The 57,671-nt window shown below is 62.3% G+C and carries 44 protein-coding genes (1 of these 44 running past the window's edge); 18 read left to right on the top strand and 26 right to left on the bottom strand.

Annotation, left to right across the window (positions count from 1 at the left end; genetic code table 11):
• The 4 genes from ACFMO7_RS21765 to ACFMO7_RS21750 form a co-directional block, all read left to right on the top strand.
• On the top strand, window positions 1-71 hold the end of the coding sequence (locus ACFMO7_RS21765; RefSeq protein ID WP_376797584.1) for a leucyl aminopeptidase. 1,489 nt of this gene lie to the left of the window's left edge; only the last 71 of its 1,560 coding nucleotides appear in the window; its start codon lies beyond the left edge, outside the window; the stop codon is at window positions 69-71.
• A gap of 60 nt (window positions 72-131) precedes the next feature.
• Window positions 132-386, top strand: coding sequence for a MoaD/ThiS family protein (locus tag ACFMO7_RS21760; RefSeq protein WP_376797583.1), 255 nt, complete (start codon window positions 132-134; stop codon window positions 384-386).
• A gap of 72 nt (window positions 387-458) precedes the next feature.
• A complete protein-coding gene (locus tag ACFMO7_RS21755; protein ID WP_376797582.1) occupies window positions 459-872 on the top strand; it encodes a molybdenum cofactor biosynthesis protein MoaE in 414 nt (137 codons plus the stop codon).
• A 507-nt stretch (window positions 873-1,379) separates the two neighbouring features.
• On the top strand, window positions 1,380-2,219 hold the full coding sequence (locus ACFMO7_RS21750; RefSeq protein ID WP_376797581.1) for a HepT-like ribonuclease domain-containing protein: 840 nt from the start codon (window positions 1,380-1,382) through the stop codon (window positions 2,217-2,219).
• Window positions 2,220-2,414: 195 nt separating this feature from the next.
• On the opposite strand, the gene ACFMO7_RS21745 is transcribed toward ACFMO7_RS21750, so the two are convergent.
• From ACFMO7_RS21745 to ACFMO7_RS21715, 7 genes are all read right to left on the bottom strand, one after another.
• Complete coding sequence (locus tag ACFMO7_RS21745; RefSeq protein ID WP_376797580.1) at window positions 2,415-3,851, bottom strand: tetratricopeptide repeat protein; 1,437 nt, start codon at window positions 3,849-3,851, stop codon at window positions 2,415-2,417.
• A gap of 481 nt (window positions 3,852-4,332) precedes the next feature.
• The gene (locus ACFMO7_RS21740; protein WP_376797579.1) at window positions 4,333-5,076 is read right to left on the bottom strand and encodes a GntR family transcriptional regulator; all 744 of its coding nucleotides are present in this window, start codon (window positions 5,074-5,076) and stop codon (window positions 4,333-4,335) included.
• Window positions 5,077-5,292: 216 nt separating this feature from the next.
• Window positions 5,293-5,640: a thioredoxin gene (gene trxA / locus ACFMO7_RS21735; RefSeq protein WP_376797578.1), complete on the bottom strand. Its 348-nt coding sequence runs from the start codon at window positions 5,638-5,640 to the stop codon at window positions 5,293-5,295.
• A 454-nt stretch (window positions 5,641-6,094) separates the two neighbouring features.
• Complete coding sequence (locus ACFMO7_RS21730) at window positions 6,095-6,853, bottom strand: Bax inhibitor-1 family protein (protein ID WP_376797577.1); 759 nt, start codon at window positions 6,851-6,853, stop codon at window positions 6,095-6,097.
• Window positions 6,854-7,116: 263 nt separating this feature from the next.
• Window positions 7,117-7,326, bottom strand: a complete 210-nt coding sequence (locus ACFMO7_RS21725) for a hypothetical protein (protein ID WP_376797576.1) — start codon at window positions 7,324-7,326, stop codon at window positions 7,117-7,119.
• Window positions 7,327-7,953: 627 nt separating this feature from the next.
• Entirely contained in the window at window positions 7,954-8,658 is a 705-nt protein-coding gene (locus ACFMO7_RS21720) for a hypothetical protein (protein ID WP_376797575.1), read from the bottom strand.
• 170 nt (window positions 8,659-8,828) lie between these two features.
• The gene (locus ACFMO7_RS21715) at window positions 8,829-9,089 is read right to left on the bottom strand and encodes a ferredoxin family protein (protein ID WP_376797574.1); all 261 of its coding nucleotides are present in this window, start codon (window positions 9,087-9,089) and stop codon (window positions 8,829-8,831) included.
• 734 nt (window positions 9,090-9,823) lie between these two features.
• On the opposite strand from ACFMO7_RS21715, the gene ACFMO7_RS21710 reads away from it, so the two are divergent.
• Window positions 9,824-10,780 carry a class I SAM-dependent methyltransferase gene (locus ACFMO7_RS21710; protein WP_376797573.1) on the top strand — a complete coding sequence of 319 codons (957 nt, stop codon included), beginning with the start codon at window positions 9,824-9,826 and terminating at the stop codon, window positions 10,778-10,780.
• Between the two features lie 489 nt (window positions 10,781-11,269).
• Window positions 11,270-12,667, top strand: coding sequence for a GNAT family N-acetyltransferase (locus ACFMO7_RS21705; RefSeq protein ID WP_376797572.1), 1,398 nt, complete (start codon window positions 11,270-11,272; stop codon window positions 12,665-12,667).
• A gap of 103 nt (window positions 12,668-12,770) precedes the next feature.
• On the opposite strand, the gene ACFMO7_RS21700 is transcribed toward ACFMO7_RS21705, so the two are convergent.
• The 3 genes from ACFMO7_RS21700 to ACFMO7_RS21690 form a co-directional block, all read right to left on the bottom strand.
• Entirely contained in the window at window positions 12,771-13,904 is a 1,134-nt protein-coding gene (locus tag ACFMO7_RS21700) for a carboxylate-amine ligase (RefSeq protein WP_376797571.1), read from the bottom strand.
• Between the two features lie 214 nt (window positions 13,905-14,118).
• Complete coding sequence (locus ACFMO7_RS21695; protein ID WP_376797570.1) at window positions 14,119-15,858, bottom strand: protein kinase; 1,740 nt, start codon at window positions 15,856-15,858, stop codon at window positions 14,119-14,121.
• A gap of 245 nt (window positions 15,859-16,103) precedes the next feature.
• Window positions 16,104-17,141 carry an aminopeptidase gene (locus ACFMO7_RS21690; RefSeq protein ID WP_376797569.1) on the bottom strand — a complete coding sequence of 346 codons (1,038 nt, stop codon included), beginning with the start codon at window positions 17,139-17,141 and terminating at the stop codon, window positions 16,104-16,106.
• Window positions 17,142-17,531: 390 nt separating this feature from the next.
• Here ACFMO7_RS21690 and ACFMO7_RS21685 point away from each other — a divergent pair, with 390 nt between their 5' ends.
• Entirely contained in the window at window positions 17,532-18,209 is a 678-nt protein-coding gene (locus tag ACFMO7_RS21685) for a YbjN domain-containing protein (RefSeq protein ID WP_376797568.1), read from the top strand.
• 142 nt (window positions 18,210-18,351) lie between these two features.
• On the opposite strand, the gene ACFMO7_RS21680 is transcribed toward ACFMO7_RS21685, so the two are convergent.
• Window positions 18,352-18,633, bottom strand: coding sequence for a hypothetical protein (locus ACFMO7_RS21680; protein WP_376797567.1), 282 nt, complete (start codon window positions 18,631-18,633; stop codon window positions 18,352-18,354).
• 280 nt (window positions 18,634-18,913) lie between these two features.
• The gene (locus tag ACFMO7_RS21675; protein WP_376797566.1) at window positions 18,914-20,968 is read right to left on the bottom strand and encodes a protein kinase; all 2,055 of its coding nucleotides are present in this window, start codon (window positions 20,966-20,968) and stop codon (window positions 18,914-18,916) included.
• Window positions 20,969-21,860: 892 nt separating this feature from the next.
• Between ACFMO7_RS21675 and ACFMO7_RS21670 the strand changes: the two genes are divergently transcribed.
• Both ACFMO7_RS21670 and ACFMO7_RS21665 read left to right on the top strand, forming a co-directional pair.
• On the top strand, window positions 21,861-23,171 hold the full coding sequence (locus tag ACFMO7_RS21670; protein ID WP_376797565.1) for a DUF1015 domain-containing protein: 1,311 nt from the start codon (window positions 21,861-21,863) through the stop codon (window positions 23,169-23,171).
• A 161-nt stretch (window positions 23,172-23,332) separates the two neighbouring features.
• The gene (locus ACFMO7_RS21665) at window positions 23,333-24,148 is read left to right on the top strand and encodes a carbon-nitrogen hydrolase family protein (RefSeq protein WP_376797564.1); all 816 of its coding nucleotides are present in this window, start codon (window positions 23,333-23,335) and stop codon (window positions 24,146-24,148) included.
• A gap of 63 nt (window positions 24,149-24,211) precedes the next feature.
• Here the strand turns inward: ACFMO7_RS21665 and ACFMO7_RS21660 are convergent, their stop codons facing one another.
• Together ACFMO7_RS21660 and ACFMO7_RS21655 are read right to left on the bottom strand one after the other, a co-directional pair.
• Window positions 24,212-25,861 (bottom strand): HEAT repeat domain-containing protein, encoded by a 1,650-nt coding sequence (locus tag ACFMO7_RS21660; RefSeq protein ID WP_376797563.1) that lies wholly within the window; start codon window positions 25,859-25,861, stop codon window positions 24,212-24,214.
• Between the two features lie 397 nt (window positions 25,862-26,258).
• Window positions 26,259-27,779, bottom strand: a complete 1,521-nt coding sequence (locus ACFMO7_RS21655; protein WP_376797562.1) for a hypothetical protein — start codon at window positions 27,777-27,779, stop codon at window positions 26,259-26,261.
• A 531-nt stretch (window positions 27,780-28,310) separates the two neighbouring features.
• Here ACFMO7_RS21655 and ACFMO7_RS21650 point away from each other — a divergent pair.
• The 4 genes from ACFMO7_RS21650 to ACFMO7_RS21635 all read left to right on the top strand — a co-directional run bounded on the left by ACFMO7_RS21650 (window position 28,311) and on the right by ACFMO7_RS21635 (window position 32,521).
• Window positions 28,311-28,964, top strand: coding sequence for an RNA polymerase sigma factor (locus tag ACFMO7_RS21650; protein WP_376797561.1), 654 nt, complete (start codon window positions 28,311-28,313; stop codon window positions 28,962-28,964).
• Window positions 28,965-29,114: 150 nt separating this feature from the next.
• A complete protein-coding gene (locus tag ACFMO7_RS21645; RefSeq protein ID WP_376797560.1) occupies window positions 29,115-30,362 on the top strand; it encodes a hypothetical protein in 1,248 nt (415 codons plus the stop codon).
• A gap of 331 nt (window positions 30,363-30,693) precedes the next feature.
• Window positions 30,694-31,638, top strand: a complete 945-nt coding sequence (locus tag ACFMO7_RS21640) for an ABC transporter ATP-binding protein (RefSeq protein WP_376797559.1) — start codon at window positions 30,694-30,696, stop codon at window positions 31,636-31,638.
• A 25-nt stretch (window positions 31,639-31,663) separates the two neighbouring features.
• On the top strand, window positions 31,664-32,521 hold the full coding sequence (locus ACFMO7_RS21635) for an ABC transporter permease (protein WP_376797558.1): 858 nt from the start codon (window positions 31,664-31,666) through the stop codon (window positions 32,519-32,521).
• 177 nt (window positions 32,522-32,698) lie between these two features.
• On the opposite strand, the gene ACFMO7_RS21630 is transcribed toward ACFMO7_RS21635, so the two are convergent.
• The gene (locus ACFMO7_RS21630) at window positions 32,699-33,685 is read right to left on the bottom strand and encodes an RNA polymerase sigma factor RpoD/SigA (RefSeq protein WP_376797557.1); all 987 of its coding nucleotides are present in this window, start codon (window positions 33,683-33,685) and stop codon (window positions 32,699-32,701) included.
• A 448-nt stretch (window positions 33,686-34,133) separates the two neighbouring features.
• On the opposite strand from ACFMO7_RS21630, the gene ACFMO7_RS21625 reads away from it, so the two are divergent.
• Both ACFMO7_RS21625 and ACFMO7_RS21620 read left to right on the top strand, forming a co-directional pair.
• The gene (locus ACFMO7_RS21625; protein ID WP_376797556.1) at window positions 34,134-35,234 is read left to right on the top strand and encodes a hypothetical protein; all 1,101 of its coding nucleotides are present in this window, start codon (window positions 34,134-34,136) and stop codon (window positions 35,232-35,234) included.
• An 87-nt stretch (window positions 35,235-35,321) separates the two neighbouring features.
• Window positions 35,322-36,293, top strand: a complete 972-nt coding sequence (locus ACFMO7_RS21620; RefSeq protein WP_376797555.1) for a uroporphyrinogen decarboxylase family protein — start codon at window positions 35,322-35,324, stop codon at window positions 36,291-36,293.
• A 2,154-nt stretch (window positions 36,294-38,447) separates the two neighbouring features.
• On the opposite strand, the gene murJ is transcribed toward ACFMO7_RS21620, so the two are convergent.
• The 6 genes from murJ to ACFMO7_RS21590 all read right to left on the bottom strand — a co-directional run bounded on the left by murJ (window position 38,448) and on the right by ACFMO7_RS21590 (window position 46,825).
• Window positions 38,448-39,992 (bottom strand): murein biosynthesis integral membrane protein MurJ, encoded by a 1,545-nt coding sequence (gene murJ / locus ACFMO7_RS21615; RefSeq protein ID WP_376797554.1) that lies wholly within the window; start codon window positions 39,990-39,992, stop codon window positions 38,448-38,450.
• 411 nt (window positions 39,993-40,403) lie between these two features.
• Window positions 40,404-40,610, bottom strand: coding sequence for a KGG domain-containing protein (locus ACFMO7_RS21610; protein ID WP_052888400.1), 207 nt, complete (start codon window positions 40,608-40,610; stop codon window positions 40,404-40,406).
• A gap of 526 nt (window positions 40,611-41,136) precedes the next feature.
• Window positions 41,137-41,544, bottom strand: coding sequence for a response regulator (locus ACFMO7_RS21605; RefSeq protein WP_376797553.1), 408 nt, complete (start codon window positions 41,542-41,544; stop codon window positions 41,137-41,139).
• A 145-nt stretch (window positions 41,545-41,689) separates the two neighbouring features.
• Window positions 41,690-43,057: a sensor histidine kinase gene (locus ACFMO7_RS21600; protein WP_376797552.1), complete on the bottom strand. Its 1,368-nt coding sequence runs from the start codon at window positions 43,055-43,057 to the stop codon at window positions 41,690-41,692.
• Window positions 43,058-43,306: 249 nt separating this feature from the next.
• Entirely contained in the window at window positions 43,307-44,095 is a 789-nt protein-coding gene (locus ACFMO7_RS21595; RefSeq protein WP_376797551.1) for a CAP domain-containing protein, read from the bottom strand.
• Between the two features lie 723 nt (window positions 44,096-44,818).
• Complete coding sequence (locus ACFMO7_RS21590; RefSeq protein WP_376797550.1) at window positions 44,819-46,825, bottom strand: alpha/beta fold hydrolase; 2,007 nt, start codon at window positions 46,823-46,825, stop codon at window positions 44,819-44,821.
• Between the two features lie 280 nt (window positions 46,826-47,105).
• Here ACFMO7_RS21590 and ACFMO7_RS21585 point away from each other — a divergent pair, with 280 nt between their 5' ends.
• Window positions 47,106-47,729: a PadR family transcriptional regulator gene (locus ACFMO7_RS21585; RefSeq protein ID WP_376797549.1), complete on the top strand. Its 624-nt coding sequence runs from the start codon at window positions 47,106-47,108 to the stop codon at window positions 47,727-47,729.
• Window positions 47,730-47,974: 245 nt separating this feature from the next.
• Here the strand turns inward: ACFMO7_RS21585 and ACFMO7_RS21580 are convergent, their stop codons facing one another.
• A complete protein-coding gene (locus ACFMO7_RS21580) occupies window positions 47,975-49,696 on the bottom strand; it encodes a DHA2 family efflux MFS transporter permease subunit (protein WP_376797548.1) in 1,722 nt (573 codons plus the stop codon).
• Window positions 49,697-50,121: 425 nt separating this feature from the next.
• Here ACFMO7_RS21580 and ACFMO7_RS21575 point away from each other — a divergent pair, with 425 nt between their 5' ends.
• Together ACFMO7_RS21575 and ACFMO7_RS21570 are read left to right on the top strand one after the other, a co-directional pair.
• Window positions 50,122-51,066, top strand: a complete 945-nt coding sequence (locus ACFMO7_RS21575; protein ID WP_376797547.1) for an MBL fold metallo-hydrolase — start codon at window positions 50,122-50,124, stop codon at window positions 51,064-51,066.
• A 274-nt stretch (window positions 51,067-51,340) separates the two neighbouring features.
• Window positions 51,341-52,369, top strand: coding sequence for a fumarylacetoacetate hydrolase family protein (locus ACFMO7_RS21570; protein ID WP_376797546.1), 1,029 nt, complete (start codon window positions 51,341-51,343; stop codon window positions 52,367-52,369).
• Window positions 52,370-52,538: 169 nt separating this feature from the next.
• Here the strand turns inward: ACFMO7_RS21570 and ACFMO7_RS21565 are convergent, their stop codons facing one another.
• From ACFMO7_RS21565 to ACFMO7_RS21550, 4 genes are all read right to left on the bottom strand, one after another.
• The gene (locus tag ACFMO7_RS21565) at window positions 52,539-53,048 is read right to left on the bottom strand and encodes a hypothetical protein (RefSeq protein WP_376797545.1); all 510 of its coding nucleotides are present in this window, start codon (window positions 53,046-53,048) and stop codon (window positions 52,539-52,541) included.
• A gap of 180 nt (window positions 53,049-53,228) precedes the next feature.
• Window positions 53,229-53,777: a hypothetical protein gene (locus ACFMO7_RS21560; RefSeq protein WP_376797544.1), complete on the bottom strand. Its 549-nt coding sequence runs from the start codon at window positions 53,775-53,777 to the stop codon at window positions 53,229-53,231.
• Window positions 53,778-53,977: 200 nt separating this feature from the next.
• Window positions 53,978-55,768 (bottom strand): tetratricopeptide repeat protein, encoded by a 1,791-nt coding sequence (locus ACFMO7_RS21555; RefSeq protein ID WP_376797543.1) that lies wholly within the window; start codon window positions 55,766-55,768, stop codon window positions 53,978-53,980.
• 110 nt (window positions 55,769-55,878) lie between these two features.
• Entirely contained in the window at window positions 55,879-57,480 is a 1,602-nt protein-coding gene (locus ACFMO7_RS21550; protein WP_376797542.1) for a tetratricopeptide repeat protein, read from the bottom strand.
• Between the last annotated feature and the right edge of the window lie 191 nt (window positions 57,481-57,671).

Genomic DNA, 57,671 nt, shown 5'->3' with positions numbered 1-57,671 from the left:
AGAAGGGAGCCACGGGAGTCGCTGTGCGAACCCTGGCCGAGTTCGTCATGCGGCGCGCCACCCAAGGCTGAGCTGAGCGGTGGGAGCTGTCTGCCTGTACAGCCGAGCGAACAGCGTGATATACTCTTGGCATGAAGATCCGTGTACGCTACTTTGCGGGATTGCGCGAGATCGTCGGCCAGGACGCCGAGGTCCTGACAGTAGCCGAGGGGACCAGCGTTGCCAGGGCACGCGAGCTACTGATCGCCCGTTATTCCCGCCTGCAGCCAATCCTGGAGCGTTCTCTCTGCGCGGTGAATCGCGCCTATGTTCCCGCAGACCATGTGCTGCAGGAAGATGATGAGCTTGTCTTTATTCCACCGCTCGGAGGTGGGACGGTCTCCTGAACCCTTGCCAGGTGCGGGCAGCCGTCCTACCCCCGAAAGGGGAAACGATTTTCTCTCTGGCAGGATACCCCTATGGAGCCGCTGATTCAGATCAAACGCGAGCCGCTGGATCGCGAGGCGCTGCTGGCCGCGGTGGCCGCGCCCGAGGTCGGCGGCATTGTGATTTTCGAGGGCGTGGTACGCAATCACGCCCGCGGCAAGCAGATTCGCTACCTGGAATACGACGCCTATCCCGAGATGGCGGAGCAACAGATCCGGCTCATCGTAGAGGAAGCTCGCCGCCGTTGGGGGGCCGAACGGGTAGCGGTTGCCCATCGCCTCGGACGCGTCGAGATCGGCGAGGCGAGCGTGATCATCGTGGTCGCAACGCCACACCGCGCCGAAGCTTTTGAAGCCTGTCGCTACATTATCGATACGCTCAAGACGACCGTCCCTATCTGGAAAAAGGAAGTCAGCCTTGACGGGGAAGCCTGGGTAGAGGGCTGAGGGCGAGCGGCGGCCCCCCTCACCTGTAGGATAGCGGGCAGAGCAGAGCAGAACTGCAGCTCTCCACAGGGATGGAGACCTGTCAGGCCGGCGCCAGAGCCAGTTCCTCACGCGGGGGATCGCCTCTACTGCCAGCCCGGACCGGCCAGCCAACGGAAGAGCGCCCCTCGACCCGCTGGCCATCGATACCCCATCCGCCTGGCCAGGCCAACCGACTTCTCTCCAGTGCCGGCAAGGCCAGGAGCAGCCCACCGGTCTGGGGCAGAGGTTCATCTCGCGAGAGCTGAACAGGGGAAGAGAGGACGGGAGGCCGCCGCAGACGTATTTCTATGGTAGAATATTAGATACAAGAGAGAGGAAAAAGCCTCTCTTCTATCCAAATTGTTGCATGCAGGCAAAGGACTGGCTGGAAAGCACCCCCGGTCTCTCAACGGATGGGGGATACTCCTTGAAGCCTTCTGCTCCTGTCTCCCGACAGTCCTCAAGGAGTTTGATCGGAGGCTGCTGATGAATCTCTTTGAGAAGCAGGCACAGCTTCACCAATTCTTCGCCCAGAATCCCGTCAATGCCGCGTATCTCACAGGCGTGCTGAAGGGTCGCACGACCTTTGGGGAACTGAGCGATATCGATATTGCCATTCTTCTGATGGATCAGGTGCGCTCGGACCAGTTCCTCGATTACCAGCTCTACTTTTTCAGCGAGCTGGCCAGACGCCTGGAGACCGAGAATATCGACGTTATGATTCTCAATCAGGCCTCTTTGCTGCTCAAACTACAGGTGATTAAGTACGGCCAGATCCTCTACAGCCGCGACGAGAAGCGGCGCATCATGTTTGAGACAAAGGCGGTCATGGATTATCTGGATTTCAAGCGCTTTGACGAGATCCAGAATCAGGCCCTGAGCCGCCGCCTGCAGCAGCAACTGCTGCCAATCGACAAGGATCTGGTACAGCGCCATCTGCAGCAGCTCAGCGAGGCTATCGCCATCCTGCGCGGCCTGGGGGAGACGCAGCGCGAGGAGTTTACCAGCGATTACCGCATCTACGGCCTGGCAGAGCGCTATCTTCAGCTTGCCATTGAAGCCTGCCTGCAGATCTGCAGCATCCTGGTCGCTTCTTTCGGCCTGCGTCGACCCGAGGACTACCATGAACTGCTGAGCATCGTAGCGGCCCAGCAGCTGATCCCCAAGACGCTCGCCTACCGCCTGGAGGTCCTGACTAACCTGCGCGACGCGCTGATCCGCGACCCCGGAACGCTCAACCGTGACCTGCTCTACGATCACATCCGACAGCGCCTGGAAGACCTGGAGAGCTTTGCCGAGACGATCAAAGGTCGTCTGGAGCCATAGGAGAGCTGCGGCCCGCCACCCGGCACTGCTCGCACGAGCGAGAGGGCAAGCCGCAGGGGAAGGGAGCATACCGTCGCCGTGTGCGGCGCGCTGCATGGCGCTACACCGTGCCGCACCGCGCCGCTTCTTCCCCCGCCTGAGCGGTACTGAGCAGGAGCGGGACAAGACCAGACAGAGACTCGCTTAGTTTGTTAGTTAGAGAGAGTCACCGGCCTGGCGCAGCTCGTTTGCCTGAGCAAGGATCTCGCGGGCCTCATCGCTTCGCCCCATTTCCTGGTAGATCTGGGCCAGGGTCTCATAGGCCAGTACCAGCGAGGGGTCCAGCGCTATGGCCTGCCGGGCCATCTCCAGCGCATCCTCGTAACGTTTGACCTCGCGATAGGTATCAGCCAGGTCATTGTAATAATCGGCGTTCAGCGGGTCGGACTCGATGGCGTTCTCGTAGTTCTCGATCGCCTCCTGATAACGTTCGAGGGCATCGTAAGCGGTGGCAAGCTGATAGTACCCCTCGGCATCGTCCTGGAAGCGCTGGAGAAGCTCACTGGCCGCCGCGATAGCCTCCTCATAGCGGCCCAGAGCATTGTAGGCATCGGCCAGACCAGCATAGGCTGCCGCCAGCTCTTCTTCCTGCAGATCGTCGGCAGCGGCGATCAGTTCCTGGTAGGTGCTGGCAGCCTCTTCATAGCGTTCAGCCTCCATGCAGGTCTCTGCCAGGCCGAAACGCGCCCCCTGTCGCTGAGGATCAAGCTCCAGGGCACGGCGGTAAGCCTGTAAGGCAGCCTCCGTCTGTCCCTGCAGCGAACGCCAGTAAGCGAGCCGTTCCCAGGCCCCCGCATCCTCCGGGGCCAGAGCCACGATACGCTCATAGGCCTGGGCAGCCTGATCGCGCTCGCCCATCTGCTCATAGACCTGGGCCAGGACATCATAAGCAGCCCGCCCCTCCGGCTCCAGGGCCAGCATCTGGTTGGCGACCGAGAGCGCCTCGTCGTAGCGTCGCATATCGAGACAGATGGCCGCCAGCTCACCGTAACGGCTCGGATCAGCCGGATTCTGATCGATCTCAGCCTCTTGGGCCATGAGCCGACGCAACTGGTCGTTGATACGCCCACGCACATCTCGCAAATTGACCGAGGCCAGGGACTGATCGGGGTTCAGGATGAGAGCCTGCCGATAGGCCTGGACCGCATCCTGATAGAGGTTCTGCAGGCGATAGGCATCGCCCAGGCTGACGTAAAGCTCGTCGTTCTCGGGGTCGATCTCGAGAGCCTGCTGGAAGGTCTCAATAGCCTCCTCGTAGAGGCCCAACTCGTTATAGAGCTGGCCCAGATTGATATAGGCTTCGACCAGGCCGGGATCAAGATCGATGGCGCGCCGATAGCCGGCAATCGCTAACTCACGATCGCCCAGATATTGCTGGGCCAGAGCCAGGTTGTATCGCGAACGGGCGCTGTCAGGATTAGCCGCCACCGCTCGCTCAAAAGCGGCCACCGCCTGCTCATAATCGCCAGCCCGCGCCGCTTCGTTGCCGCGATCGGTCCACTCCTGCTCCTCACGACTGCGAACGTCTGCCGCCCCATTCTGAGCAGCAGCTCCCGAGTCAGCCGCCTGTTCCCTCTCCGGTATATCTTCCATCAGTAGCTACCCTTCTTGTTTGCTCATCAGAGCGTGCTTGCTGAATAACAGTGGCCAAGCAGCATAAGGCCTCGCGCAAAAGCACGTCCCGGCCTAGTATAACATGCCATCAGAGCTTCTTCTAGTCTGTTGTTGGCGATCAGCCGGGATGAGGAGCAAGGCAGAAGAGCCGAGGAGAGGGCAGAGGAAATCGGGCGGGCCAGCCCGTCGGCTCAGGCACAAGGTGGCTCTCGAGCAACGTCCATCCACCAATGTGAAGAGGCCGGCCCGTTCCTTCTCGCTTGGCAGCGAACCATCTTCAGCACGCTCAACACCGTACAGCCGCAGGAAGCTGTACGGTGAGCGACGGCAACGCCACATAAGACAGGCAGGAAAAGAGGGCGATGCACCAGGCTAGCCCTTCTCGGGAGACCAGGGTCGAAGGAAAGAGGATTCCCTCACCACCTTCCACAGGCCGCCGAAGCGGCTATTGGTCAGCTTTTCAGGGTTTTGCGACACGCAGTGTGACCATATATTCGTAGCGCGATCCTGGATAGAAGACTTCGCTATAGGCGATAGGCGAGCCGGTTTGGTCAAACGTCGTGCAAGTGACACGCAGACCAGGTTCATCCGGGGGAATGCGCAGCAGCTCGGCCTCGCGCGCCGAGGGCAGGGCCGCCTTGACAGTCTGCTCGGCAATATAGGGAGTCAGACCCTCCGAGGCCATCATACTGTAAAGGGAGCCTTCGCCCAGCTCCTTGGCTCGCTGATAGATACCCGTTGCCCGCGGATAGGGCAGATAGTCAACCTCATAGGCGATCGGTACCTCATCAGCGGTTCGTACGCGCACCACACGAATCGCCTGCTCTTCGTCGAGGAGGCGCAGGCGCTCGCGCACCGTCTCGGAGCCGCGCACTAGCTCGCTGACCAGCAGCAGCCCACCTGGCTGCTTGCCACGGCGGCGAATATCCTCGCTCAGGCTGGTTAGCTCGCTGAGCGTCTGCTGTACACGCGGCTCGCAGACAAAGGTCCCTTTGCCATGTTGACGATACAACAGGCCCTCATGGACGAGTTCGGTCAGAGCCTGACGCACCGTGGCGCGACTAACGCGATAGCGCGCCACCAGCTCCGGCTCCGACGGGATGGCGGTATGCGGTGCGAGATGCCCGGCGCGGATCTGCTGCTTGAGCACCTCCTTTAGCTGGTAATAGAGCGGCAGCGGGTTTGAACGTTCCAACATTGGCATAATATACAGTCCCCCCTATGTCCAGACAACAGGATTCTACCTTTTAGGCAGTCAGGATGATGAGAAGAATATATCATAAAAGCCGAAAAGCGTCGAGAGGGGAAGATACACGGAGAAGTGCGAGACAGACGGGCGGTTTTAGAAACGGCCTCTATCATCGCACTTCTCCTCCGACACTGCCTCTTGCGTTCTCCTCTTACCCGCTCAGCAAGCGGCTCAAGCGACGCTGACCTGAGCCAGGATGCGATCGATCTCGCCTTTCAGGCGCAGCGGGTGGGGGCCCACCAAGCGGGCTACCTCTCGACCGTCTTTAAAGACAATCAGCGTTGGGACGGCCTGGATCCGCAGGCGCATGGGTGTGAGCTGGTTCTCGTCGATATCCATCTTGGCAAAGGCCAGCTTCCCCTGGTACTCGTCGCTCAGCTGCTCATATGTGGGAGCGAGGGCGCGGCAGGGGGGACACCAGGTTGCCCAGAAATCGACGATCACTGGCGTCGGCGAGTTCAACACCCGCGCCTCGAAGTCGCTATCGCTGACATGGAACAGATTGGAACGCTCAGCCATTCACGTGACTCTCTTTCCCTGGAAAATGGTTGCTCTTCTTCCTTGCCTTTTGTACAAGTCAAGAAGATAGCCTCAAGGGCTTTCAGTTAGGAAAACAATGGCACCACTGCCCTTATTCCAGAGAGCCAGGCCCACCGTCTGATTATACTCGCTGGCGAGAGATCCCTGCAATAGCCTGAACCTTGCTGGCGACGAGAGTCCTACCACTCCCTGGCTGAGCAGATGACAGCCGAGCGGAGAGAGAAGCGAGCGATCTTTTTTGCTCTGGCTCCTCAACCCGCCTCGGCTCGTTGCTCGCGCCTGTTCACCTGGACGAGGGGCGGTGACAGCAGCGCCGGCAGATAGACTCGTCTTGCTGGGCGGGCGTGCTCTCCTGGCCCCATCATCCGACCAGGCTCGACCAAGGCTTTCCCAGAGCACTCCGGCGCCGGGCCGGCCCTGGCCAGCTAGCCAGCTAGCGACTATTGCGCTCTCCTCCCTGCAGGATCATGAGGAAGCGCAGGATGTAGAGGAAGAGATTCATCACCGTCACGAAGATGGCGACGGTGAGCATGATGGCATTGGGCAGGGTATCGGCCAGGTACTTGGCCCGCTGCACGTAGTAGAGCACGTAGCCGCCGAAGACGGCGATGCCAACGATGGAGATCAGCAAGCCACCGAGACCTGTGCCGAAGAGGCCAGGCAGGAAGAGGCCGATAATGCCCGCCACCAGCAAGAGAATCAGGCCGAAGAAGAGGTACTTCCCCAGGCCCGAGAAGTCACGTCGCGTGGTCCAGGCGTAGGCGGCCAGGCCCAAGGAAGAGACCGCCGTGATCAGGAAGGCCTCACCAAGAATATTGCCCATGCCAGCGCCGGTGAGCGCCATTACCAAAGGCGCCAGCGACATTCCTTCCAGGAAGGTGAACAAGTAGAGCAGGAAGAGGTTCAGCCCGTGGACATTGATCGCCAATTGCAGAATGAAGAGGACGATCAAGCCACCAAAGGCGACCAGCAGATAGGCCCCAATTCCGGCTACCTGGGCAAAGAAGGAGATACCAACAAAGGTTCCAATGCAGGCGACCAGGAAGGAGATGGCCAGCAGGAGCATGACCTTGCTGACCAGGCTTCCCGCCTGCTCGTTGACGTAAGGAATCGTCTGGTAGGGATAGGAGCCAAGCCAGCTATTGCGCTCTCCTCCCATACCGAACGGCGAATTATAGCGTGGATTATACATGCTTCACCTCACTCAGGGAAACAGGCAGCTTCCGTTGCCAGGCGGCTCCGCCGCTATCCAGACCATCGCCTGTCTCTGCGATTACGACTCAACAGCCAGAGCCGCTCTCGTCCCTAGCTTCCTTCCTCATCAAGGTATTACGCAGCCGCGGGCCTGAAGTTGTACAACCACCCTTCTCTCTGACTCCCTCCCGCCTTTTGCCGTCCCTGCCCGGTTTCAACATGGTCCTGTTCCAGAAAATGGAAACGCCCGGCAGGGCGTTTTTATTTCGCTGGCTCACGCCTCTCTGCCGGGTTGTCGATCTCCGCACTGCGCGGCTGGAAGGAGGATTCGGCAATATTGGTGATGTCGCAGGGCGGATGGTTGCTATCGGCATGCCAATAGAAAGAGCTACCCAGGGGCTTGTAGAGCAGGCCCCCGCAGCGGGGACAGCGACGCGGCGTCTCGTTCTCCTGATCCTGACTCGTCGTCATAAATCCCTTACTCCTTCTGATCAGCGCGCTATAGGAGCCTCAGTGCCAAGACCCGACTTTGAGAGGAGGAAGGCAGAAGCGGACGGGCAGGCAAACCGGCAGCTTCAATGCCGATTTTCCCTTTTGTTCCCGATTCAAGTCCAAGGTGAAACTGGAGGGAGAGCTTGACCACTTCTGCAGGGTCTGGCCGACGACGGATTGCATTTGAGCGCTCGCCTGCTCTCAGCTTCCTTTGCCCCCTCCTTCCCTGGCTCTCTCTGTCCACCAGGCCGCCTACCTCCTCTTTGGCTTTGGCCCAACTGGCCTCGGAAGGAGGTTTCAGGCAGGGCACTCGCCAGCTTGGGGGCAGACTTCCTTGCGCCCTGCCTGTCTACCCGGTCTGACCGCCGCCCCTGGTCCTGGCTGGCTGGTCGGCTGACTTTCCCTGGCTCTTCAGACAGGGGAGGTCAGGCAGAAAAAGACTTTCCCAGCCTGTCAGCGTTGCCGCGGCAGAGGCCAGCAACGAGGGGCGCTGCGGCGTCAGCGAGACAGAGAGGCATGTATCCGCAGACAAGCAGGCCATCGACCCAGCCAGTCGGATCGAGCTTGGCTGGCCAGCGTCGAGCGTGTTCGGCCTGCCCTGTCGCCTTACATGACGCTCCAGACGCCACAGATCTCGCAGTAAGCAACTCCAACTTCGCCAAAGGCCCTGCTGCGCGTCTCCCAGCGATCGTAGACAACAGCCAGGGAACCGCAATTCCAGCAGCGGGCCCGCCCACCAGCCTTACTCTCGCTCTCCAGACGGCGCAGCAGTTGGCTACGAGCCTCGTCCGCGCCGGTATAGCTGGGATTGTAGGCCAGATGCAAGAGGTTGCCCAGCGGCAGAGTAATTTCATGAGATGGCGCCGGTGGCGATGGCTGCTGGAAGGTCGCCACGGGACCGGCAGCACTGGGGGCAACCGCTGGCGTTGGCCGGCGGAAGTACTCGCGGGCCGTACGGCGGCCCCCTTCCGCAGGCACCGCCGGAAGATACTCGGGACCTTGCCGCTCGGTCAGCGGGCGTTCGCCGTTGGCGGCTGGCACTGGCGGCGCGGCGGGGCTTGCCGGCGTAGCGAGTGTCTCACTGGGCGGAAATGGCAGAGGAGCGGCCTCTCCCGACTGCGCGGGAGCCTGTGGCGCTCCCTGACGAGGAAGCGCCGCCGACGCCTGCTCACCATCCAGCGGTACAATGGGAGCCTGCTCCGTTGTCAGTGGCTCGGCTGCAACTTCCTCCCCTTGCTCCGCCACATGGTTATGGTTGTCGTTCTCTGGTTGCTCTGGTGGATTCGCGCGTCTGCGCCTCGTTACTGGCATAGGGGCAGCTCCCTCAGTAGAAGTTCTTTTCTTCTCGATGCTACGTGCACCTGCATTATATCACAGCCCTTTCAGTACCCTCAAGCAGATCGATGGTCTGCCCGCCCCTCACGTTGCCAGGCGACCAGCACGCTCCGCTTCCTTCTTTCTTCGGCTCAGCCTGTGGTTACTTACCTCTTGAAAAAGTCGGCGTTGATCTTGATGAAGTGCCGCCATTCTTCGGGCACCGCCGATTCTTCAAAGATGGCACTGACCGGACAGGCCGGCTCACAGGCGCCGCAGTCGATGCACTCATCGGGGTTGATGTAGAGCTGCTCGCTCTCCTCAAACCCCTCTTCGTTCGGCGTTGGATGAATGCAATCTACCGGGCAGACATCAACACAAGAAGCATCCTTCACGCCAATGCACGGCTGAGTGATCACGTAGGGCATCCAACTTTCCGGCGCATCAACCCCCGCCTACACCAGGCCTTAAGACGTTCATTTGGTCGGCAAGCAAGCAGGAAGGGGGGGAACCGCGCCGCCTCCTTTTCCTCTGAGATGAGCTTGATCCTCGCAGGGGCCTGGCGGTCTTACTCATGGGAAGACCAGATAGGAAGTAAGTCAGCTAGCGGTCAGGCCCCATAGGTACGTCTTCCCGATCTCGCGGTGAGCGCCCCTGACCTTCTCAGTCCTTTTAGAGAGCAGGCGCTTCGTTGCTTTGCTGGCAATGGGACCGCTTGGTGCAGGTTCGGCGCCGCCACAAGTCTCGCTTTCAATCGCTTCCCTGAGCCTATCCGTAGCGCCCACCGCCTCTGGCCGGTTCGTTCCGGGCTAGCGCTCGCTGGCTCTGTTCGATGGACAGGCTCTGATTGTAGCCTAGTTCAGTATAGAAGGTTGGCAAGGCGATGTCAATTCCAGATCGTCCCTTTCCTGAGCTTTTGCCTTCCTGAAAAGGGTTCGCTCTGGCTCTCTCACAGTTCCCTCACAGAGAGTGTGTGTATGCTTTCTCTGCTCCGATCGCTCGGCTTTGCCCCTCGCAGAGCGACCAGGAAGGGAGGGAGAGGGTACAACCTGGAGAAGGGTGGAGAAGGGAACCACACTACAGGCCAGGACTGGATGAGGGGAGCTGGCCGGGCGGGAAAGGGCTTCTTGCCAAATTGGCTTTGATCCTATAGAGTATTGGCATGAGTCAGGTTGAGGAAAGTCTGGCCTCACAGGCCGCGGAGAGACCCCCGTTGATTTTGCTGGCGCCCGCGGATTGGCAAGACTACGCGCTGCTGGATAGTGGCGCCGGCGCCCGTCTGGAGCGGCTTGGCCCTTATCGCTTTGTGCGCCCCGAGCCACAGGCACTCTGGCAGCCCGCTTTGCCTCGCCGGTTCTGGGAACAGGCCGATGCGATTTTTGCGGGCGCTTCTCCGTTGGGGGACGACCAGGAGCAGCATGGGCGCTGGCAGTTTCGCCGCCCGATCGAGTCTCGCTGGCTGGTGCGCTATAAACATTTGAGTTTCTGGGCGGCAGCCACGCCTTTCCGTCACCTGGGGGTTTTCCCCGAGCAGGCCAGCCATTGGAATTGGCTGGCCGAACTGGTGAGTCAGGAGGCCAGCCGGCGCCCGGTCCGGGTTCTGAATCTTTTTGGTTATACGGGCCTGGCTTCTTTGGCCGCCGCCAGCGCTGGGGCCAGTGTGACCCACGTTGATGCCTCTAAGAAGATTCTGGAGTGGGCCCGCGCTAATCAGGCTCTCTCGGGCTTGAGTTCGCGCCCGATTCGCTGGATCGTGGATGATGCTCTAAAGTTCGCTCAGCGTGAGGTGCGTCGCGGCTCGCGCTACGATGGGGTGATTATCGATCCACCTAAGTTCGGACGCGGCCCGCGCGGTGAGGTCTGGAAGCTGCAGGAGTCGCTTCCGGCGTTGCTGCAGACCTGCCGCTCTCTGCTGAGCGATGAGCCGTTGTTCGTGGTGCTGACAACGTATGCGATCCGCGCTTCGGCTCTCAGCCTGTATTATGCTCTGGCGGAGATGATGCGCGGCTACGGCGGTACGATTACGACGGGTGAGATGGTCCTGGTGGAGGAAAGCGCTCAGCGCCTGCTGTCAACGGCGATCTTCGCTCGCTGGAGTCGCGAGCCGCTCCAGCTCTAGGCTCCGACTCATCACCGTTCCACGGTAGGCAAGTGTTCTATGTTTTTCATCTCTGCCCGCTTGACAGCTGGTCTCTCAAGGGCTATACTCTGTCTGGCTTTTTCCAGCCTGGTCCCTGGTGGCCAGCTCAAGACATTGAAAGGAGGCCCTGATGATGAAGGTAGAGTGCTACGTTCGGCCCAACCGGGCAGAAGCGCTTCATCTCAGGGCGACCAGCCTGGCTCTTCCCTGCTTCTTCAGGCGTCAGACAGAGCTTGCACTCCCTCCTATCTGCTGCCCGCCTCATCGTTGAACTCGCCTGGTTTCGGGACTCACTCCTGTTCTGCTCCACTGGGACGCGAGCGTTTCCGCTCGTAGTCCGGGTGCGCCGACTGAACCTCTGCTCTCCCCCCGGTCCTTTGCTTTGGTAGAGAGGCCAGGACAAGGGGTGGGGTCTTTTTTTGCTTTTTTATTGATCCAATACAGCATTATCAGAAGAGGAGGCTTTTTATGACTTTGAAGTGGTCTCCCGCCGATCTCCAATATTCGCGCGATCTGGGAAACGGCCTGCGGCTGCGCTGGTCAGGTCCCGAGGACGTCGAAGAGCTGGCGCGCCTGGAGAGTGAGGTCTTTCTCAACAGCCCGGCTGATCCTCTCAACCAGCCACTGGCCTGGCATGTGCGCGAGTTGCTTAGTGGAGACCATCCGCTGATGGGGAGCCAGGATTTTGCCCTGGTAGAGGATCTGGGACGCACAGACAGGCGCGTGGTGGCCTGCGCCTGCCTCTGGCGTCAGTTCTGGGACTATGAGGACGTCCGCTTGCTGGTGGGACGCCCCGAGCTGGTGGTGAGCGACCCTGACTATCGTCAGCGGGGCCTGGTCCGGGCGCTTTTTGAGCTGCTCCACGCGCGTAGCGAGGCCGAAGGCGCTCTGGTACAGGCCATTACGGGTATCCCTTACTTCTACCGCCAGTTCGGTTATGAGTACGCGCTGGAGCTGGATGGCTATTTGACCTTTCCGGTAACCCAGATTCCGCCCGCGCCCGAGGATGGCCGAGAGCCGGTGCGCCTGCGCGCTGCCACCCTGGCGGATCTACCAGCTATTATGGCACTCTACGAGGCACAGCGGCGGCGGGAGCCGCTGGCGGTCTCGACGCCGATCGGTGAGGAGTGGTGGCGCTATCAGCTGAGCCACTGGCAGGGCTGCCGCACGGGCGAGCACTGGTTTATCCAGGTGATCTGCGGGGAGTCGGGAAACTTTCTGGGCTTTGTGGTGATGCCAACGATGCGCTGGCGCTCGGCGGTGCCAGTCATGCACTGCTTTGAGGTGATGCCAGGGGTTGATCTCTTCTCGCTATTGCCTTCTGTCCTGCGTGCGATTCTGGCCCGGGGTCGGCAGATGCCGGTGCGCAGAGAGCCTGCGGAGATCGATCATCTGCGCCTCTACCTTGCCGGTGAGCATCCGATCCGCGCGGCCCTCTTGCGTTTGCCTGATCGCTACGGCGAGCCGCTAGCTGTGAGGAGCAGCCGTCGCTATGCCTGGTACGTGCGTGTCTCCGATCTGGCCGCATTCTTGCGTCGGGTGGCTCCGGCCCTGGAGCGTCGCCTGGCTCATTCGCCGCTGGCTGGCTACAGTGGACTGCTCCGCCTGCATTTTTATGGCCGCGAACTGCAGTTGCATTTTCAGACGGGACGTCTGGAGAGGGTGCAACAGGTGGAGCGTGCCTTTGAGGCTGAGGAGGCCGATGCAGCCTTTCCTCCGCTGGTCTTTCTGCAGCTCCTCTTTGGGTATCGGAGCCTGGAGGAGCTAAGCTACGCTTTTCCTGATGTAGATGTGAAGCCTACGGCGGAGATGCTCCTGCAGACGCTCTTTCCTAAGCGGCCTTCGTGGGTTATCCCGCTGGGATGAGATACGAAGGTCCGGCTGAGGAGCCAAGCCCGGAGCCAAGGGCGGGGCGAGCAGTCGCCTGAGCGTGCCTGCTCGTCCCTGGCTGGGCCGATCGCTGAACGGTTCATGCAACTTCCAGGACACCCTGGGTGGTCTGCTCGATCAGCAGGCGAATGACCTGGTCGATGGCACCGCTCTGGCGATAGACGGCGATCTGGCGATCGGCACCTGTTCCGCGCGGATCAACCAGGAGAGCTCGCAGATAGGCCATTTCTCGCTGGCTCCCCAGCTCCTCAGCTACATCGGCGAGGAAGTCAAGCAGCTCTCCAATGGCTTCACGCATGCTCAGGCGCCGATGGTTGAGAAAGTCGATATAGGTGGCGTCGAGTCCATCGCGCATGGCCAGCCATTTGTTCTCTTCGATATAGAGGCGCGGAAGGGCAAAGGTGGTCACTCCCTGCTGATGGAGCAGGCAGAGTTTGGCAACAAGAGCCTGGCAGAGGGCCGCCAGGGCGAGGGTATCTTCCAGGGTAGCTGGCATGTCGCAGATGCGGAATTCCAGGGTGTCGAAGAAAGGATGGAGGCGGATATCCCACCAGATGCGCTTGCCATTGTCAATGGCTCCAGCCTCGATGAGATCGTCTACGTAGCGCTCAAAGTGGGCCAGGCTGGGCAAGACTTCGGGCAGGCCGCTGCGGTTGCAGCGTTTCCAGACGACGGATCGGTAGGATTTAATGCCGGTGAGCCTGCCAGCCCAAAACGGCGAGTTGGCAGAGAGAGCCAGCAGGTGGGGCAGCCAGAGGCGCGCCTGGTTCATGACGGCAATCGCCACTTCGCGGTCGGGAATGCCGACATGGATGTGCAGGCCAAAGATGAGCAACGAGCGGCCTACATCCTGTTCCTCCTCCTCTAGCTCCGCATAGCGCTCCCGCTCGGTGCGCTGCTGGTCCTGCCAGCGAGCCGTCGGATGGGTGCCGGCGCTGACCGGTACCAGGTCCTCGGCGGCCAGCACTTCGATCAGGCACCGGCGCAGCCCGCTCAACTCTTGTCGTAGGGCGGCGATATCGGGACAGACCGAGCTGATGATCTCGACAGTTGAGGCGTGCATCTCGGGCTTGATCTGCTCGCCAAAGTGGGGTTGGCCTTTCTCCAGGACGCGCTCGATGGCGCTGCACAGCTGACCACTGCGACGTTCAACGAGTTGAAATTCTTCCTCTACGCCAAGAGAAGGGCGATAAAGGATTGACCGACGTTTCATAGATGATCCTTTGCTCTTCAAAGCGACTGGTCCGGCAGAGGTGGCTCCGTCGACACGCAACGCCTTCAAGACGATCCTTCTGAATTATACTCTATTTTCTGCCTGGGACGCGAGACGACCAGGAACGCCCGGCTTGCTGCTCGCTTGCGCCAATCAACCACCCGGCGCGTTTCCGAACGAGCGCACGCACGAGAGAGCCGCAACCAGCCCGTGCTCAGAAGCGAGCTGGCCCGATATAGAGCTGGGAAAAGGCAATCTCGCTGCCTTCTTCTTCCACGTAGAGGCCAATGCCGCCGTTGACAGGGGCAGAAGGGGCAGGATCACGCAATGGAGAGGCAGCTATGGCCTGGCCATTGATGAAGAAACGCAAGAGGGGACCATGCGCGTCGATCTCCAGGGTATTGACCGCTCCCGGGCCGATCAGCAAGCTGGGAGCGGGTCCATCGGCCAGGGTCGTCCAGCGTCCGCTATAGCGCCAGACGGCATACGAGCCACCACCCCAACTGGCAACGGCGAAGACGTAATAGTGCCGCTGGTCGCTGCTGGTCCGAAAGACGACGCCATAGTAGTCCGCGTCGTTATGAGGGCCGCGCACCTGACGCGCGTTGACCGCCAGATGAAAATTATCGAAACGATGGTGGGCATAAAGAACCAGAAGGCCGGACCGGGCAGTCGTGTTGAGCAGATGATACTCGCCATCGACGAAGAAGGCGCTGGAGCCTTGAGGCCAGTCATCGGCTGCGGCCAGCAGCTGATCAACGGGGGCCGTGAGCACCACGCTGGGTTGAGGAGAAGCGACGTGGAAGCTGGCGCTGGGACCACTGGTCGCTCGCGGATGGGCAGCATGCAGGGCATAGGCGAGCGAGCCAGAGCAGAGCAGGACAAGCAGGAGCAAGACCAGCAGGAGCAGTTGCCATCTGTCGCTGAGGGCCGACGGGATGGGTAGCGCTTCCAGACGCCGAACCACTGGGGAGGGAACCCAGGTCGGTAGGAGCAGACCGTGCACACTCAGGCGCAGGCGGGCAGGTGTCTCTGGGCCGGCGATGGCCTGCTGGAAAGCTTCACTGAAGAGCAGAGCAGAGGCAAAGCGCTCCTCGGGGAACTTGGCCAGGGCTTTGCGCAGAACGTAGTCGACCTGGGGCGGGATGCGGGGGTCCAGCTCGCAGAGGGCGGGAGGTGTCTCGTGGACATGCAGCAGCGCCAGGGCGATGGGAGAGTCGGCCTGAAAAGGCGGGCGCCCGGCCAGCAGGTAGAAGAGAGTGGCCCCAAGGGCATAGATGTCAGCACGCTGATCAACCGGCTCATTGAGAGCCTGCTCGGGAGCCAGGTAGTCTGGGGTACCCAGCGGTCCTGGAAGCGGTGCCGCTTGCTCGCCTGCGGGAGGTGGCCCGGGCTGGTCCTGGTCCTCGACCTCATCCTCGTCCGGCAGCTCATCCCGCAGCAGCCGAGCGATACCAAAATCGCTCAGGAACGCCTGCCCCCTCTCATCCAGCAGGATATTGGCAGGCTTGACATCACAATGAATGTAGCCACGTCGATGAGCATAGTCAAGAGCGGAAGCTATCTGCTCCAGATAGCTGGCAGCCCGCTCTAAGGAAAGGGGGCCGTGCCGACGCACGTAGTGGGCCAGAGTCCCCCCGGGCATATAGGGCATCACAAGATAAGCCAGGCCGGATTCCTCGCCCCAGGCATAGATGGGCAAGATGTGCGGGTGTTGCAGACGGCTGGCGGCCTGGGCTTCCTGCAGAAAGCGACGGTGGAACTCGGCACGCGCGGCCCGTGTCAGGTGTGGACGCGGGAGAAAGACCTTGAGGGCCACGGGCGAAGGGGAGGTCGTCGGCTCCTTGCTGCGCGCCAGGTAAACGGCGCTGGTTCCTCCATAGCCGAGCAGCTTTTCAAGCACATAGCTCCCCAGGGTCTGCCCGATCAGTTCCTGACCCCTGATGTGCAACACTTCGCGGCTCCTCTTCCCTCCGCCTCGGACTGGGCCGCGCCCCGCCCATCTCGGCGGTGGCCCGGCCCCTCTCAGACTCAGATCCGAGGTAGGTTGTGCGTGCAGATAGATCGTCGTTATCCGTCTGGGCCAGCCGCCCGGCGTGCCGGGGCAAGGGCCGCAAGACAGAGTTTGGGCCTGGGCCGAGCCTGGACATGCCGAGCAAGACCAGGCTCAGCCAGGCAGACTCAAGCGAGCCGCCCCGCCTAGAGGCAGAACTCGCCGTCGCGCATAATCAGGCGTCCGTCGACCTCAATGGTGCAAGTCGTCGGGACAACATCGACGTGAATGCGGGCATCCCAGTCAGCCCCGGTATACTCTGGATAAGGGTTGCCAAAGGCCACATGCAGGCCGGGGATCTTCTCATCCTGGAGCAGATTGCCAACTGGCTCCTTGAGGCTGACCAGGGTCCCAATAGCGAATTCGCCCACACGATTCCCATTAGGGACCGAGAAGAGATAATCGCGCAGCTCCTTGGCGACCGCCGCGTCCTCGCTGGTGACCTCGGTGGCGTAGCCGTGCTTGATGGTGATGCGCACAGGGTGCTTGAGAACACCATACTTGGCAGAGAAGAAGTCGCCGAGGACGTCGCAGACGATCACGCCATTAACGTCCGCGGGAGCGGTGAAGACCTCGCCCTCAGGCAGGTTGCCCCACTGCCCCTGCTCGTGGTAGCGCCCGTGGCAGGGGATCCACTTCCAGTGCTTATGAAACGTCGCGCTTAGCTCGCTCCCCTTGGCCGAAGTGACGTGGATGCGTTCGGCCTGGCGAACGATGTCATAGACTTTGTTGGTAATCTCGTAGACCTGATCGTAGTCAGCACACATTCCCTGGGCCATCAGCTGCTCGTCGATGCCAGGCATGTGACCATGCCGGACGCGCAGCTCCTGGGTTAGAAACGGCAACAGGGGGATCCGGAAACCGATCTCGCCCGGACGGGTCGTAGCGATGTAGAACGTGACCGTGGGATGATATTGCTGCAGGTCCTGACGCAGGCTCTCGGGAAAGGTCGTCAGTGGGCGCTTGCCATAGTGCTCCAGAAAGTGCACACTGACGGCAGCATGGCGATCAAGGGCCGCCGCCGCTACGCGCCGCGCAATGGCTCCACGTTCGTAGTCCGTTAAAATAAAGAGCCGGTCGGTCGCCGTCACCCCCATGCAGTTGAGAGCATTCTCGGCTCCGCGCTGGACCCGTGCCTCAAAACGGGAATCGGTTTGGACGTTTGTGGTTGCTCTCTGGCTCATGCTTGCTGTGCCTTCTTCCTTCACTCACTAATCTCACGACGGTCCTGGCGCTCTCTTTTCCTTTACTCTAAAGAGTAACGCAGGGATGTCCACCGATTTTCTCACCCATCATGCGGTCCTATTCCCGGCCCGGCTGCCGCACCATAGCGCGACAGCGCCATGACGGTGGGAGGCTCTGGAGAGAGAGACGCTGCCGCGCCCCTGTGGGTAACGCTTCTGGGAAACGACGGTGAGGTTGCTCTCTCTCTGTTTCCAGTATAGCGAGAAGGTGAGAACTACCGATCTAGAGGCTTGCTATACTCCATACAGAAAGACACAGCCTGCTTGTTTGTGGATGAAGCAGAGGGCACAGCGGCAACAGGTGGGCAGTGAACGAGAAGGAGCGGACCAGTGAGTGAAGATTTTCAGATGAGCGATGTGGTGAACTATCTCACGAGGCTGGGACTGCGCATCGCCAGCGTGGATGAGCGCCAGGGAGTGGTCGAGTTAGTCTTTCACGATGAGCTGGGCCAGTGGCAACTGCTGATTACGCTGCAGGGCGGTCCGCTGGGAAGAAGGCTGCTCTTTATTGTCCCCCATCTCAGCATCTTGCCGCTGAGAAGACGTCTGAGCTGCCTGGAAGCCTTGATGAGCCTGAACTATACCCTGCCGCTTGGGCGCTTCGGCCTGGATCTGGAGGATGGCGAGATACGCTTCAGTGCGAGCCTCTATCTGGGCCAATACAGGCTATCGCTGCCGGTCTTTCGCCGCCATCTCGAAGGGGTCATTCAGACGATCGTCATCTATCACAGCCTGCTGCCGCGCATCATCTATGGACAGGGCACGGCGCGGGCAGCGCTGACGGCCTGCGAGCAGGCCTTTCTGGAGAGCTATGAAGGCGCCCGTCTGCCGCTCCCGGAGCAAGAAAGGACCGGCGCCGGCGGCGAGCAGGCGCAGGAGGAGGATGAGGCGGCGCGGGCTGCCCCACTTCCTGAGCTAGATGCCGCCGAGGTACTGGCTGAGATCAGGCGCATCCTGCAGGAGGGCCAGCGGCAGGAGCGCGATGGCGGCTCTGGCGACCTCGCTTAAGGGCCCTGAGCTGGTCTGTCTGTGGCCCGGTCTGGTCTGGCCTGGCTACGGGCCGCCATCCAGGATTGGGTCGGCCACCTGTCTATTGTTTGGTTAGACCGGGCTGGCTATGGGCCTATTGCCCGGCTAGCTGAGGCACGCACTAGAAGGTCTTCTTACTCTTGTTCGAATAATGTCCATTGAGCTGCGAACGCATCGGAGGGTGCAGTGGCTCATCTTCGTCATCATCGAGGGAAGCCTCGGGCGCCATCTCCTCGAGCTGATTCAGCTGAGCGGGGTCCAGCTTGATCCAGCGGTCTGCCGTCTCTGTACCAGTGCCCGTGCGGCGGAAGGTGCTAAGACGTTTACCGATCTCCAGGGCGGCCCAGGCTAGAATCAGGGCGGCTACGACAAAGCCGATATAGCCCAGAACGGTCTCATCCATTTGACCATCTCTTGCGGCGCCCCTTAGCCTCCTGACGGAACCACCATCGTTCGTAAGGAGGCTAAGAGGCGCCGCCTCCTTCCCACATGATTGCAGTAGCTGCAGCGTTGAACTCTCCCCCACCAGGGAGGTAGCGGCTTGCGCGGCCACTGGTTGTAGTCTACCCAGGGTGACCCCGGCGCGTCAAGCCAGAAAGGGCCTTTCTCCTCTTCCGGCCAGCTCCACTGGTGAGGGAGCGAGTGCGTCTTCCGTGCCTGCAGCCAGGCCAGGTTGGGCCAGCTCAGACGGTCGTGATAGAGCCGTCGGCGTTAACCCGGATCATGATCTGCGGGAGCGGGGTCGTAGCCGGACCCTGGACAACGCTTCCCTTCTTTGCCGGATCAAAGATGGCGCCATGGGCTGGACAGACAAGCAGATGGGTGGCCTGATCATAGTTGACGGGCACGCCCTCATGAGTACAGCTGCGCGAGTAGGCCGCAAACGCTCCGCCCGGTAGGTGAATGAGCAGCCCTTGTTTGCCATCGGCGGGATTGGTGAAAGCCTGGGCGGAGTTGACAGCCAGGGCGGTCGTTCCGATGACCTTGCCGTTCTGCCTGGTGTTCGTATTCGTGCCAGAGCCACCACTGGTCTGCCTGGTCTGGCCATTGGTGGTCTGCTGCTGGCCGTTGGTGGTGCCGGCGGAAGTGGAGGCCATGCCAGAACCCTGGCCAGCATGAAAGAGACCTCCGAGCAATGACTGGGCAGCAGAGGTTCTGAGGGCCAGGCCCAGACCAGCCACAGCCAGGCCCCCGCCGGCCAACAGGGCCACGACCTGGCGCCGACGTCGCTTGCGGGCCCGCCGGGTGCCGATGGGGAGGTCGGCGGCCAAAGCCGTTCCTCGTTGCAGCAGATGGACGTGAGCGGCCTGTCCTTCGCGCTGCTCACGCGGGGCGGGTAGTACCACCGGCTCAGGCTCAGGGTTGCCAGCCACCGGGGAGGAGGTTCTGCCAGCCGAAGCGGAGACCTGCGCCTGCGACGAGGCGGGGCGCCTGGGAAGGTAGTCCTCAGGCCGACCGGACCACCAGGCAAAGCTATCGAGATCGGCATTATTGCCGCTGGGCACAGGCATGGGCGGAGCCGGGGGCATGGGCGGCACGGCTCCAGGCACGGTGCCAGGCAAAGAGACCATCTCACGTCTGGCTGAGCTTCCTGGTTGGGCGCCAACGGCGGGCGCCTCTCGGGCCAGGGGCAGAGGCCGATCTTGCCAGGCAGCGCCACCAGCCAGGGGACCAGTGGTCGGTAGCTTGCCGCTGCGTTTGACGCTGGGAAGGCGCCCGGTGATGATGGGAGGGCGCAGCTGCCAGTGACTACCGGAGCTGGTCAGCTCGTTCTCCTCGGCGAGCTGGGTCGAGAGCTGACCGCCAGTGCCAGCGGCCACAGAGACGGCTGCCGTCAGGCTGCTCTCCCGCCGCAGAGCCCGGGCATAGGCGGCGACAAAAGCGCCCGCGGAGGGGAAGCGGCGAGCCGGATCGCGCGCCAGGGCCTGGGAGAGAACCTCATCGATCTCCGGCGGCAGGGAAGGGCAGAGGTTGCGCAGCGCCGGCACAGGCTGCCTGACATGCTGCAGGGCAATCTCCAGGGAATCGTTGCCGGTGAAAGGCGGCTTGCCGCTGAGCAGCTCGTAGAGGATGATCCCCAGGGCATAGATATCGGCGCGGGCATCAACCTGTTGCTGACCGAGGACAACCTCCGGAGCCAGATATTCGGGGGACCCGAGAAAGGTGCCGGCCAGGTTGAGCAGATGGAGATAGGGATGCTCGACGCGCCGCACGCCGCGCAGCTGCAAGAGGTCGACCAGGCCGAAGCCAGCCACCGTCACATGGTGCTCGTCACCTTGCAGGACGATATTGGCCGGCTTGAGAGCCCGATGGACAATACCACGGGCGTGGGCGTAGTCCAGGCCCGCCGCTACCTGCTGCAGAACCTCCAGGGCGTACGAAGGGGCACAGCGTCCATCGCGCTTAAGGACGTGCGCCAGCGAGCCATCGGTGACATAGGGCGAAATCAAGTATGGATAGCCGAGCTGCTCGCCAAAATCGTAAATCGGCAGGATATGCGGGTGATCTAACTCAAGCAGGGCCGCCGCTACCTGGGTGAAGCGCCTGATGAAGCGGTTGCGGGCACGGACCGAGAAGTCTTCCGGGATAATGATGGCCGTAACCGCCACCGCCAGCCCGCTTACGGGGTGCCGGGCCAGATAGACGGCGCTGACACGACCTTTGCTCAGCAGTTGCTCAACACGGTACCCTCCCACCATCCGCCCCACCAGCAGATCTTCTTGCTGCGTCTCGTACATAGCATCTCCGTTCTCCGAAACTGTACCCATCGCTCGCTGGACGGGTCAGGGACAGTGTCCGGTACCTGTCGAGCGAGGAGCTGGCGCCCCGCCCGCAGCAGAGAGCAGGAACCCGGGGCCGCTTGCCCCTCCCCACAGGCAACTCGTCAGCTCGCACGCTACAGGCACTGCCCGCACGCCTGGGCCAGAGCGCAACCATAGAGTGCTTCTTCTCCACTCGCAGCTCTACCCACAACGGCGCGCAGCGCCTGCCGATCGTGCTTCGTTTGGTTGGTTGCGCGTGTTCACGGCTCCGACGTAATGAGATTACAAAGTATATCAGGGCGAGTCAATCTGTTACGCCTATTGTAGGACTTGTGGGTTATTCCCGCAGGATGATCTTCACCAGCCTTTGCCGCCAACCCGGCAGGCGGCGAGATGCGGGCAGCCGGGAAGCCGTCCGGATAGACAGGAACGGCGCAAGAGCAGCCGAGAGGCTGGCCCTCCGCCTGGAAAAGAAGGGGGCGGTCGGGGGGAGCACGCAGGAACCCGACCGCCCGCCGAGAGCGAAGCGAGAGAGAGTGCGAGGCGGGAGGCTGCGGGGGACAGCCTCCCAGACAGGAAAAGGGGAGGTCGCTTCGGTTGTCAGATTAGAACTTAAGTTCTAGATTCAGGATACCATAGAGAGGAGGAAAAGTCAAGAGGGGAAGCTTTCTTCTGAGAGGGCGCGCACAGGGCGGGCTGGGCCAGAGCAGACAGAGATGGTACAATGGGCAGAGAAGAAGCCGCTCCCTTTGTTGCTGTCTGTGGATGCTGGTCCGCGCTTCCAACAGGCAGATGGGGCGCAGCCGGTAGATGAGCACCTTCTTTCGTGGGAGCGTTGACTCTGGAGAGAAAGCGAAGAGCTTCAACTATGGCAGATGTACGACCTTTCCGTGGTATCCGCTACGCGCCAGACGCGGTAAGCGATGTAGGGCAGGTCCTCTGTCCTCCTTTCGATGTGATCTCGCCCGAGGCACAGGAGCGCTACTATGCTCGTCATCCATACAATATGATCCGTTTGGAGCTGGGGCGTGAATTTCCCGACGACACTTCGCTGAATAATCGCTACACTCGCGCGGCGCAGACCTTTGCCGAGTGGCGCAAGGAGGGCGTTCTGCGTCAGGAGGCGGAGCCAGCCTATTATCTCTATCAGCAGCGTTTCAGCTATGGGGGCCGGAGCTATACGCGCACAGGCCTGGTGGCACGGGTGCGCCTGGAGCCGTGGGACGCGCGGGTGGTCTTGCCTCATGAGCTGACGCTGAGCAAGCCCAAAGACGATCGACTGCAGCTGATGCGGGCCTGCGCCGCTAATTTTAGCCCGATCATGGCCTGGTACGAGGACCCCCAGGCCCGCTTGCGCCGCCTGCTGCAGCCCTACGCCGAGCAGGCTGAGGTCCAGGTCCGCGATGAGCTAGCCGACGAGCACCGCCTGCAGCCGATTACGGATCGGCAGCAGTTGGGGCTGATCCAGGACTTCTTTAGTCAGCGGCAGCTCTTCATTGCCGACGGCCATCATCGCTATGAGACGGCTCTGAGCTACCGCGAGGAGATTCGCGAGCTGCATCGGGGCCTGGATCCTGAGGATGGGGCCAATTTTGTGATGATGGTCCTGATCGATGTGGATGATCCCGGCCTGCTGGTGCTGCCAACGCATCGTCTGCTGACGGGCCTCTCGGCTGAGCAGCTTGAGCGATTGGCACCTGCCAATCTGGGCCGCTATTTCCAGGTTGAGCGTCTGGAGGGTGAAACCGGTCACGACGCCACTGTGATAAGCCGCCTGGCGGAGGCAGGCCAGACAGTCCCAGCTTTCGCCCTGCTCACGCCAGCGGGGAGCTGGCTGCTGAGGCTGAGCGAGGACGGGCGGGCACGTATGGCCGAGAGCGGACGGGCACCGGCCTGGAACGCCCTCGATGTAGCCATCGCTCACCGTCTGCTGTTGGAGGATTTGCTTGGGCTGAGCACCGAGGATGTGCGGGCAGGCCGCTATTTGCGCTATACGCATGAGACAGAGGAGGCTCTGGCCGCTTTGCCGCGCGGTCTAGCCCAGGCGGTGCTCTTGCTCAATCCAACGCCCGTGCGTCAGATCTGTGAGGTGGCGCGCGCCGATGAGCGCATGCCACAGAAGTCGACCTACCTTTATCCAAAGCTGGCCAGCGGGCTGGTGATTAATCCGCTCTGGTAGGGACCCCCCGACTTCGACCCGCTCGGTTGATCGGTTGGTCGGTTCTGCTCTAGAGGGAGTTGCCTGTTGAGCATGCTGAAAGCTGCAGGTTGACCAAGGCAAGGCTCCGCTCCGGTCGCGCCTGCGCTCGGCTGGAGCGGAGAGGAAGGAAGGAAAGAGCGATGACAACAACGACGACGCTGATCGCTGCTGCACAGCTTGAATCGAGTCCTTCGGCAGAGGAAAACCTGGCGAAGGCCCGTTCGGCGATCGCCCTGGCAGCTCAGCGAGGGGCGCGCCTGGTGATTCTGCCGGAGATCTTTCTGGCCTATCTGTCGCACGAGGAGTTTACGGCCTTCCATGCACGTCAGGTGGCGCAGTCTCTGGATGGCCCCTTTGTGCGAGGGCTGCGCGAGGCGGCGCGCGCCGCTCAGGTCTGGGTAGTGGCTGGGATGATCGAGACGGCCAGCGAGTCAGAGGAGAAGACCTACAACACGACGGTGGTGATCGATGAGCAGGGGCAGTTGTTGCGTGCTTACCATAAGACGCATATGTTCGATGCCTACGGTTACCGCGAGTCGGATGTCTTTGTGAGCGGCGATCGACTCTTTGAGCCACTGGAGACGCCTTTCGGGCGCATGGGGCTGTTTGTCTGCTATGAGCTGCGTTTCCCCGAGGTGGCGCGCTATCAGGCGGCGCGCGGGGTTGATTTCTTTGTGGTCCCCTCGGGCTGGGTGAACGGCCACTTGAAAGAGGTGCATTGGCGCCATCTGGTCGTGGCGCGGGCTATTGAGAATACGGCCTATGTTTTTACCTGCGATCAGGCCGGGCACCAGTTCCTGGGTCGCTCGCTGCACGTTGATCCGCTGGGGGTAGTGCTGGCCGAGGGCCATGAGGGCGAGCAACTGGTCTTTGGCGAGCTGGACAGGCAACGCCTGGAGCAGGCTCGGGCTCGGGTACCTTCGCTGCAACATCGACGCCCGGATCTCTACGGCTAATGCGCTTGCACGGATAGGCAGGCCGGCGCTGACCCCGGAACAGCCGGCCTGCGACGGACCGGATTAGCGCGGTGGAAAGAGGTCGCCCGGCAGTGGCTGCAGCTCGTTGCTGTCCAGGGTCTCAAGCAGCATGCGAAAAGGCCCCTGACGGATCGAAAGGCTAAGGAAGGCCCGGACAAAGGGCTGCTCCTTGAGGGGAAGGCCCGAGGCTGGGTGTAGGGCCGCCGCGACGGCGCGGATGAGAGCCACTTCCTCCTGCCGCCCGGCGAACTCGAAGAGCTGGCCCTGGCGACGCAAGCGGCTTTCATAGAGCAGGCGCCAGGCGTCGTCGATCAGTTCCTCCAGAGCCTCCTCGACGACGCTTTCAAGGGCCTGACGCCGATCGCTTGTGGTTTGCTGGCTTTGCTTGTGGCTGCGTCCCCGGCCCCGACTGCCGGCCCCAGGGACATGGGGGAATTCGATGGTACCCCAATAGCGGGCCATAAAGGGTTGGATGCGTTCCAGAGGCTCGTACATCCAGGAGGCAAATTCGGGAAGTTGAAAGAGCTGGTCGCCTCGTTGGACGAGCGGGAGCAGCTCGGGTCTGAAGGGTTGCGGCTCCAGGGCGGTGGCCATGAGCTGGCTCTGATGTTGGTGCATCTCAGCGGAGAGCAGAGGGCGCCAGATGGCGTAAGCAATGGGCAGCTTGTGGCGCCCGCGACGGTTGAGGGCGGCGGCCTCGGCGATGAGGGCCAGGCAGTAGGCCGGCGGCACGGCGAAGTTGGTGAAGCCCTGGTCGCTCATCTCGCGAACAAGGCGCTGCCAGCGCTCGAGGGCCATTTCGTCCGTGCTATAGCAGTCTTTGATGCCCCATTGGTCTTGATAGAGGAGGTTGATCCCTTTGACGGTCTCTTCGGACTGCTTCCAGGCGAGCATGATGATCTGGGAGCCGCTGCCGTCGATAAAGCTGACCCGCGCTTCATAGAGTGGATAGGCGGGGCGAGCCGCATCGGCCAGAGCCTGGGCCTCGGTGCCGGGGGCGGCCAACATGGTGAGGCGCCCAAGGGCGGCACGCGCGTGTTGCTTGAGCAGACGGTTTGAGCTGCTGGTGAGCAGGTGATTGAGGGCGGGAATGGCCTGGGGGGCGGCCAGGCTGCCAAGCTGTTCCAGGGCGTCAATGGTGGCCATTACTACCCGCGTCGATTGGTTTTCGAGGAGGGGAATGAGCAGGTGAACAGCGCGGGGGTCGTGGCTGCGCCCAAGCCAGTCGACGAAGCCGAGGCGCCTCTCGAGAGGCATGCTGAGGACGTCTTCCAGGACAGCCTCTACCCCAAGCTCGCTTTTGCCAACCAGTTCCAGCAGCCGGCTCTGCATCTGAAGCATGGCAGCCTCGGGGTCGTTGAGGTATTCGACAAGACCTTCTTCGGCCAGCTCGGAGTTGAGTTCTCTGAGGACAGGCGCCAGGGTGAGCTTGGCAATGTCGCTGACGGTCGGGTCGGTGACAAAGTCTTCGAGTACTTCGCGGTCGTCTTCGGTGGCAAGGTGCGAGAGGATATAGACCGCGGTGGAGTGGGCCACCGGGTCACGGCGGCGGAGCAGGGCCAGGACTTTCTCACGCGCTCCTGCTATCCATTCCTCGTCGAGCCGCTCCAAGTAGGTATCCATCTGGAGCGGGTCGACGGCGTCGCGGTGACAGAGGATGTCGAGGACCTCGTCAATGCTCGGCGACGGCATTCGGTTTCTCTTCTTTGGCATGCCTCTCCCTCTTTTCTCTGCGCTGTTCTCCACTACGGTCGAGGGGATGGGACGACGCTTCTCCTCTTCGCTCATCGATCGGTCCTTTGAGTTGCTCTTTCTTTGGTCGGCCTGTCAGCCAGCAGACCTCTCATGTCGGCTGGTAGCGGCCTCTGCTCGCTCGAGGCCGCCGCGGCCAGAGCTGGTTCTGAACGGGGACGGTACGCTCCAGCCGGTGGCCTCGCCTTCCTTGGCTTCGCTTTCGGCAAAGTTTGCTTGCTTGGTGGCCTCGCTCCAGGGGCGGTGGTTCAGGTCGCGCTGCTCTATCGAGTGGATTGTACCACGTCAGGGGTCGCAAGTCGATAGCAGGCCGGGCCGGCCTGGCAGTCTGCCATGCTCAGAAGAGGCTCTCGTCTCGATAGGGCCGCGGAGGCAGGACCAGGGCCGAGGCGGGTGGCTGGTCCAGCTCGTTGAGAGCTTCGCTGAGCAAGGCCAGGCTGATGAGAAAGTCGTCGTGGCCCTCGCTGGGGTTGACATACATGTCAAGGCCGCTCTCGCCAAGCAGACGGTAGCGGGCCTGGCGGAGCTGCCGCCAGCATTCGTCAGCGATGGCGGCGGGGGCACTGGCCGCAGCGTAGAGCTTGAGGCGCCCGCTGTTGATGGCGGCCAGGAACTGGTAGGTCAGGCGCGATTTGCTGGGGCGGGTGAAGGTGAAGGCGAGGAGACGCTCGTCGCCCAGACGGCTGCGCAGGAGGGAGGCCAGCCCTGCCCCCAGGCCGGTGGCGTCGATGATGAGGCGGCGCAGGCGCCAGCGCTCGGCCAGGGCCAGGAGAGCGCTGTATTGCTCAAGATAGGGACGCCCCGTCCACCAGCACTGGTGGACGACGTGCAGGCTGGCAAGTCCCAGCTCGGTCTGGCCGAGGCGGGCGATGGTCAGGACGCTGCTGTCGCGCTGGCGCCGGTAGGCCGTGGGCTGGTTGAGGAGGGCAAGCTGCTCTTCGGGCCGCGGCTCTTCGCCTCCGACGTCGATAGCCGCAACGTAGTGCTCCTCTTCTTGAGGCTCCTCTTGCCAGAGATGGCTTCCTTGCAGCAGGTTGCGCTGCAAGGAGGTGAGCAGATGGCCGGCTCCGCTGATGGGCTGCAGCAGGTACTGGGTCTGGATGGCAGGATGGTTGGCTCCCAGGCGCTGGATTTCGCTTTCGACAAAGCGGCGGTAGGCAGGGTTGATTGCTGCCAGGGCGCGCCAGTCGTATTCGAAGTGGGTCCGCGCTCCTCCCTGCTGCTGACGCTCGAGGTTAAAGGCTCGCTGACGGGCCAGGAGGGTGTCATCGCTCCAAGCGGTACCGTAGAGAACAGTGGTGGCGTTGGTAGTGGCGGCCATAGGGCGGAAGTCACGGTCGAATTTGTCAGGGCTGACGTCTTGGGCTTCGTCGATCTCCAGGAGCAGACTGGCGGTGGCTCCAACGACGTTGCTCTCGGGAGCGGCTGAGAGAAAGAGGATGCGCGGCCCGCTCTGGCGTCGGATAAGCTGCGGGTCAGCCCGCGGCGCCAGGCCGAGCAGATGATCCCCGCTGCGCCAGAGGCGCTCGGCCAGGGGCGAGGATTGGATCAGGCCAAGCAGGCGCCGACGACTGGTGAGGAGCTGAGGCTTGAAGGTGGGAGCAGCTTTGACAATGGTGCCTTCGGGAGCGTTGGCTAAAAGGTAGGCTTCGAGGACGGCAGAGAGCTGATTTTTGCCCATCTGACGCGCCAGCATGACGCTGAAGATCTCGCCTTGCCCGCCACGGATAGAGTCGAGGATGGCGGCGGCGATCTGGCATTGGTATGGATAGAGCGGCTGCGCCAGGACGTTGCAGGCAAAGTGCTCTATGTCGCTTTCTGGTGCCAGGGCTGGCAGCCAGGGGGAGAAATCAGACATGGCAGGGAGAGAGAGGCCGATCTACTTTGCTAGCCAGCGTTTGACGCGCGAGCGGGCCAGGCTGGCTTGAGCCTGCACTGCAGGTCGGTAAGGAGAGAAAGCCGGCTAGCCCAGCCGCTGCTGCGCTCGAGAGCGGGCTTTCTCTGGCCTCATCCAGCGGTCACGAAAGGAGGCGCATGAGGCAAAGCCAGAAGACACAAAGGCCTGGCCCGCTCAGCGATAGTGGAGGAGCCTGGAAGGACCGGCTCGCGTTCCAACGGACCGAGAAGGTTTTCGAACGCTACCTGCAACCGGTCCTTAAGGGAAGTATAGCATGCTCGTCCAGGGGCTGGCAAGGGGTGGCGCCAGCGGCTCCGGCGGCCTGGGAGCTGAAGTCCCTCCCTCCGTGCCCTTTCGCCTGTCATCGGTAATTCCAGTAACACGGAGCCTGGCTTCTTTGAAGAGAATCCTGTGAAGAGGACGATGATCCCTGCCGGGCAGGAGGGTCACTTTGCTGCCCGCACGGACCGTGGGAAAGGATCGCAAGAAGGAATGAAGCGTGAGCCAGCGCGTAGCAGGCTGTCGGCTGTGCCACCTGCGACCACCGAGGCAGCTCGGGCCGAACTGGAGCGGTATTTGATCGAGCACAGCCAGACGCTGCTTGAGAACCTGCGATTCTATGTTGTGCGCCTGGGACTGGCCCCAGAGGGGGAGGCCCGTGCTATCGCGCTGGAGGTCTTACAGGAGGTGGCCGTTGAGGCGCTGGGCCATGCTGCCCGCTTCGAGCCGGGCCGTCAGCCACTGGCCTGGTTGCTCGGGATCGGTATGAACGTGATCCGGCGCTATAAGGCCGAGCGGGCGCGGCAGAGGCAGCGCGAGCTTTCTCCGGCCTACCTGGCCACCAGGCTGCCGCTGGAGAAGACGCCCAGCGAGCTGGAGGTGTTTGATCAGCTGCAGGCGGCGGCGAGCGGGCCAGAGGAGGAAGTCGAGGCCGAGGAGGCAGCACTAGCCTTGTTAGCGCTGGTCGATCAAGAGGATCGCGAGGTGCTACACCTGGCGCTGGTCGAGGGCTGCGAGCGCGAGCTGCTGGCCAGACAGTTGGGAATCAGTCCGGGAGCGGCCCGCGTGCGCCTCCATCGGGCGCTTCAGCGCCTGCGACGGGCCTTCCAGCAGCGTGCCACCTCCAATCTGGGAGCAGGCGGCTAGCGGCCTGGCCATTCTCAGCACGGCGCTCGCCCCGTTGAGAATGGCCAGGAGCAGGGTCGGCCCGATGCAGTCCGGCTCAGTGAGCGTCTTTATTGCCGACAGACATTTCATCGGAAGCTTCGGGAACAAGAGCAGAGAAGGGATCGATCAATGATGAACAAGCATGTAGAGGATCACTCGCTGCCCAAGCATGAGCAGCGCGCGCGTTTCTTGCGGCGCTATCTGACCGCTCTGGAGGGCGGCGATGAGCAAACCCTGATGGCGCTGCTGCAGGAGGCCAGCGCCGATGCCAGTCTGGAGCGCCTGCTGCTCGAGGCCAATGCTGCCTGGGTAGCAGAGGAAGGGCTGACGGCGAGCGCCGCCGAGGGGGCCGAGGCTCGCCAGCGGCTTGAGCAGGTCTTGCGCCAGCGAGAGGGGCGCCAGCCGCAGCCGGCTCCCAGCCATGAGGGATCGCTCCTGGGTCCGAATGGACCGCGAGTGCGTCCAGTACAGGTGCCACAGGGACGGCGTGTGCCTGTCCGCCAGCTTCTGCGCCGCTCTTGGATGATGATTGCCGCTGCGGTGCTGCTGTTGGCCTTGCTGATCGTCGGTAGCAGCACTGGCCTGGCGGCAAGCCTCCTCTCTTTCTTTAGTGTACAGCGCTTCCAGCCGGTGACGGTCAGTCAGCAGACGATGCGATCGGCTCAGCTTCCACGCCTGAGCGACCTGGGCGATCTTCAGGGATCGCCAACCCTGCTGAAGTCGCAGCGCAATCTAACGCGCGCCGAGGCTGAGCGACTGGCTGGCTTCCCCATTAAGCTACCAACGAGCCTGCCCGCCGCTTTCAGCGGTCACCAGCCAGGTATTGATGTGCTGGAGGGCGGCCAGGCGACCTTTACATTCCGCGCGGCCAACGCTCGCGCCTATCTGGCACGCGTCGGCCATGCTAATCTGACTGTTCCAGCCCAGTTGGACGGAGCGACTTTCGTGATCCGTGTCTCGCACATCGTCGAGACGCACTATGTGAGCAGCAGCGGGAAGGTGCTGCTGATTCTGCAGACGCCATCGCCGACGATCGAGGCGACCGGTAAGGCTTCGCTGGAGGACCTGCGCGATTTTCTGCTCTCCCTGCCAGGCTTGCCTCCTTCACTGGTGCAACAGTTGCGTCAGATTGACCTGCGCAGTGGGACGGTGCCGATCCCAGTTCTGACGGGGATGGCCTCGCAGACGGTCTCGGTCCAGGGCCAGACAGGCCTATTGTTGACCGCTAACCAGCTTGCTTCGTCCGATAGTGTGACGAAGACAGATCTGCCGATCGATGAGGGGCTGCTCTGGCAGGCTGAGGGCCGTATCTATGCGGTGGGCGAGAGCGGCCACGATCAGGCCGAGCTACTGAGCGTGGCCAATAGCCTGCGCTGAACCGGCGCGGGCGACAGGTCCAGAGGTGGTCTCAGGCCAGGCGTGCCGGTGGCGCTGGCCCGGTTCGCCTGAGCCTGGGGCCTGCCAGGCGCGCCGCAATCGGCTTCCGAGCGCGCCGCTTCGTTGGTGTGTGAACGGCAGATCGGCGGCTGCCGCTCGCTCTCCTCTCGTGGGACAGGGCGACGGCAGGCCGGTCTGCTCTTTTTGGGCCGGCCGAGTGGAGGGACCCGTCGCTCCGGCGCCCGTCTCGCCCGCCGCCCGCAACCTCCTCGTCGGTCGATGGAAAGAAAGGTTATTTTGCTAGTGATGCTGCAGAGGATAGTACGAGTTTATGGAAGCGCGAGAGGAACGTGAGCCGGCGATCGAGGTCAAGGGACTGACCAAGCTCTACCGCCGCTTGCTGGCGGTTGATCACGTGAGCTTCGTGACCTATCGCGGCGAGGCTTTTGGCTTTTTGGGTCCGAATGGGGCGGGCAAGAGCACAGTGGTGAAGATCTTAACAGGCCTGGTGCAGCCGACAGAGGGAACGGTGCGCATTCTGGGGCGTCCTCTGGGAGACCGCGAGGTGCGGCGCCGCATCGGCTATCTGCCAGAGCTGCCTACCTTTCACCGCTGGCTGACGGCGGAGGAGTTCTTGAATTTCCACGGCTCGCTCTATGGGTTGCGTGGCTCGCTGCTGCAGGCCCGTATACACGAGGTGCTGGAGCTGGTTGGTCTGGCAGGCCGCGAGCGCCAGCGCCTGGGCACCTTTTCGAAGGGAATGTTGCAGCGCATCGGATTGGCTCAGGCCCTCTTGAATCGCCCGGAGCTGCTGATTATCGATGAGCTGTCGACGGGCCTCGATCCAGTGGGGCAGCACGATCTGCGCAGCCTGTTGCTGGATCTGAAGCGCCAGGGAACGAGTATCTTTATTAATTCTCATCAGCTTCCCGATGTAGAGGCCCTCTGTGATCGAGTGGCCATTATTAATCTGGGGCGCATTCTGAAGGTCGGAGCCCCAGAGGAGCTGTTCGATGAGCCGCTGCTAGTGGAGGTGCGCGCGGAGCCGCTCAGTGAGGGGCTGGTACAGGAGCTAAGCCGGCTGGCGCTGTCAGTAGAGCGCGATCCCTACGATCCTTGCCGCTTGTTGCTGCGCTTGCGACACGAGGAGCAGAGCGCGGAGGTGGCGGCGGCGGTCCACGCCTGCGGCGCGCGCCTCTATCGCCTGGCCCCGTACCGACGCTCGCTGGAGCAGGTCTTTCTGCGCACGATCGAGCTGTCGCGCAGCCTGCAATAGGTCTGTGGAGGAGGTCCGCTTCGTTATGGGTTGGTTGGTTATCGCTCGCTTTACGATCAAGGAGATTGTGCGCCGCCGTATCTTTCTGGCGGTGGTGATTCTAACGCTTCTGCTGCTGGGCCTCTTTACGTTGCTGCTGAGCGCTCTGGTCGGGAATCTGCAGCGGGTCCAGCCGGCCGACTATGATCTTCTTTTGCTGGGCATTGGGGCTTTGATGGCAGTGCTGGCAAGTTGGTCTGTCTATCTGCAGTCCAGCTTGATGACTCTGCTCTTGACAGCGGGGATGCTCTCTGGAGAGATCGAGGCCGGGACGCTGTCGGTGATCGTGCCGAAGCCGCTGCATCGGGTGGAGATCGTCTTCGGGAAGTGGCTGGCCTATGCGCTGGTCCTGAGTGGCTATACCGCCGTACTGGAGCTGGGCTTTCTAGGGGTGATCTATTGGAAGACGGGCTACTGGCCCGAGGGGGTGGCACAGGCCCTGGCTATGCTAGAGCTGGGGATGCTGAGCTTGCTGGCCTTGCTGACACTGGGAAGCGCCAGTCTGCCAACGCTGGCCAATGGGGCGATTGCGGCTTTGCTCTTTCTGGGGACGCCGATGGCTGGTTTCGCCCGCGTGGTCACACAGATCACAGGCGAGAGCACAACGGTGGATCGCATTAAAACGCTCTTTGAACTGTTGATGCCATCCGACGCGCTCTGGCATGCGGCTTCCGCAGCCCTGTTGCCTCCAGCGGCCCAGGACCTGATCGGCATCCACCAGGTACAGGATGTGCCGATCATTGGGGCCCAACCGCTGACCGCCGGTATGGCGTTGTGGGTGGCGCTCTATGTGGTGGTGCTGCCGCTGTTGGGAATGCTGCGCTTTGCTCAGCGCGATCTGTAGCGGAGCTGGTTCTTCTGGCCCGGCCGGCGAGACGGCAAGGCCAGCAGGACCGGCAAGGAGGGACCAGGGGGAGGCTCCGACAGATCCCACTCCGGCCTTGCCGGTGGCGGGTCCGCCTCTCCAGAACCTCCCCACTTGCTCTATGAAGAACGCCATGAAGTTGTTGCCCGCGTCCCGTCAGGCAAGGTCGCGCAAGAGATGGGCCTGGATCGGCTGACGTAGGGTGCGTAATGCCTTGACTTCGATTTGGCGAATGCGTTCGCGCGTCAGTTTGAAGTGCGCGCTCAGCTCTTCAAGAGTGTGACAGTAGCCGTCGGCCAGGCCGTAGCGCATCTCGATGACTTGCCGCTCGCGCTGGTTGAGTAGCTCCAGGGCGCTGGCGATCTGGTCGCGCAAGGCCCGATGGGTGACGGCCTCCGCCGGGGCGGTGGCACGGGTGTCTTCCAGGGTGTCGGCCAGGTGATAGGGTTCGTCGTCTGTCAGGGGCGCGTCGAGTGAGATGGGGTTTTCGGCCATCCCTTGCAGCTCGACGACGCGCTCTTTGCTGAGCCGGGCCGCGCGCGCAATCTCTTCGGCTTCAGGATCACGTCCCAGCTCCTGGTAGAGATGGCGCGTGATGCGCTTGATTTTGTAGATCATTTCGACAACATGCACCGGTATGTGGATGGTGCGCGTGTGTTCAGCAACGGCCCGGCTGATGGCCTGACGAATCCACCAGGTGGCGTACGTGCTGAAGCGAAAGCCGCGGGTGGGATCGAATTTCTGGGCTGCGCGAATCAGGCCAAGGTTGCCTTCTTGCACCAGGTCGAGCAGGGAGATACCCTGCGTGTTGTAGCGCTTGGCAATGCTGACGACAAGCCGCAGGTTGGACTCGACAAGCCGCTGCTGGGCTTCGATGTCCCCCTCCGCAACTCGCCGCGCTAGTTCCATCTCCTCCTCGGCGCTTAGCAAGGGGTAGCGCCCGATCTCTCCGAGATATTTGCGAATGGCATTGTCCAGGGTCTCTTCGGCTTCTTCTTCTAATTCCTCTTCTTCCCCTCCGAGCAGGTCGTCATCCCTAAAGAGTTCGTCTTCATCCTGGTAGAAGGCCAGTACCGGCTCTTCTTGACATCCATGCTTGGCTCTGCGTGCGTTCCTCAGCGCTCTTCGCGCATTGGTTGCCATGTTCTTTTTCCTGACTCCTTTACCTCTCATAACCACTTCCCACGTGTTGTTGCCGGGGCAAAACCCGAAATTTTTTCGGTCTCTTTCCCCCCATTCTTACTTAGTGCAAGAAATGTGCCAATATCTAAGTATGCGCGGCGATGACGATCCTTTCATGCCTTTGTGCACAAAATAGGGCTAGCTTGCCGTAAATTTTTTCGGGGTGCTGCGGATTTTTCCCCATCCAGGCACCCCGTTCCCTGTTTTCGGCCGCCGCTCTGCGCAAAACGCGCACCCGCTGCGGTTCTTTTGGCATGGGACCGGTGCGTGGCTGAGCGCCTCTCTCGCGCTCTACCGGTCCGAGATCTGCCAGGCTGGCTGACTGACTGGCCGGCCGGCCGCGCTCCGTGAATTGGCCTTGCCCTTCCGCTGTATGGACGGGGCTGAGTATGGCAGGGATGAGCTGGCTATGCATGTTTTTGGATCTCGCTCCGGCGCCAGGCGCCTGCTTCAGTGCTCGCGCTGCGGGCGCGCGTTGGCCACGGGAGGCCGACGCTGCCCTTTCTGTGGTAGAACGCTGGCGACCAGTTGGGAAAATTTCCACAGCCGGGGAACGGTTCGCCCGGGCCAGGCCGGCCCACGTCGGCGCCCCAGCAATGGCGCTGGCTCTCGAGCTGGCCGGCAGTCAGGCCGCCCGCCCGCGTCGGCGCGAACCGGTGATGGGAGGCAATCCGTACCGCTGCCGCCTGGCCGTCAGGTTTTGGTGGACCGCCCGGCTCTGGCCGACTGGCCGACGCGCCCACTGCCGCGCCTGGCCGCTGGGCGGGCGGGAGTGACTGGCGTTTCTGGCCCGTCGACGCTGGCAGAACGACGTCGGGCACGGCTAGCTCTGGTGAGAACCCTACCTTTGGCGCGCCTGGGGAGACGGATCGGGCTTACGGGCCAGGTTGCTCTTCCGCCGACGGCGGCTGCTACTCCTCCTTCGCTGCCGGCCTGGTCGCGGGGACGAGCTCGCCGAGAGGGACTGCTCTGGTTCGCTGGGACGCTGGCTTTGTTGGCAGTAACGGCGGCTCTGGCGCTGGCAGCGCTGTTGAGTGCTGGCCGGCTAGTGTGGGGTGCAGCACCGGCTCCAGGCCCCGCTTCTTCATCCGTACAGGGGGTGGGACTGACGTCGGCGCCTGGCCTGCGGCTAGTGCGCCTGGATGGGGGCCGGCTCTGGCCGGGGGCGTTTCTACGCCTGGGCGGGAGCGGCTTCAGCGCTTTTGCTCCGGTGCGCTTCTGGTTGGATGGAAGCCTGGTGTTTGTGGATGAACGCGGCTGGCCGCTGCTGGTGGAGGCCGATGGAGCGGGTCATTTTACGGCGACGCTGCATCTGCTGCCGTCCTGGCCCCTGGGTCGCCACAGCCTGCTGGCGCGCGATCTGCAGACAGGCGCGGGGACGTTTTTGCCATTGCTGCTGGAGTTGCCGCCTTCGGCTGACCGGCAACCCCAGAGACTGGCCGACTCTTCCAGTCTGGCTCCGGGACAGCGGCCCGCTGCTCTGGCCCACCGGCGTGGTATAATCCAATGATCGCCCGCGCTCTCTGTCTTGCTGACAGGAGCTTCGGCGGGCGATCGCTCTATGGCTGTGATGTACCCTGAGAGAGGATGCGTGACGATGGCTCAGACGATGTCTCCTTATGAGCGGGTGCGAGCGGCTCTGGCCGGGGAGGCGGTGGATCGCGTGCCGTTTGTCTTCTGGCATCACTTCCGCCCCGAGGGGTCGGGGGAGCGCCTGGCTCAGTTGACGCTTGAGTTTTTTGTGGAAAAGTTTGCGCTGGATATTATTAAGGTAATGCCGGATCTGCCCTATCCGCTGCCGACCGATGGTTCAGCACGCCTGGAGGAGCTGGCCGGGCATCCCCGCCTGGATCTGGCAACGCCCAGCTTCCGGGAGCAGGTGGCCTGTGTGCGAGCGATCCGCGAGCGGGTCGGGACGGAGTATCCGCTGATAGTGACGCTGTTCAGCCCGCTGACCTATGTGATGCGCGCTATCGGCAAGAAGCAGGCGGCAGAGATGATCCGGGCCCAGCCAGACCTGGCGCGCCAGGCGATGGCGACGATCGCCGAGAACCTACGCCTGCTGATGGCTGAGCTGCTACGGGCGGGGGCCAGTGGGATTTTCTTTTCGTGTATGGGGGCAACGACAGCAGATTTGACGCGCGAGGAGTATCGCGAGTTGGGCCGTCCCTACGATCTGGCGGCTCTGGAGGGGGCACAGGCGGGCTGGCAGAATGTGGTCCATGTGCATGCCGATCCCGATCAGACAGAGGATGAGGTCTATTTCGAGAGCTTTACAGACTATCCTGTGCAGGTACTGAGCTGGAGCGACCGGCTAACGGGTCCGAGCTTGAGCGAGGCACTGCAGCTGACATCCAAGACCTTGATGGGCGGCCTACACGAGCGTGGCCCACTGACCCGTGGAAGTGAGGAGGAGCTGAAGAATGAGATCTTATCGGCGATTTCGCAGACGAATGCGCGGCGGCTGATTCTGGCAAATGGCTGTTCGGTGCCGGATGAGACGCCGGAGGAGTGGCTGCATCTGGCCCGCCGCCTACTGGAGACGCCAGGGCTGGCCCGCCCGGCCTGAGCAGCCTGGGGCCTGCGGCGCCTCCAACGCTGCATGGCGAGAGCTGATCTGGGGCCGCACCCGGACCGCCAGTCTACTGAGGTCGGCTGGCAGGGAGCGGCCCGGCTTCACTCTCTTTAGTTGCTTACTCGCACTGCTCCTCGGATCGGAGACGCCCACGCTCAGCTCGGTCACCGCGACCTGCAGGGCCTCGGCGAGCCAATCGAGAGTATCCGCGCGGATGTCGCCAGGCTAAGGGCCACGCCCAAAAGAGGCCTTGGCAAAGCGATAGCTGACACCGGAGCGTCGGGATAGCCTGGTTCACCGAGAGATCCCTTCCGCTCGGTGGCCCCTCTTACAGGCAGATATCAGATTTTGCTTCTATCTCCTCGCCCTGATAGCTGCTCACTCTGCCACCGTCTCCTCCCAAGCCCACTCGCCAGATACTGCTCTCCCAAATCTGCACACACATCTCACTTTGGGCAGGATCTGGGTTCAGGATTGCCATGTCCTTCATTTGATTTCCTGCGGCCGGCGGCATGATCGCTCACCCGGCCCGTCGACGATCCCCGGCCTCTCTTTGATGCCCAGGCCGCCGAACCGCCAGGCTCGCCTGATCCATACGCCCACCCAGACCTTCCAGACGGCCCCAGCTAGGAATTTCACTCTTTAGTGATATTTTGCGAGCAGTTGCAAGCCCCTTTCCTCAGATGTCAGGGCTGCCCATGTAAAGACTATAAGAATAAGCGGCTCCAGACCTTCACCGGTATTCTTTCTCATGCCAGTCAATCGGCTTCATGCCTGCGCAGCTCGTTGCAACATTCTCGAAGAGGGCGCAGGCAGGCAAAGGAGAGAGAAGAGATTGGCAGAGAGCGAGGTAGTACGCTTGGGAAGGAAGACTGAGGAGAGAATACAAAGCGATCATCCTCTCTCTGCACTCCCGGCGGGATCGGCCTGGTAGGCCTGGCAGAAAGTTATCAGCGCCCGCATGCAGGGCATTGGAGAGCCAGGGCAGCAAGCCGGGCCTCTGGCTGAGGCCGCAGGGGCACTGACGAGACAGCAACAGGCGCAAGTAGAGGCGCCGGTAGAGGAGCGAAGCCAGACGCTGATCATACACGGACCGAGGCCTGGTCGAGTGCCTTCACTGGGGAAGCCGTCCTTGCCATGACAGGCACCGATAGAGGCCGACATCTAGACATGGGGATAGAGGAAGATAGCGATCCTGCCACGGAGACGTGGTTGGTAGCGGGAAAGGCGAGGATCGTGGCGAGAATCAAGGCGTGAGTCGTGGAGAAAGTGGTGATACTAACGGCAGTCCTGGTTGCAGCGAGAGTACTGGATCGAGGAGGCATACCAGGCGGGGGTCACAGCCCAAGAAAAGGTGAGGGCCATAGCGCTGGCCCTGGCGAGGATCCAGGAGCGCAAAGCCTGCCCCGAGTCCGGAGGGGAGAGCGATGCGGCGGCGGACGGCAGCCCAACCAGGCCGGGTCGACGATGAGAGAGCGCGCTGGGAGAACGATGAGAGAGCGATCCGCGGGCGAGTGGGGCTGTGCCTCGTGTGGCCTCGGACCTTGGGTCGAAAGCTGGTACTTAAGCAGGAGATCGCTTCCATCGTACTCAGAGTTTGCGAGCGAGTCCCCTATCCAGGCTTCGACGCTGTATTGGTCCTTTGGGAAATCGGCGCGTTCCCTCAGCCAGAAACTGGGAGAACGAGTCGCTTCCCTTCTTTTGCTGGTTCGGACCAGAGGGAGGAAAAGAGCATGCCCGTCTGGCCTGGGACGAGAGGACGGTCTGCTACCAGACGAGCAGCCAGTTCCGGTAAGAGAGGAGAGAAGAGCCGAGCAAAGCCTGTGGAAGTCTGCACGAGCAGAAAGCCCAGGTGGGTATCCGTCAAAGTGCAGGAAAGAGCCGTTTTGTAAAGATGTAGTGTATTGTCACCGGGCTAGTCGGGGGGCGATGCCCGGGACAATGCACTATTCTTTTGCTTTCAGTAGCCTCCTGGCAGCAATCCCCCCTGCGGCCTTCTCGGGCGGATCATCATCCTGGCGACCGCCCCCTTCGCCGCCTTTATCGCTGAAACAAAGCAGCAAGCCCCGCTCTTGGTCCCCTCGCCCCCCATCGGAGACAAAAGCAGAGAGCGGGAGAGAGAAGCAGGCAGCCCTGACTCGGCCTGCCCTAGGAAGCAACCGCCTGTCCCAGAGTTGGGCGACGACGCAGGCGCAGCGCCAGCACCAGACACAAGAGCAGGGCTTCCGCCGAAGCTGCCCCCGACAAACTCAGCGACACCGCTAGAATGCGCTGCTCCCCACCCAGCGCTAACCAGAGCAGCCCCAGCAGCACCACACGCATCAGCAAAGCAAAGACATTGGTCAGCAGCGGCGTCCGTGCATCCTTGAGAGCATAGAAACTGCGAGCCACCACATCGCCGAGACAGACCCCTGGCAGACCTACCACGTAGCCGAAGAGCGCCAGGTTCGTCAGCCAGGCCGAATGCTCATCGAAGGCCCCGTGGCGGAAGAGCAGATCGATCACCCACAGGCCCAACATCCCCAGGGCCAGCGCCGAAAGCACGCTCAGCGCCAGCGACGCCCCGATCACCTGGCCGAACAGGCGGCGCAGATGTCCATAGCGGCGCTCCAGTTCCAGGCGAGCCATGCGCGGCAAAGCCGCCTGCCCAATGGCCTGAGCGATCAACGAGACTGGCAAATAAAAGACCATATAGGCGTTATGCAGGGCCGCCAAACTGGCCAGATCTGGGAGAAAAGAGGTCACCGTCGTCTCCAGAATCGAACTCCCGTAGGCCACTGCCACCGCCAACATACTCGGAACAAAGAGAGCCATCACCTCGCGCAGGCCCGGATAGGCCAGATTCCAGGCAAAGATGTAGCGTCCTCCCTGGCGTCGCAGCGCTGGAAGCTGAACCACCACCTGGAGCGCCGCCGCCAACAGCACCCCCAGCGTCGGCCCATAGATCCCCACCGGTGGCACCGCCAGGGCCAGCAACAGGCCCGCAATCAACCCCACATTATAGATCGCCGTCGCCAGGGCCGGCAGCAAAAACTGCTCGCGGCTGCTCAAGATCGCCGTCACGATCGTTCCCAGACCCAGCAAAAGCGGCTGAATCAACATGATCCGCGTCAGACGAACCGTCAGCTCCTGAACCGCCGGCGGATAGCCTGGCACCAGGACATGGCTCACAAAGGCCGGCGCAAGCAGGCAGCCGATGAGGAGCAAGAGCGTCAATGCTACCAGCAAGACGTTGAAGACCAGGCTGGCCAGGTACCAGGCCTCGCGCTGATCGCCCCGGCGCTGGTAAGCCACAAAGACCGGGATAAAAGCCTGCGTTAGCGCCCCTCCGGCCACCAGATTAAAGAGGGTATCGGGCAGGCGATAGGCGGCATAATAGGCATTGGCCTCCGGCCCCGTGCCAAAGAGGGCATTAAAGAGCGACTGGCGCACCACGCCCAGGCCCTTCGAAGCCAGAATACCCAGCATCAACAGGACCGCCGCCTCTACCACCGAGAAGCGGCGCATGCTCATATCGCGGCCCGGACGCAGGCGGGCCAGACTGAAAGGCAAGCGCAACCCGGCCAGCGACCAGCCAGTTCCAGCCCTCTCCTCTTCCTCTTCTTCCAGCCCTTCCCCCTCGCTCTCCAGCGGAGCCGCCTCCATCGTCCCAGAGGCCTCGCTCACTGCGATCCCCGTCGTGGGATCAACCACGCGTCGTGCTCTCTGCGAAATAGGAGCCTCCTTCTCGACAGCTATTACTCGTCGCCTCTGTTCTGGCGTACAGAGGAGATTATACCAGCCCCGCCCAGCCGCCAGCAGATCACCCTCAAAAAAGTACTCCCGGTCCCGGTCGGAAGCAGGCCCACGCCTCCCATCTGCTGCAGGCCGGCGGTTACTACCGCTGCAGAGTAAGGGAGCGAGTGGGGCCAGCCCGCAGTCCAACAAAAAAGGCTGTCCGTGGGAGAACGGCCAGCCTCTGTAGCGTTACCTGGAAAAGAAAGCAAGTAAGGTAAGGAATGGAACAATCGAATCGAACCAACCAGGAACAGACACAACTCCGGTCGCTCGCCCCTGGCCCTATGGACAGCACGGGGCCAGTCAGAGGCGAGCAGAGCGAGCGCGCTAAGCCTGAGCCTGGGTCTGGGCATTCTTCGGGCGACGCCGACTGATCGAGCCACCCTTACGCCCGGCGGCCTGGGCCTCCTCGCTGGTCCACTTGTGGGCTGTCCCCAGCGCGTGAGCCGCCTTCCCGCCCTTGCTGGCAATCTCGCGCTTCTTCTCCGGGCTCATGGATGCAAAGCCACGACCACGACCTTTCTGATTTTGCATGCTGTGCTCTCCTTCTTCTTGTTCTTCTTCTGCGTCTAAAACAGCATCACAAAGCTGTTCGAGCAACGCAAGCGCAGACTGCAGCGACCCCGCTGCGGCTGCCCTGCGTGCTTCCTGCCTTGCAGCAGTCAGGGTGCATTCCCTACTGTTAGGATAACAGGCTCATGGGGAGAAGAACAAGTCAACAATACGCCTCTACCAAAAAGTTTCAGCTTTCTTTAAGGTTAGCCAGAGCGTGTCAACGGGGAGCGGCTCGGCAAGGGGGCATCACGGGCGGGAAAAGAGGTAAGAGGCAGCCGCTGAGGAAAGCCAGGTATGCGATCCGACCTCTGAGCGCTATGGTAGACGGGGCCAGCCGGCAGCGAGGAACACCTCCGCAGGTGCCACCACCTGAGCCGCAGGGGCTGTTCCACCTGGAAGCTGGCAGGACCAGTCACGGAACGAGTGTCCATCGATCGGGCAGGCCATTGGCTCCATCCCTGGCCTGAGTATCGCTACAGTGGGCCTCCTGGTGGGCTTTTCAAAACTAAGCCTGGCGTTCTGAAGGACTGTGGCGCTGAGTCAAATCGCGGATCAGCCTGACTACCTCATCGATCGCAAAAGGCTTCTCCAACAGCGTTACCTGCAACTCCTGTAGCTGCGCATCCTCCGGCTCGGTCAGCGTCGCCGCGGTCGTCAAAATAATAGGCAGCGAGCGATACTGCGGGAGGCTGCGAACCTGTTGGATCACCTCGATACCGGAGACCAGACCGGGCAGGAGCCAATCGACGATCAGGAGATCGGGCGAGGGAGCCTGATTCTGCGTGGCACCCTGGAGCGCATTCAGGCAAGCCTCAGCAGTGGGGTAGATCGTCACACTATAGCCCTCGTCCTGCAATACGAGCTGCAGCATCTCCTGAATGGCGGAATCATCTTCTAGCAGGCTGATATGCATGGCCTCGTCCCTACCTTAATGAGTATCACTATCATTCCAGCCACACTATAGCAAACTGGACTATATTTCGCAAGTAGGGGCCGGGCCGCTGCCAGCCCGAGCGAGCGCAGCCGGGGCCGGTCCACCCACAGCGCCGGTGGAGCAACTAGCGCGCCTGCCCTGCCGCCTCTGGCAGAGCCGCCGCTAGCGGCAGGGTGAAGGTCACGCGCGTTCCCTCTCCCGTGCGGCTGCGCAAGTGGATATGCCCCCCCATGGCCTCGACCAGCCGGCGCGTGATGTAGAGACCGAGGCCCACGCCCGGCACACACTGGCTGCTCTGCTGCTCCAGGCGGCTGAAAGGCCGGAAGAGACGCCTCTGCTGCTCGGGTGAGATCCCGATGCCCTGATCGCAGACACTGATCTGCATCATAGCCGCCCCACCGGCCTGGCTCCGACCCCCGACCCTGGCCTCTATCTGAATCAACCCTCCTGCCGGCGAATATTTCACTGCATTTTCCAGGAGATTCGTCAGAATCTGCTGCACACGGTCGGCATCGGCCCAGACCGGCGGCAGCGGCTCTCCGAAGCGGCAGCGAAAGACATACTTGCCCGGCGACTCGCGCTCGACGCGCTGGCGGATCAGCTCAACCGCGCGGCGGCAGAGGGTGGCGACATTGAGCGGGGCACAACGCAGATCAAGGTGATTGGCATGGATGCGCGAAACATCGAGCAGGTCGCCGGCCAGAGCTTCCAGATGACTGACTTGCTCCATAATCACATTGAGATAGTGGCGTTGCAGCTCCTCTGTCAGCCCATCGCCGCCCTTGCGTCCCTGGCTGCAAAGGCCGTAGGCCTGCAGCAGGCTGGCGTAGCCCTTAATGGCCGTGAGGGGCGTGCGCAGCTCATGGCTGACCATCGAGATGAACTCGTTCTTCAGCTGATCCAGCTCTGACGGCGAGGGCAACGAGCGGCGCTTTCCTGCCGGGCGGGCGGTGCCGTCTTCCAGCCCCACAGGAGCGAGCCTTTGCCCAGGTGGCGGCCCATCGAGGGAGAAGCGCACGGCCTGCGAGAGTGCCCGTAGCTCCTGTTCCAGCTCGCACGTCAGGCGGGCAAGCAGCTCTCCCAGCAGGCGACGCTCGCCCTCGGTGAAGGCCGAGGGCCGCTCATCAAAGAGCAGCAAGCTTCCCAGGACGCCCGCCGGGCGTTCCAGGGGGGCCACCGCCAGGCTGCCGATGGCCAGATCCCAGCGCAGAGCCGAGTCGGCCTCTCGCCAGTGGATGCGCCCGCTTTGAGCGGCAATATCGAGCAGGGCCCGCACCTGTTCGTGCTGCAAGAGCTTTCGCAGCTTCTCTTGGTGGCACCCACAGCAGCCGATATAGCCGGCGGAGCCTGGGACGAATAAATCAAGCAGGGGATGACGAACCGACTCCTCGGGACACCCGATCAGCAGGCTCGCCGCCTGGCAGTCAACCAGCTCGCGCGCTCGCCGAGCCAGCCGCCTGGCCAGCGCCTCCAAGTCTCCCTCGGCTGTCATGCTATTTTCCCTCCCGCTTACACCACATGACTCCCAGGGTTTCCTTTTTAGTATATGCCCGCTCACAACAAGCGGGGCGCCCGCCCCTGGCTCAGTGGCGCGCGCAGGGAGAGAAGAGAAAGGTAAGGTCAGGTCCGGCCGGACCGCGATTCCCGTGCGGCCAGAAACAGTGTGGCGCTGGGGCGAGAGAGCCTGGGCCTCTCCCTGGTGGTCCCGGCCTTCGCTTCAGGCAGGCATGAGGAGCAGTCACTAACTGATCATATCCTCGGTGAACCAGATCCAGCCATTGGGGGCCACGTAGACGCCGATCCCGATCTGGTGCAGGGTCGTGCTGAAGAGATGGATATGGTGCCAGCCGCTGGCCGGCTCATTGGCCATGCCAGCCTGGATGCTATAGACGCCCCCCCAGGGCGTCGGATACGGGCCGGCCAGCCCAATATTCTCGCCGCAGTCGCTGAAGGTAAACCCCTCGTTGGCGATGCGCGTGCACTGGGGTAGCCCGTCAGGACAGGTATGGCTGAAACCACAGTGGTACATATTCCAGCTATGCAAGCGCGCCCCGCCCGAGAGCGTTGCATTCCAGACAAAGGGCGGTAGGCCACAGGCCGCGCGGTCCTGGTTGATCTGCTGAAAGAGCTTCTGGGTCAGCATGATCTCCTCAGAGGTCAGGGCCGGCGGTTGGCCGTAGGGGGCGCTACCCTTACCGGTGGCGGCGATGGTCGTGGGTAGCGCGCCGCCGGTAGCGGGAGCCGTGGCTCCACAGACCTGAGCACTCTTGCTGGCGCTCTGCGCGGGAGCGGTCGACTTGGGAGTCGGCGTGGACGTTGGGGTACTATGCTGGCTGGGGATGACTATGCTCGTGGGCCTGGGATGCTGCTCCAGATCGCCAACGGCGTCACTCATAGTTCGGGTCGGTGCCCCCGTTCCCTGCGACTGCCCACGCGACCCGCTGCCATTGCCGCAGGCCGCGCAGAAGGCCAGGAGACAGAGGGCCAGGACGAGGCCGAGGCGATATCTCCAGCTCAGGCTCAAGCTCATAGCGCTCGCTCCGCTCCTTTCCTTGCTCTGCCGCGTGCGCTGATTCCTGTGATGTTTGCCTGCTCTGCCGATTGACAGGAAACAGTGTAACATACCGTCGAGGGGCAGAGCAGGCAAGGATAGAGCCGGTGGTACTTTCGGGCGAGCGAGTGGTAAAGCAATCGCCATCCAGACAAGAGCGGCACCAGATCGGCGAAGTCTGGCCGGACAGCTCCGCCGCATTTGGGCTGTGAGCTGCCCTCTCGGAGCATCAAGGGCGGCAAGCTCTCTATGCAGACGCTTTGCCGGCAGACGGGTCCGCGGCGGCTGGTTCACTTCGTCTCATGAGCCGCCAGCAGGTCGGTCGGTCAGGGGCAGCCTTCTCACTCTCCCAGGAGCCTGGTGAGCAGGGCAAGTTGGCAGATCCCGATCGCAAGAGACAGAGCAGCGCTCAGGAGGTGAAAGAGGAAGGACGGCAGCCGAAGGGAGCAGGTGAATGGACTGCTCCCTTCGGCTGGCTCTTCTCAGCACAGGTCGGCCATCTCTTTCCCTCCTGGGCAGGCGCCCCTTCTTAGCGAGCGAGGCGCCTGCCAGCACGAGCCGGGGAGTGGTTTCCGGATCATAGCAGGCAGACATACAGACTGGCAGACAGCAGGTCAGCCAGGCCGATGCTCGCCCGGCGAAGATGGTTCTCGCTCTGATGGCCAAGAGGACGGATTTTCTGCTGGCCCCGGCCAGCCTACCCTACCAGAGGTAGCGATCGAGCCAGGCTAGAAGGCGTTCCTCACGATCGCGCAGGTGAGCCAGCTCGCGCAGGCCATGCCCCTCTCGCGGATAGATCACCAGCTCAGTAGGCACTCCCCGTTCACGTAAGGCCCGATAGAAGGCGTGGGCCTGGCTGACGGGCACGCAGTCATCCTCTGCGCCATGCAGGATCAGGGTCGGCGTTGTCACCTGCGCCGCATAGGTAAGAGGCGAGCGGATACGGTAGACCTCCGGCTGAGTCAGCGGGTCGGCTCGCAGAAAACGCTGATCGAAATCGGGAATGTTTGACTGGGCGTGGAAACCATGCCAGTCGCAGATGCCAGCTCCCATGACCGCCGCCCGAAAGCGCTGAGTTTGGGTCACGGCCCAGGCCGCCATGAAACCGCCGTAGCTCCAGCCGACGATCGCCACGCGCTCCCCATCGATCAACCCGCGCGCCGCCAGGGCAGAGATTCCCTGTAGCACATCCTGCAGATCCTTGCCACCCATATCGCCGACGACGGCCTCGGCGAAGGCTCTGCCCCGGCCCAGGCTGCCACGCACATTGGGGCACAGAACGCCATAGCCGGCGGAAGCCAGCAGCAGGCTCCAGCCGGACTCGAAGCCCGCCAGAAAAGCCCCAGTGGGGCCGCCATGTACCCAGACCACCAGCGGGGGCGCTCCCCGGCCGCGGGCCACCAGCGGGGGTGTAAAGAGAGCCTCGATTTGCCATCCATCAATACTCTCATAGCTGAGACTCTGGCGGCGTGGCAGACACCAGGTCTCTTCAGCCAGAGGGTTCAGGCGTGTCAGGCGTCGCCAGGCCAGACGCAGCCCTTGAGACCGACCTTCCGCCTCGTCCTGTAGCAGGGCAACGTAGTAGAGATCGGGCGGCTGCTCGGGCGAACTGCGTGTGACGAGTAGCCCGCTCAGGTCAGGGGTGGTCGCCAGAGAGGGCCAACCTTCGCGCAGCACCAGCCCAGTCTCCAGCACCTGGCGAGCGCCGCTCGTCTCGTCCAGGATGCCAATCTGCTGTCCCAGGCCGCTCCAGGCCGTATAGAGCAGGCGCTGCCCATCAGGGAACCAGCGGCACCAGGCCAGGCTGATCTCGGCCTCGGGCGTCAGATTGCGGGCCGGACCACCGTCCAGCGCAACAACATAGAGATCGCCGGCTCCGCGAATCACGTCGCTCCACTCGCCCACGACAAAGGCGATGCGCTGGCCATCCGGCGACCAGGTCAAGCCACTGGCCTGATGCTCAAGGGTCGTGAGCTGACGCAGCTGGCCACCGGCGGCCTCGACCACCCCAACCTGTCCCCTATACCAGGCCGTCAATTCCGGCCCAGGAGAGAAATAGACGGCAAAGCGGCGCCCATCCGGCGACCAGCAGTATTCCCAAATCGCCAGGCCCTCGGGTGTGACCGCGCGCGGTAGCCCCTCTGCCAGGTAGACCGTCCACAGCCGCTGACAGCGCTCCGGCTGCTGACCGAAGACGCGCGGATCGCTCACTGGCTCGGCCTGTTCGTAGCCCAGAAAGGCCAGGCGCTGGCCGTCCGGCGACCAGGAAAGATCACTCATCCCCCCTGGCAGCGAGCAGAGACGGCGCGGCGTTCCTCCCTCGGCAGCAACGACCCAGAGCGCCAGTCGGCTCTTGTTGGTATTGGTGTCCTCCTTCTCGCCCCACTCCGCCAGGAAAGCCAGCCAGCGACCATCCGGTGACCAACGCGGACAAGACTGCTCGCCCATCTCTGGAGCAGAAGAGAGAGGCCGCGGCTCGCCCTCACCGCTGGTCTCCTGCAGCCAGATGCACCGTTGCGGGCGCGGCTTACCCGGTACCGGCTCGCGAATCACGAAAGCCGTGAGACGGCCATCGGGCGATAGATCGTAATCCTCCAGCCAGCGCAGGAGCGCGCCTTCGCCAGGGCCAACCAGGCGGCGCGCCAGCGGAGAGAGGGCTGGCGGCTCGCGCCTCTCCGGCAACCAGGCATGCTCTGAAGCTCTGTTCACCAGTGAACCCCTTTACACAGATTCTCACTCGGGCACAGACCTGAGAGAGTCTGTGCCCACCTGTTCTCCGCCTTGCTGCTCCTGGTCGACGGTGGTCGATCAACCAGCCAGCCTGAAGCTACAGGCCAACGAGCAGGCAGCTATCTCCTGCCTTAGCGCTCTGGCCGCCTCTGGCCTTCCCCGCCGACCTCTTCTCATCTACAAAGAAGGGAGCACTGTTTGCTATTATATAGGGGAAGGGAAGCAAACGCAGCCACGCCAGCCGTCGAGGACCCCTGCTATGTACGAACTTTTCATCCTGCTCATGCTGATGCGCGGCCCGGCCCACGGCTACCTCATCGCCAAGGTTAACGGCGACATCGTCGGCCCCTACGGCAGCCTCAGCCACGGGCGTCTCTACCCCCTACTGGCCAGGCTAGAGCAACAAGGACTCATCGAATCGGAGAACAGAGAGCACGGTCAGCAAGGCGACCGTCAGATGCGGATCTATCACATTACCGAAGCTGGGCGCCGACGCTTCCATCAGCTCATGATGGATACTACTACCAAGCGTGGGGACTACCAGCATATCTTTCCTTACAAGGTATCCGGCTTCGAATTTCTCACCCCCGCTGAGCGCCTCTACCTGATTGAGCATTACATTGGCTACTGTGAGGCCCACCTCAACCACCTCTATCGGGAGGCTGAAGATATCCTCCACCAGGCCTTTGAGCGCAAAAGAAGCTGGCCAACCGAGCGAGTGGAGAGCATCCTCAACATCATCCACCACTGGATCGAGCGCTGGCAGCTTGACCTGCGCTGGGCCCAGCAGCTACGCGAAAGCGCCCTGCAGCTTCAGGCTCAGCAAGAGGAGACAGCAGCTCGCCCCATTCCCGGCGGGCAACAGGCAACAGAAAGCCACTAGCGACCAGCAAGCCGCGCGGGCCTTCCTTCTCGCCCACCAAGCAGGATGCGCTCCGCCGCGAGAGGCGGGGTCAGTCCCCCGCTCCCCGTCCGCAGCGGGCGGCTAGCCCAGCAGAGCAGGTCAGCGAGGGAGCCGGTCTCTATAACGAGGTGCCGCCGGGGACCCCTGGCTCAAGCCAGGGAGGGGTCGTTGACCTTGCCCGCTCTTCTTCCCCTCCTCCCTGACTGACCTGAAACAGCAGGCGTCTAGGGGGCAGCCGTCATCTCAACCCGCGCAGCCTCATCGCCGTCGGGCATTGCCTGGCGCGAGCGGCCCCCGTGCGAGAAAGCAGCCAGCAACGTCAACCCAAACCCCAGGGTCGCAAAGGCCGCAGAAGCCCACCAGGTTGCCGCGAAAGCCTGCATCACCGCCTCCCTGAACGTTGTTCCTATGCGCTCCCCGAGAGCCTGCAGGTGGCCACGCAACTGCTCGCGCTGAGGACCGGGAGGCGCCATCTGGGCCAGCGGCCGCAAATCGAGAGCCGGTCCCCCGCTCGCCTGGGTTTCCTGCCCACCCTGGCCGACTGGCACCTGCCGCAAAGCGGTCACCAGGCGGCTGCGCACAGCCGGCGGCAACTGCCCATCGGTCGCCACCAGTTGCAGGCTCGCGCGCTGGGCCTCCTGCAAATGCTGCTGCAACTGGGACGTAAAGAGCGCAATCAAGATTGCCACCCCAAGCGCAAAGCCCACCTGACGGAAGGTATTTAGAATACCGCTGCCAACCCCCAACTGAGGCGGGGGGATCTCGCCGAGGGCGAAGGTCGGAAAGCTCTGGAAACACATTCCCATGCCAACACCGATCAGGGCCAGTCGCCAGCCGGTCTCCAGCGTCCCCGCTGAGGGGCCAACCAGGGCCAGCAAGGCGAAGCCCAGAGCGACCACTAGCAGGCCCGTTAAGCCGACCAGCAGCGGAGGCAGGTGGCGACCCACTGCTCCCATCAGTAGGGAGAGGACCAGCGATGCCAGCGGCAGAGGTAGCAAGGCATAGGCCGCCTGCAGTTGGCCATAGCCGCGCAGCTCGATAAAGTAGAAAACCGCTATCACGAAGGCTCCCTGCATGGCCACCCCAAAGAGTAGCATCGCCACATCCGAGAGCAGAAAGCTGCGAATGGCAAAGAGGCGGAGATTGACCACCGGCTCGCGCACCCGGCTCTCCACTCCCACAAAGATCACCAGGCTGATCAGGGCCAGACCCAGGAGGGCCAGTGTTGCCCCCGAGAGCCAGCCCCAGCTATTGCCCTGCATCACGGCCAGCACCAGCGAGAACAGGGCCACACTCAGCAGCAGCAAGCCGGACCAATCCAGCGGCACGGGCTGCCCCGCCTGGCGCCCCTCGCGCGTCTCCGGTACCCAGAGCCAGACGAGGGCCAGTCCCACCAGGCAGAAGGGCAAATTCACATAGAAAATCCAGCGCCAGTTCAGCGTCTGAACAATCAGCCCGCCCAAAACCGGGCCCAGAGCCGAAGAAAGGCCAGCCGCCGCGCCCCACAGCCCAACCGCCGCCCCACGCTGCTCTCTGGGAAAGATCGCCATCAAGATGGCCAGGCTAACCGGATTAAGAATCGCCGCCCCCACCGCCTGAAAGGCCCGAAAGCCGATCAGCCATCCGATCGAGGGGGCCAGCCCGCAGAGCAGTGATCCCAGCATAAAGATCGCCATGCCGGCCATAAAGATTCTCTTGCGCCCGAAGAGATCGGCTAGCCGCCCAATGGTCACGAGCAGCACGGCAAACACCAGGCTATAGGCATCCAGCACCCAACCAGCCACCGTCAAATCAGTATGCAACTGCTCTACGATCGCCGGCAGAGCGATCGAAACAATCGACAGGTCCAGGAGCGCCATAAACAGGCCAAACATCATGGCCAGCAGCGCCAGCCAGGGATTGGTCCCTCGCTCCAGGCCACGCACCGTTCTCGAAGATTGGGCCATGCCCTTTACCTCCCTGGTTGTAGATCACGGATGGTCTCACAGGAAAGCCAGTCAACGAACCGATGACCGCTCTATCTCACAGAGACCTATTATAGATCCGATTAATGGCAATAGTCAATAGTTATATGACCAAATATACCCATTAAAAGGGCATATTTTTCAATGCTAATGTGTCATAGTGACCTATCTTTGAGAGGGAGATGGCGAGCTACCTTTAGAGCGGAAGAGCGAGCGGTGACCTGAGCGAGAGAAGTCGTCGCCTTTCCCCTCGCCAAGGTCGAAGAGACGTGCGATACTGTATCAGGACATGAAAGGAGAATAGCAGAGCATCCGCATGAGCAATTCCCGTCCTGGCTCAGCCGTGTCTGATGCCCATCTGCTTCATAGTCACAGCCAGCAGACTAACAAGGGAGGAAAGAGATAGCATGGCCAGCTTTGCCTACACTCGTGGATTGCACGATCTTGGTCACGACCTCTACGCCTATCTGCAACCGCCCGGTACCTGGGGATTGAGCAATGCCGGGCTAATCGTTGACGGTCAGGCCAGCCTGCTCGTCGACACTCTCTTCGACCTCAAGCTGACCGGGGAGATGCTGGAAACCATGAAACGGGCTGTCCCTGCCGCCGCTCAGATTGGTACCGTCGTCAACACCCATGCCAACGGCGACCACTGCTACGGCAACCAGCTTGTTGCCAACGCCCAGATCATCGCCTCGGAGCAGGCCGCTATCGAAATGCAAGAAGATCCGCCCGAGCGCCTGCGTAGCCTTCTCTCCCAGACGGCCAACCTGCCTCAACTCCAGCGTTTTCTGCAGCGAGCCTTCGGCGCTTTCGATTTCAGCGACATTACCCTGACTCCGCCAACGCGCACCTTTAGCGGGGAGCTAACCCTGCACGTTGGCAGCAAAGAAGTGCGCCTGATCGAAGTCGGCCCGGCTCACACGCGCGGCGACATTCTGGTGTATGTCCCTGCCGAGCGCGTCGTCTTCAGCGGCGATATCCTCTTTATCGGGGCACACCCCATTATGTGGGCCGGCCCCACTGCCAACTGGCTGCGGGCTTGCGACGTGATCCTGCAGCTTGATCCCGAGATCATCGTTCCTGGCCACGGTCCCGTCACCGACAGGCGGGGAGTCGCCGAAGTCAAAGACTACCTGCAATACGTCTACGACGAGGCTCGCAAGCGCTACGAGACCGGCATGTCAGCTCTGGAAGCCGCGCGCGATATTCCCCTGGACCGCTACGCTACCTGGACTGACGGCGAGCGTATCGTGGCGAACGTCGCGGCCATGTACCGTGAATTCAGCGGCGACCAGAGCGAGCCAGAGAAGCCTCTGCTCTTCGCCAGTATGGCTGCCCTGGCCTCCTGAGCGTTTCCGCCGCTAAGACCGGGTCGCAGCGCCGGCTTCATCCCTCTGTTTGCTGGCTGCCCCCGCACTCTCCGGTTGTATCTGACTACCAGCACCAGCATGCCAATCCCAGCAGGTCAGAAGCCAGGAAAGCAAACAAGCTGGCGAACAGCGGGTAGCAGGCAGACAGGCAGACGGAGAAAGGCGAGAGCTGTGACCCTGGACCATAGCCCGGAGCTGTCCTCTGTTTTCTCTCGGCCCGCGCGCGGGCCGAGGTCTCTGGAGGTCCAAGACCATGAAACTGGTGACCTATGTCCTCGACCCTACCACCCCGCGCGAAGGAGGGAGGGCAGGCGTCCTGCTCAACGAGCTTGTTCTTGATCTGGCCACCCTTGGTCAGTGGGCAGCGCAGCGCGAGATCTCCTTTGCGCGCCTCAGTGCAGGAAGCGAGGCGCCGCTTCCTTCTAGCTTGCTGGGTCTGCTGCAGTGGGGAGAGCCAGCCTGGAAGCGACTGCGTTTAGCCGTGGAGCTGGCCAGCCAGAGCGAGCCGTCCTTTCTCCAAAGGCAGAGTGGGCTGGCCTTCGTCCTGAGCCAGGTTCACCTGCGTCCGCCCATCCCAGACCCTCCCACCATCCGCGATTTCTTCGCTTTCGAGGCCCATGTGCGCAACGCCCGCGCCCGCAGTGGCCTGGAAGTGCCCGCCCAATGGTATCAGATCCCTGTCTTCTATTTCTCCAACACCTCGGCTCTCTATGGGCACGAGGAGGCCATTCCCTATCCCCGCCTCAGCCAGGCCCTGGACTACGAGCTAGAGATCGCCGCCGTCATCGGACGTGCGGGCCAGGATATCGCCGCCGAGCAAGCTGCCGACTACATCGCAGGCTATATGATCATGAACGACTGGAGCGCCCGCGATCTCCAACTCCAGGAAATGGCTGTCCAGCTTGGCCCGGCTAAGGGCAAAGACTTCGCCACCTCCTTTGGTCCCTGGCTGGTCACTCCCGACGAGCTGCAGCCCTACCGCCGCGGCCACGGCGCCAGCGAGCGTTTCGACCTTCCGATGCGGGCCCGCGTCAACGGCCAGCTCTTGACTGAGGCCAACTTTCGCGACATTTACTATACCTTTCCTCAAATGATCGAGCGCGCCTCTCAGCACGTCCGCCTGCGCCCTGGCGACATCCTCGGCTCCGGCACCTGCGGGGGCGGCTGTCTGCTCGAACTGGGTCAGGAACGCCATCGCTGGCTGACCGTGGGCGACGTTGTCGAACTAGAAGTGGCGGGGCTGGGCCTGCTGCGCAACACCATCGTCGCCGCCCCGTCCTGAACCGTCCAGCCAGCCAGCTAGCCAACCAGCAGAGCCTGACCAGGCCGAGAAGAAAGGAGCGAAGGCCCAGCCCGGGTCAGGCGCGCGACCTTCGCTCCCTGCGCCTGTCCTTAAAGGAGAGCTAAGGGAATGCTGCGGTTGTTCACTCTCTACCTCACTCAACCGGCAGCTAGGTCCTCCCTTCCTGCGGAGGAAGGCGCGGCCTCTCCTGTGCCTGGCCGGGGGGCGTCCCGCCGGACGAGGAGAGATGGCTATCCCCTTCCTCGAAAAGGGTCCCCTCTTCCGCCAGCTCCTCCAGCACCCGATCGCGGCGGCGTTGGTCGCGAATGGCACGCGCCAGATGCACACTGAGACAGATGCGCTCAATCTCGAGCGTTGTCAGACGCAGGGCCTCCAGACGCTTGCCCAGGTCCTCGCGCTCGCTACTCTTGACCTTGATCAGCTTGCCGATCAGACTGACCAGCAGGGTCGCTACCGAGAGAATCGAGCCACCAACCACGGAGGCCCGAAACATAATCAGCAGAGCGACAATCACGCAGAGCCAAACAATAATACGAGTTTCATAGAATATAATGCGATTGGCGCGACGAAGCTCTTCGTAGTCTGACTTCAGCAGTTGATAGAAATCGGCCAGATGGTTGGGGAAGTAGGCCAGCGGTTCAGAGGGTGGCTCAGCCATCTTCGCCTGGCCCTGGCGCCGTCGGGGCCGGCGAGATGGACCCTCAGCACCCCTGGACGCGCCCGCTTCCTGCTCCGCCGAGTGCTCACGCATACCAACCCCCCAACCCGGCACAGGATCGCATACAACTCATAGAGTGGTTTCTATGCTCTTCTTTTCTTCCAAAGCGGCGGAGAGCCTTTAGTGCCCGCCCGAGGGAGGGGGCCGATCCGGCCCTGACCATTGTTCGAGCAAGGAGGCAACGGCCTCTCCACGTTTCTGAGCATCAGCCACCTCATAGGCCCGAAAACATTCCAGATAGGCCATATACAACTCATGCAGGCGCTGAAGGTGCCCGTCCAGCTCACGCTGATAGCGCTGATGGAGACGCAGAAGCAGCAGCGAGAGCACGACCGCCAGCGAGGCAGCCCCAATGCTCCACTCCAACGGCACAGCAAGCAAGAGACCAGCCAGGGCCGCCCCCAGCAACAAAACGCTCACCGGCAAGACCCCCATCACCAGGCGGTGCGTCAGAGCCAGGCGCTGGCGCAGGTCGGCATGCTCCTTGCTCAGCCGCTGATAGCAGGCATCCAGCCTGGCCAGATAGTCTTCGGCCAGATCATAACAGACGGCCCCGGGCGGGGCCTCGGCCTCGTTCAGCAGCCCGGCCTCGTTGACAACCAGTGGAGGAACGGAGAGGGCTGTCTTCTCCCCACGCAGCACCCTGGGAGTACGGAAAGGTGTTCCCATCGGGGTCTCCTCCTCACCGACCAGGAAGGCAGTAATAGCAACAGCATATCACCTTAGTTTCTATTATAATTTACTAAAAAAGCTGAAGATCTCTATATAACTTTTGAGGAAAAACATGAAAGCAGTGCTCCGGCGACGAAGAAGGAAATGGGAGGAGGAGATCGAGCGAGCAGCGGCCCAGAGGGGAGGAGAGAGAACGGTCAGCTCAGGGGTCCCCAGGGCTTCATGCGGCGACGAGCCTTCTGGGCCTCCTGATACTGGCCGAGCAGCTCATAGATCTCCGCCTTCAGCATCCAGGCGCGGGCATAACTGCGATCCAGCTCGGTCGCCTCATGCAGGGCGTCCAGGGCAGCGCGATGATGGCCGAGACGCAGCAGGGCCTCTGCCTTATTGCACCAGGCCACAGCGCTGCGCGGATTAATCAGGAGGGCGCGCGTATAGGCTTCGACGGCTCCAGCGAAATCCTGCAGCGCTGAGCGGGCATTGCCCAAACCATTCCAGGCGTGAAAACTTTGGGGATCACAGGCCAGAGCCTGTTCATAGGAGGCCAGAGCCTCCGTCGTCAGGCCCATATCCAATTGGGCATCGGCCTTCCCGTTCCAGGCAGCCACGTATTGGGGATCAAGAGATAAAGCCCGTTCAAAATGGACCAGAGCCTGCTGATAGCGTTGCAGGCGGTGAAGGGCCAGCCCGGCGCTAACCCAGACCACAGCGCTCTCGGGATCAATCTCTGTTGCCCGCTGAAAAGCCTCATACGCTTTGCGATAGTTTCCCTGATTGTAAAGAGCCGTACCTTTGCCATTCCAGGCATGGAAGTTGCGAGGGGAGAGCTGGAGAGCCTCCTCGTAGGCGCGCAGCGCCTGAGCGTAATGCTGCTGCCGCAAGAGCTGGTCCCCCTCCTGACACTTCTCACGCACGCTACTGCTGACGCGCGAGGAGACGCGCGCTTGCTGCTGAACCGGCAGAGGGGAGCTGGCCCGCGCTTCCACCCCGTTGCTCCCGCCCTCGCTCTGGAGAGCCGCCACCTGGGCAGGCAGGGCCCGCCGACTGGCCGATGCCGGAGGCAGACGTGCCGCCTCGCGCGAGCGCAAGACCAAGGCCCTCGCACCCGTGCCGGCCTGCAGAGCACGGTCAAAAGCGTATTGAAACTCCAACATATCGCTATAGCGCTCCTCCGGGCGCGGCGCCAGAGCACGCAGCAGGACCTCATCTAACTCCGGCGCCAGCTCGCGGTTCAGCGAGGAAGGAGGCACGATAACGCCGCTCAAAGGATCATGGGGATGATAACCGGTAAGCATTTCGTAGAGGACGACCGCACAACCGTATTGATCGCTGCGGGGATCAACAATGCCGTGCGCCTGCTCGGGCGCCATGTAGCCGACCGTGCCGCGCACCGTCACCGTCATGCCCACTCGCGCCCCCGGCTCCAGGGCGCGGGCGATGCCGAAGTCGGTAATCACCAGGCGATGATCCTCTTGGTGAATTAAGAGATTCTCAGGCTTGATATCGCGATGAATCACGGGGCGAGAGCGAGTATGAGCATAATGCAGCGCCGACACCAACTGATGAAAATGCTGCACGGTCTCCCAGAAAGGAAGCGGGCCAGCTGCGCTGGCCAGGCGCGTACGCAGCGAGCCGGCGGTATAGAGTGGCATAATCAAGAAGACGCTGGGACCATCGCGCCCGTAGTCCAGCACAGGGGCGATATTGGGATGATCCAAGGCTGCCGCGATGCGCGCCTCGCGTAAAAAATGCTCGCGCTCGCCCGTTGTTGTTCTGCTGGGCAGGAGCAGCTTGATCGCCACATAGCGGGACAGATGGCGATCGACGCCGCGAAAGACCGCCGCATAGCCCCCTTTACTGATCAAAGCCTCAACCACATAGCGGCCGGCGAGCGCCGTTCCCAGCAGGGGGAGAGCGCAGGCTCGGCAGAAGAGATCAGACTCGCGATTCTCGTATCCGCAGTCATCCAGGTCGGCGCAGCGTCGCATGCCCTCCTCCTCTCTCAGTCTCTCACACAGTCTCTCCGTGACATCAGGCAGGTGGCCCGGGACGGCAAGAGCGTCCCCCGTCCGTCCCTGGGGCGCAGGGCCTTTTCTCTCTACGTCTTACGCGAGGCCGCCTGTTGCTCTAAAGAGCGCACCCACTCCTGGCAAGAACGGGCCTCCTCGCTGCGGCCCAGGCGCTCGAGCACGACCGCCTTATTATGCCAGGCATCGGGTTCCTCGGGCGCGAAGGCTGTCGCCTGATCCAGGGCCGCCAGGGCCTCCTCCAGCCGGCCCAGAGCAAAGAGCGACAACCCCTTGTTGTTCCAGGCGGCAATATAGTGGGCATCGAGGGCCAAAGCGCGATCGAAGGCTTCCAGGGCTTCCTGATAGCGGCCCAGCTCATGGAGGAGGCTGCCCTTGTTATACCAGGCCGAGATCAGGCCATCGTCGTAGCGCAGGGCCTGATCGTAGGATTCGAGCGCGTCCTCATACATGTGCAGTGCAGCCAAGACGTTTCCTCGATTATACCATGCGCCGGCCAGAGTAGGATCAAGTTCCAGGGCTTCATCGTAGGAAGCAAGCGCCTCCGCATAGCGGCGCAGATCGCGCAGATCGTTGGCCTTATCAAAATGATAGAGGGCATTGTGTGGCTCCAACTCCAGGGCGCGTTCATGTAGGGGCAGGGCCTGATCGGGCTGCTTGAGACGACGCAAGATATTGCCCTTAATATCCCACAACGAGGCGCGCTGGCTCTCCAGCTCGAGGGCGCGATCGACCGCGATAAGGGCCTCTTCGTAGCGCTGCAGGCTGTAGAGCGTATCGCTCATCGCCTGCCAGATGACGCTCTGGTTGGGATCAAGCACCAGGGCGCGATCAAAAGCCAGGAGGGCCTCCTCCGGGCGATTCTGCTCGGCCAGAGCCATGCCTCGCCCACTCCAGGCGAAGGCGGAGTTGGGGTCGAGGGCCAGGGCCTGATCGTAGCAGTACATCTCTTCATCGTAGCGGCCCAGCTCGTGCAGGACGCTGGCACGCGAATTCCACAGCTCGGGATCGTCGGGGCGGAGGCGCAGCGCATAGTCATAGGCCGCCAGAGCCTCCTCGGCGCGCCCAAGCAGCATTAAGGTTGCCCCCTTACCAATCCAGGCTTCCACCGGACTACCCTGAGAGCGAATGGCCACCTCGTAGGCCGCCAGCGCTTCCTCGTAGCGCTGCTGCTCATAGAGCGCGTTGGCCTCGGCCAGCCAGTCGCGCACCCCGGTCGGAGTGGTCTGACGCTGAGAGACGACCTTGCGAGCCAGGGCCGGATGGCGCTCGGTGCTTATTAGCTCCTCCTCGGCGATCGCTCGCTCCTCGACCTCCTTCAGTCCAGCCGGGGCCTGGCCCGAAGCCTCTCCCTCGGACCAGAAGAGATCGCTGGCCACGCGCACCGTCATCTGAGGACGGAACTGACGGGCAGGCTGGCGCGCCGGATCAAACTCTGTTTTGACCAGAAAGGCCACCGGCCCATCCTGGCCATAATCGGTCACGCGAATGCTGCCCGGCTCATGCACCCGGCTCGAGAGCGACATGGCCAGCTCCGCATCTTGTAGGAACTCCTCTCGCTCCTGATCCGTCGCTTCGCTCGGACGCAGCACCCGCACCATCACCGGCAGCCCGCGATGGTGATCCAGGGCCTGCAGCGTTACCGTCTGGCGGTCGCGCGAAAGCAGATCCATAATTTCATAGCGCCCCAGCAGGAATGAGCCTCTGGTCGGAATTCCACATCGGGCGCAAAAACGCACTTTATCGGGATTCTGATAACCACATCCTTCGGCGTCCAAACAGCCCCCCATGGGCCTCCTCCCTGCTCAGCACATCGTTTTAACAACGTTCCCTCATACATACAAACACGTAGACATCGCAGAAA

The sequence above is a fragment of the Thermogemmatispora sp. genome, from assembly GCF_042408735.1.
Taxonomy (GTDB): Bacteria; Chloroflexota; Ktedonobacteria; order Ktedonobacterales; family Ktedonobacteraceae; genus Thermogemmatispora.
Note: the sequence above shows the minus strand (reverse complement) of the source record. Positions and strands in the feature narration are given on the sequence as shown.

Excerpts from the sequence above, each read along its gene's own strand:
- ACFMO7_RS21760 (WP_376797583.1), top strand. The coding sequence starts at position 132 with ATGAAGATCCGTGTACGCTACTTTGCGGGATTGCGCGAGATCGTCGGC.
- ACFMO7_RS21755 (WP_376797582.1), top strand. The coding sequence starts at position 459 with ATGGAGCCGCTGATTCAGATCAAACGCGAGCCGCTGGATCGCGAGGCG.
- ACFMO7_RS21750 (WP_376797581.1), top strand. The coding sequence starts at position 1,380 with ATGAATCTCTTTGAGAAGCAGGCACAGCTTCACCAATTCTTCGCCCAG.
- ACFMO7_RS21745 (WP_376797580.1), bottom strand. The coding sequence starts at position 3,851 with ATGGAAGATATACCGGAGAGGGAACAGGCGGCTGACTCGGGAGCTGCT.
- ACFMO7_RS21740 (WP_376797579.1), bottom strand. The coding sequence starts at position 5,076 with ATGCCAATGTTGGAACGTTCAAACCCGCTGCCGCTCTATTACCAGCTA.
- trxA (WP_376797578.1), bottom strand. The coding sequence starts at position 5,640 with ATGGCTGAGCGTTCCAATCTGTTCCATGTCAGCGATAGCGACTTCGAG.
- ACFMO7_RS21730 (WP_376797577.1), bottom strand. The coding sequence starts at position 6,853 with ATGTATAATCCACGCTATAATTCGCCGTTCGGTATGGGAGGAGAGCGC.
- ACFMO7_RS21725 (WP_376797576.1), bottom strand. The coding sequence starts at position 7,326 with ATGACGACGAGTCAGGATCAGGAGAACGAGACGCCGCGTCGCTGTCCC.
- ACFMO7_RS21720 (WP_376797575.1), bottom strand. The coding sequence starts at position 8,658 with ATGCCAGTAACGAGGCGCAGACGCGCGAATCCACCAGAGCAACCAGAG.
- ACFMO7_RS21715 (WP_376797574.1), bottom strand. The coding sequence starts at position 9,089 with ATGCCCTACGTGATCACTCAGCCGTGCATTGGCGTGAAGGATGCTTCT.
- ACFMO7_RS21710 (WP_376797573.1), top strand. The coding sequence starts at position 9,824 with ATGAGTCAGGTTGAGGAAAGTCTGGCCTCACAGGCCGCGGAGAGACCC.
- ACFMO7_RS21705 (WP_376797572.1), top strand. The coding sequence starts at position 11,270 with ATGACTTTGAAGTGGTCTCCCGCCGATCTCCAATATTCGCGCGATCTG.
- ACFMO7_RS21700 (WP_376797571.1), bottom strand. The coding sequence starts at position 13,904 with ATGAAACGTCGGTCAATCCTTTATCGCCCTTCTCTTGGCGTAGAGGAA.
- ACFMO7_RS21690 (WP_376797569.1), bottom strand. The coding sequence starts at position 17,141 with ATGAGCCAGAGAGCAACCACAAACGTCCAAACCGATTCCCGTTTTGAG.
- ACFMO7_RS21680 (WP_376797567.1), bottom strand. The coding sequence starts at position 18,633 with ATGGATGAGACCGTTCTGGGCTATATCGGCTTTGTCGTAGCCGCCCTG.
- ACFMO7_RS21675 (WP_376797566.1), bottom strand. The coding sequence starts at position 20,968 with ATGTACGAGACGCAGCAAGAAGATCTGCTGGTGGGGCGGATGGTGGGA.
- ACFMO7_RS21670 (WP_376797565.1), top strand. The coding sequence starts at position 21,861 with ATGGCAGATGTACGACCTTTCCGTGGTATCCGCTACGCGCCAGACGCG.
- ACFMO7_RS21665 (WP_376797564.1), top strand. The coding sequence starts at position 23,333 with ATGACAACAACGACGACGCTGATCGCTGCTGCACAGCTTGAATCGAGT.
- ACFMO7_RS21660 (WP_376797563.1), bottom strand. The coding sequence starts at position 25,861 with ATGCCGTCGCCGAGCATTGACGAGGTCCTCGACATCCTCTGTCACCGC.
- ACFMO7_RS21655 (WP_376797562.1), bottom strand. The coding sequence starts at position 27,779 with ATGTCTGATTTCTCCCCCTGGCTGCCAGCCCTGGCACCAGAAAGCGAC.
- ACFMO7_RS21650 (WP_376797561.1), top strand. The coding sequence starts at position 28,311 with ATGAAGCGTGAGCCAGCGCGTAGCAGGCTGTCGGCTGTGCCACCTGCG.
- ACFMO7_RS21645 (WP_376797560.1), top strand. The coding sequence starts at position 29,115 with ATGATGAACAAGCATGTAGAGGATCACTCGCTGCCCAAGCATGAGCAG.
- ACFMO7_RS21640 (WP_376797559.1), top strand. The coding sequence starts at position 30,694 with ATGGAAGCGCGAGAGGAACGTGAGCCGGCGATCGAGGTCAAGGGACTG.
- ACFMO7_RS21635 (WP_376797558.1), top strand. The coding sequence starts at position 31,664 with ATGGGTTGGTTGGTTATCGCTCGCTTTACGATCAAGGAGATTGTGCGC.
- ACFMO7_RS21630 (WP_376797557.1), bottom strand. The coding sequence starts at position 33,685 with ATGGCAACCAATGCGCGAAGAGCGCTGAGGAACGCACGCAGAGCCAAG.
- ACFMO7_RS21625 (WP_376797556.1), top strand. The coding sequence starts at position 34,134 with ATGCATGTTTTTGGATCTCGCTCCGGCGCCAGGCGCCTGCTTCAGTGC.
- ACFMO7_RS21620 (WP_376797555.1), top strand. The coding sequence starts at position 35,322 with ATGGCTCAGACGATGTCTCCTTATGAGCGGGTGCGAGCGGCTCTGGCC.
- ACFMO7_RS21610 (WP_052888400.1), bottom strand. The coding sequence starts at position 40,610 with ATGCAAAATCAGAAAGGTCGTGGTCGTGGCTTTGCATCCATGAGCCCG.
- ACFMO7_RS21605 (WP_376797553.1), bottom strand. The coding sequence starts at position 41,544 with ATGCATATCAGCCTGCTAGAAGATGATTCCGCCATTCAGGAGATGCTG.
- ACFMO7_RS21600 (WP_376797552.1), bottom strand. The coding sequence starts at position 43,057 with ATGACAGCCGAGGGAGACTTGGAGGCGCTGGCCAGGCGGCTGGCTCGG.
- ACFMO7_RS21595 (WP_376797551.1), bottom strand. The coding sequence starts at position 44,095 with ATGAGCTTGAGCCTGAGCTGGAGATATCGCCTCGGCCTCGTCCTGGCC.
- ACFMO7_RS21585 (WP_376797549.1), top strand. The coding sequence starts at position 47,106 with ATGTACGAACTTTTCATCCTGCTCATGCTGATGCGCGGCCCGGCCCAC.
- ACFMO7_RS21580 (WP_376797548.1), bottom strand. The coding sequence starts at position 49,696 with ATGGCCCAATCTTCGAGAACGGTGCGTGGCCTGGAGCGAGGGACCAAT.
- ACFMO7_RS21575 (WP_376797547.1), top strand. The coding sequence starts at position 50,122 with ATGGCCAGCTTTGCCTACACTCGTGGATTGCACGATCTTGGTCACGAC.
- ACFMO7_RS21570 (WP_376797546.1), top strand. The coding sequence starts at position 51,341 with ATGAAACTGGTGACCTATGTCCTCGACCCTACCACCCCGCGCGAAGGA.
- ACFMO7_RS21565 (WP_376797545.1), bottom strand. The coding sequence starts at position 53,048 with ATGGCTGAGCCACCCTCTGAACCGCTGGCCTACTTCCCCAACCATCTG.
- ACFMO7_RS21560 (WP_376797544.1), bottom strand. The coding sequence starts at position 53,777 with ATGGGAACACCTTTCCGTACTCCCAGGGTGCTGCGTGGGGAGAAGACA.
- ACFMO7_RS21555 (WP_376797543.1), bottom strand. The coding sequence starts at position 55,768 with ATGCGACGCTGCGCCGACCTGGATGACTGCGGATACGAGAATCGCGAG.
- ACFMO7_RS21550 (WP_376797542.1), bottom strand. The coding sequence starts at position 57,480 with ATGGATCTGCTTTCGCGCGACCGCCAGACGGTAACGCTGCAGGCCCTG.